Annotated in this window: 53 protein-coding genes and 1 tRNA gene (1 of these 54 only partly in view); 28 read left to right on the forward strand and 26 right to left on the reverse strand. The window is 63.4% G+C overall.

Going from position 1 to position 56,392, the window contains the following annotated elements:
• Positions 1–8 precede the first annotated feature (8 nt).
• Genes zapE through IWY39_RS06455 form a run of 3 tightly spaced genes read right to left on the reverse strand, consistent with a single transcriptional unit; the run spans position 9 to position 2,370 of the window.
• A complete protein-coding gene (gene zapE, locus IWY39_RS06445) occupies positions 9–1,121 on the reverse strand; it encodes a cell division protein ZapE (protein ID WP_107124128.1) in 1,113 nt (370 codons plus the stop codon).
• On the reverse strand, positions 1,118–1,558 hold the full coding sequence (locus IWY39_RS06450; protein WP_107124129.1) for a PaaI family thioesterase: 441 nt from the start codon (positions 1,556–1,558) through the stop codon (positions 1,118–1,120). The genes zapE and IWY39_RS06450 overlap by 4 nt, the downstream gene beginning before the upstream one ends.
• A 23-nt stretch (positions 1,559–1,581) precedes the next feature.
• Positions 1,582–2,370: a succinate dehydrogenase iron-sulfur subunit gene (locus tag IWY39_RS06455; RefSeq protein ID WP_017182650.1), complete on the reverse strand. Its 789-nt coding sequence runs from the start codon at positions 2,368–2,370 to the stop codon at positions 1,582–1,584.
• Positions 2,371–2,537: 167 nt separating this feature from the next.
• On the opposite strand from IWY39_RS06455, the gene IWY39_RS06460 reads away from it, so the two are divergent.
• From IWY39_RS06460 to IWY39_RS06470, 3 genes are read left to right on the forward strand one after another with little or no spacing between them, the layout of a single operon-like run.
• Complete coding sequence (locus tag IWY39_RS06460; protein WP_107124130.1) at positions 2,538–3,677, forward strand: hypothetical protein; 1,140 nt, start codon at positions 2,538–2,540, stop codon at positions 3,675–3,677.
• Positions 3,674–4,795: a CDP-alcohol phosphatidyltransferase family protein gene (locus IWY39_RS06465; protein WP_107124131.1), complete on the forward strand. Its 1,122-nt coding sequence runs from the start codon at positions 3,674–3,676 to the stop codon at positions 4,793–4,795. Before IWY39_RS06460 ends, IWY39_RS06465 begins: the two co-directional genes overlap by 4 nt.
• A complete protein-coding gene (locus IWY39_RS06470; RefSeq protein ID WP_107124132.1) occupies positions 4,792–5,229 on the forward strand; it encodes an HIT family protein in 438 nt (145 codons plus the stop codon). The genes IWY39_RS06465 and IWY39_RS06470 overlap by 4 nt, the downstream gene beginning before the upstream one ends.
• Positions 5,230–5,257: 28 nt before the next feature.
• Here the strand turns inward: IWY39_RS06470 and IWY39_RS06475 are convergent, their stop codons facing one another.
• Positions 5,258–6,022, reverse strand: a complete 765-nt coding sequence (locus IWY39_RS06475) for a phosphocholine cytidylyltransferase family protein (RefSeq protein WP_017182646.1) — start codon at positions 6,020–6,022, stop codon at positions 5,258–5,260.
• Between the two features lie 177 nt (positions 6,023–6,199).
• On the opposite strand from IWY39_RS06475, the gene IWY39_RS06480 reads away from it, so the two are divergent.
• Complete coding sequence (locus IWY39_RS06480; protein WP_107124133.1) at positions 6,200–7,504, forward strand: lipopolysaccharide biosynthesis protein; 1,305 nt, start codon at positions 6,200–6,202, stop codon at positions 7,502–7,504.
• 197 nt (positions 7,505–7,701) lie between these two features.
• Here IWY39_RS06480 and rpsI read toward each other — a convergent pair whose 3' ends face one another.
• The 6 genes from rpsI to IWY39_RS06510 all read right to left on the reverse strand — a co-directional run bounded on the left by rpsI (position 7,702) and on the right by IWY39_RS06510 (position 12,291).
• Positions 7,702–8,262, reverse strand: coding sequence for a 30S ribosomal protein S9 (gene rpsI / locus IWY39_RS06485; RefSeq protein ID WP_017182644.1), 561 nt, complete (start codon positions 8,260–8,262; stop codon positions 7,702–7,704).
• A complete protein-coding gene (gene rplM / locus IWY39_RS06490; RefSeq protein ID WP_017182643.1) occupies positions 8,262–8,741 on the reverse strand; it encodes a 50S ribosomal protein L13 in 480 nt (159 codons plus the stop codon). The genes rpsI and rplM overlap by 1 nt, the downstream gene beginning before the upstream one ends.
• Positions 8,742–8,876: 135 nt before the next feature.
• Positions 8,877–9,674, reverse strand: a complete 798-nt coding sequence (locus IWY39_RS06495) for a hypothetical protein (RefSeq protein WP_229380594.1) — start codon at positions 9,672–9,674, stop codon at positions 8,877–8,879.
• Entirely contained in the window at positions 9,671–10,693 is a 1,023-nt protein-coding gene (locus tag IWY39_RS06500; RefSeq protein WP_107124134.1) for a COX15/CtaA family protein, read from the reverse strand. Before IWY39_RS06500 ends, IWY39_RS06495 begins: the two co-directional genes overlap by 4 nt.
• A 66-nt stretch (positions 10,694–10,759) precedes the next feature.
• A complete protein-coding gene (locus IWY39_RS06505; protein ID WP_107124135.1) occupies positions 10,760–11,389 on the reverse strand; it encodes a 2-dehydro-3-deoxy-6-phosphogalactonate aldolase in 630 nt (209 codons plus the stop codon).
• On the reverse strand, positions 11,386–12,291 hold the full coding sequence (locus tag IWY39_RS06510) for a 2-dehydro-3-deoxygalactonokinase (protein WP_107124136.1): 906 nt from the start codon (positions 12,289–12,291) through the stop codon (positions 11,386–11,388). The genes IWY39_RS06505 and IWY39_RS06510 overlap by 4 nt, the downstream gene beginning before the upstream one ends.
• Positions 12,292–12,427: 136 nt before the next feature.
• Here IWY39_RS06510 and IWY39_RS06515 point away from each other — a divergent pair, with 136 nt between their 5' ends.
• From IWY39_RS06515 to IWY39_RS06555, 9 genes are all read left to right on the forward strand, one after another.
• On the forward strand, positions 12,428–14,230 hold the full coding sequence (locus IWY39_RS06515; RefSeq protein ID WP_017182638.1) for an IlvD/Edd family dehydratase: 1,803 nt from the start codon (positions 12,428–12,430) through the stop codon (positions 14,228–14,230).
• A 29-nt stretch (positions 14,231–14,259) separates the two neighbouring features.
• Positions 14,260–15,837: an aldehyde dehydrogenase (NADP(+)) gene (locus tag IWY39_RS06520; protein ID WP_107124137.1), complete on the forward strand. Its 1,578-nt coding sequence runs from the start codon at positions 14,260–14,262 to the stop codon at positions 15,835–15,837.
• Positions 15,834–16,757, forward strand: a complete 924-nt coding sequence (locus IWY39_RS06525; protein ID WP_107124138.1) for a Gfo/Idh/MocA family protein — start codon at positions 15,834–15,836, stop codon at positions 16,755–16,757. The genes IWY39_RS06520 and IWY39_RS06525 overlap by 4 nt, the downstream gene beginning before the upstream one ends.
• A 16-nt stretch (positions 16,758–16,773) precedes the next feature.
• Positions 16,774–17,514, forward strand: a complete 741-nt coding sequence (locus tag IWY39_RS06530; RefSeq protein ID WP_107124139.1) for a FadR/GntR family transcriptional regulator — start codon at positions 16,774–16,776, stop codon at positions 17,512–17,514.
• 79 nt (positions 17,515–17,593) lie between these two features.
• A complete protein-coding gene (locus IWY39_RS06535; RefSeq protein ID WP_107124140.1) occupies positions 17,594–18,283 on the forward strand; it encodes a PepSY-associated TM helix domain-containing protein in 690 nt (229 codons plus the stop codon).
• 11 nt (positions 18,284–18,294) lie between these two features.
• Positions 18,295–18,819, forward strand: a complete 525-nt coding sequence (locus IWY39_RS06540; protein ID WP_017182633.1) for a DUF2271 domain-containing protein — start codon at positions 18,295–18,297, stop codon at positions 18,817–18,819.
• An 11-nt stretch (positions 18,820–18,830) separates the two neighbouring features.
• On the forward strand, positions 18,831–19,703 hold the full coding sequence (locus tag IWY39_RS06545; RefSeq protein ID WP_107124283.1) for a DUF4198 domain-containing protein: 873 nt from the start codon (positions 18,831–18,833) through the stop codon (positions 19,701–19,703).
• A 98-nt stretch (positions 19,704–19,801) separates the two neighbouring features.
• The gene (locus tag IWY39_RS06550; protein ID WP_107124141.1) at positions 19,802–20,671 is read left to right on the forward strand and encodes an FAD:protein FMN transferase; all 870 of its coding nucleotides are present in this window, start codon (positions 19,802–19,804) and stop codon (positions 20,669–20,671) included.
• Between the two features lie 27 nt (positions 20,672–20,698).
• Positions 20,699–21,022, forward strand: coding sequence for a hypothetical protein (locus tag IWY39_RS06555; RefSeq protein ID WP_017182630.1), 324 nt, complete (start codon positions 20,699–20,701; stop codon positions 21,020–21,022).
• Between the two features lie 3 nt (positions 21,023–21,025).
• Here the strand turns inward: IWY39_RS06555 and IWY39_RS06560 are convergent, their stop codons facing one another.
• The 9 genes from IWY39_RS06560 to IWY39_RS06600 form a co-directional block, all read right to left on the reverse strand.
• Positions 21,026–21,709 (reverse strand): Fe2+-dependent dioxygenase, encoded by a 684-nt coding sequence (locus tag IWY39_RS06560; RefSeq protein ID WP_107124142.1) that lies wholly within the window; start codon positions 21,707–21,709, stop codon positions 21,026–21,028.
• Positions 21,710–21,724: 15 nt separating this feature from the next.
• On the reverse strand, positions 21,725–22,492 hold the full coding sequence (locus IWY39_RS06565) for an energy transducer TonB (RefSeq protein ID WP_107124143.1): 768 nt from the start codon (positions 22,490–22,492) through the stop codon (positions 21,725–21,727).
• 171 nt (positions 22,493–22,663) lie between these two features.
• Positions 22,664–24,961 carry a TonB-dependent receptor gene (locus IWY39_RS06570; protein ID WP_107124144.1) on the reverse strand — a complete coding sequence of 766 codons (2,298 nt, stop codon included), beginning with the start codon at positions 24,959–24,961 and terminating at the stop codon, positions 22,664–22,666.
• Between the two features lie 61 nt (positions 24,962–25,022).
• A complete protein-coding gene (locus IWY39_RS06575; RefSeq protein ID WP_107124145.1) occupies positions 25,023–25,322 on the reverse strand; it encodes a ribbon-helix-helix domain-containing protein in 300 nt (99 codons plus the stop codon).
• Entirely contained in the window at positions 25,322–26,044 is a 723-nt protein-coding gene (gene phbB / locus IWY39_RS06580; protein WP_196871413.1) for an acetoacetyl-CoA reductase, read from the reverse strand. The genes IWY39_RS06575 and phbB overlap by 1 nt, the downstream gene beginning before the upstream one ends.
• Before the next feature lie 18 nt (positions 26,045–26,062).
• Entirely contained in the window at positions 26,063–27,073 is a 1,011-nt protein-coding gene (gene hemH, locus IWY39_RS06585) for a ferrochelatase (protein WP_107124147.1), read from the reverse strand.
• Complete coding sequence (locus IWY39_RS06590; protein ID WP_107124148.1) at positions 27,070–29,337, reverse strand: molybdopterin cofactor-binding domain-containing protein; 2,268 nt, start codon at positions 29,335–29,337, stop codon at positions 27,070–27,072. Before IWY39_RS06590 ends, hemH begins: the two co-directional genes overlap by 4 nt.
• Positions 29,338–29,375: 38 nt before the next feature.
• Positions 29,376–29,810 (reverse strand): CoA-binding protein, encoded by a 435-nt coding sequence (locus IWY39_RS06595; protein WP_107124149.1) that lies wholly within the window; start codon positions 29,808–29,810, stop codon positions 29,376–29,378.
• A 172-nt stretch (positions 29,811–29,982) separates the two neighbouring features.
• A complete protein-coding gene (locus IWY39_RS06600) occupies positions 29,983–30,948 on the reverse strand; it encodes an Mrp/NBP35 family ATP-binding protein (protein ID WP_019051649.1) in 966 nt (321 codons plus the stop codon).
• Between the two features lie 73 nt (positions 30,949–31,021).
• Here IWY39_RS06600 and hflK point away from each other — a divergent pair, with 73 nt between their 5' ends.
• From hflK to IWY39_RS06635, 7 genes are all read left to right on the forward strand, one after another.
• Positions 31,022–32,146 carry an FtsH protease activity modulator HflK gene (hflK, locus tag IWY39_RS06605; protein WP_174302219.1) on the forward strand — a complete coding sequence of 375 codons (1,125 nt, stop codon included), beginning with the start codon at positions 31,022–31,024 and terminating at the stop codon, positions 32,144–32,146.
• Complete coding sequence (gene hflC / locus IWY39_RS06610) at positions 32,146–32,994, forward strand: protease modulator HflC (RefSeq protein WP_107124150.1); 849 nt, start codon at positions 32,146–32,148, stop codon at positions 32,992–32,994. Before hflK ends, hflC begins: the two co-directional genes overlap by 1 nt.
• Before the next feature lie 134 nt (positions 32,995–33,128).
• The gene (locus tag IWY39_RS06615; protein WP_107124151.1) at positions 33,129–34,628 is read left to right on the forward strand and encodes a Do family serine endopeptidase; all 1,500 of its coding nucleotides are present in this window, start codon (positions 33,129–33,131) and stop codon (positions 34,626–34,628) included.
• Positions 34,629–34,736: 108 nt separating this feature from the next.
• A complete protein-coding gene (locus tag IWY39_RS06620; protein WP_107124152.1) occupies positions 34,737–36,368 on the forward strand; it encodes a helicase HerA-like domain-containing protein in 1,632 nt (543 codons plus the stop codon).
• Between the two features lie 201 nt (positions 36,369–36,569).
• A complete protein-coding gene (locus IWY39_RS06625; protein WP_026002297.1) occupies positions 36,570–37,874 on the forward strand; it encodes an MFS transporter in 1,305 nt (434 codons plus the stop codon).
• Positions 37,871–38,800, forward strand: coding sequence for a cysteine synthase A (cysK, locus tag IWY39_RS06630; protein ID WP_107124153.1), 930 nt, complete (start codon positions 37,871–37,873; stop codon positions 38,798–38,800). The genes IWY39_RS06625 and cysK overlap by 4 nt, the downstream gene beginning before the upstream one ends.
• A gap of 10 nt (positions 38,801–38,810) precedes the next feature.
• Entirely contained in the window at positions 38,811–40,142 is a 1,332-nt protein-coding gene (locus IWY39_RS06635; RefSeq protein ID WP_409994358.1) for a cell wall hydrolase, read from the forward strand.
• Positions 40,143–40,153: 11 nt separating this feature from the next.
• Here the strand turns inward: IWY39_RS06635 and IWY39_RS06640 are convergent, their stop codons facing one another.
• The 3 genes from IWY39_RS06640 to IWY39_RS06650 all read right to left on the reverse strand — a co-directional run bounded on the left by IWY39_RS06640 (position 40,154) and on the right by IWY39_RS06650 (position 41,027).
• Positions 40,154–40,363, reverse strand: coding sequence for a hypothetical protein (locus IWY39_RS06640; RefSeq protein ID WP_017182613.1), 210 nt, complete (start codon positions 40,361–40,363; stop codon positions 40,154–40,156).
• Between the two features lie 66 nt (positions 40,364–40,429).
• On the reverse strand, positions 40,430–40,570 hold the full coding sequence (locus tag IWY39_RS06645; protein ID WP_157742265.1) for a hypothetical protein: 141 nt from the start codon (positions 40,568–40,570) through the stop codon (positions 40,430–40,432).
• A 118-nt stretch (positions 40,571–40,688) separates the two neighbouring features.
• Positions 40,689–41,027, reverse strand: coding sequence for a DUF6481 family protein (locus tag IWY39_RS06650; protein WP_229380596.1), 339 nt, complete (start codon positions 41,025–41,027; stop codon positions 40,689–40,691).
• A gap of 526 nt (positions 41,028–41,553) precedes the next feature.
• Between IWY39_RS06650 and rpoB the strand changes: the two genes are divergently transcribed.
• The 8 genes from rpoB (at position 41,554) to IWY39_RS06690 (ending at position 53,281) form a co-directional block, all read left to right on the forward strand.
• Positions 41,554–45,717 (forward strand): DNA-directed RNA polymerase subunit beta, encoded by a 4,164-nt coding sequence (rpoB, locus tag IWY39_RS06655; RefSeq protein WP_107124156.1) that lies wholly within the window; start codon positions 41,554–41,556, stop codon positions 45,715–45,717.
• A gap of 79 nt (positions 45,718–45,796) precedes the next feature.
• Positions 45,797–50,053, forward strand: a complete 4,257-nt coding sequence (gene rpoC, locus IWY39_RS06660; RefSeq protein ID WP_017182609.1) for a DNA-directed RNA polymerase subunit beta' — start codon at positions 45,797–45,799, stop codon at positions 50,051–50,053.
• A 207-nt stretch (positions 50,054–50,260) separates the two neighbouring features.
• Positions 50,261–50,334 (forward strand) — tRNA-Gln (locus IWY39_RS06665).
• Positions 50,335–50,533: 199 nt separating this feature from the next.
• Positions 50,534–51,232, forward strand: a complete 699-nt coding sequence (locus IWY39_RS06670) for a S24 family peptidase (RefSeq protein ID WP_107124179.1) — start codon at positions 50,534–50,536, stop codon at positions 51,230–51,232.
• Between the two features lie 84 nt (positions 51,233–51,316).
• Positions 51,317–51,802, forward strand: coding sequence for a helix-turn-helix transcriptional regulator (locus IWY39_RS06675; protein WP_107124180.1), 486 nt, complete (start codon positions 51,317–51,319; stop codon positions 51,800–51,802).
• 73 nt (positions 51,803–51,875) lie between these two features.
• On the forward strand, positions 51,876–52,253 hold the full coding sequence (locus IWY39_RS06680) for a hypothetical protein (RefSeq protein ID WP_145169738.1): 378 nt from the start codon (positions 51,876–51,878) through the stop codon (positions 52,251–52,253).
• A 47-nt stretch (positions 52,254–52,300) separates the two neighbouring features.
• Positions 52,301–52,717, forward strand: a complete 417-nt coding sequence (locus IWY39_RS06685; RefSeq protein ID WP_130752454.1) for a hypothetical protein — start codon at positions 52,301–52,303, stop codon at positions 52,715–52,717.
• A gap of 9 nt (positions 52,718–52,726) precedes the next feature.
• Positions 52,727–53,281, forward strand: a complete 555-nt coding sequence (locus IWY39_RS06690; protein WP_130752453.1) for a hypothetical protein — start codon at positions 52,727–52,729, stop codon at positions 53,279–53,281.
• On the opposite strand, the gene IWY39_RS24560 is transcribed toward IWY39_RS06690, so the two are convergent.
• The 4 genes from IWY39_RS24560 to IWY39_RS06705 form a co-directional block, all read right to left on the reverse strand.
• Positions 53,246–53,458, reverse strand: coding sequence for an Arm DNA-binding domain-containing protein (locus IWY39_RS24560; RefSeq protein ID WP_370569374.1), 213 nt, complete (start codon positions 53,456–53,458; stop codon positions 53,246–53,248). The genes IWY39_RS06690 and IWY39_RS24560 overlap by 36 nt on opposite strands.
• A 143-nt stretch (positions 53,459–53,601) precedes the next feature.
• Complete coding sequence (locus IWY39_RS06695) at positions 53,602–53,787, reverse strand: hypothetical protein (protein WP_107124183.1); 186 nt, start codon at positions 53,785–53,787, stop codon at positions 53,602–53,604.
• Positions 53,788–53,849: 62 nt separating this feature from the next.
• Positions 53,850–55,469: an NAD(P)/FAD-dependent oxidoreductase gene (locus IWY39_RS06700; RefSeq protein ID WP_107124184.1), complete on the reverse strand. Its 1,620-nt coding sequence runs from the start codon at positions 55,467–55,469 to the stop codon at positions 53,850–53,852.
• A 157-nt stretch (positions 55,470–55,626) separates the two neighbouring features.
• Positions 55,627–56,392, reverse strand: the 3' portion of a protein-coding gene (locus tag IWY39_RS06705) for a PepSY-associated TM helix domain-containing protein (RefSeq protein ID WP_229380598.1). 503 nt of this gene lie beyond the right edge of the window; the window shows 766 of its 1,269 coding nt (coding positions 504–1,269); the start codon falls outside the window, past its right edge — the gene reads right to left on this strand; its stop codon occupies positions 55,627–55,629.

Below are 56,392 nucleotides of genomic sequence, written 5' to 3' on the forward strand. Positions count from 1 at the left end.
TGCGGTACCTATTTGGGACCGTGGCCCAGCGCCAGATAATCGTCCGACTGCATTTCCATCAGTCGCGACACGGTCCGTTCAAATTCGAACGCGCCGTCTCCCTCCGGGTAGAGCCGCGCCGGTTCCGCGTCCGCCGACGCCAGCAACTTCACCTTATATTCGTACAGCGAGTCGATCAGCGTCACGAAGCGCGCGGCCTCATTGCGCTTCTCCGGCCCCAGGACCGGGATGCCGACGATGATCACCGTATGATATTTCCGGGCGATCGCCAGATAGTCGGGCGCGCCGCGCGCCTCCGCGCACAACCGCTTGAACGAAAAGACCGCCACGCCCTTCAGGCTCTTGGGCACATGGAGCGTCCGCCCGCCCTGCACCTTTATGTCCTCCGAGGGCACATGGGCGCGGTCTGACGGGGGATAATCGGTCAGGCGGAAAAATGCCGTGCTGAGCGCGACCGTCGCCGCATCGCCATTGGGGCAGTGCCACAAGGTCGCGTCGCCCAGTCGGTCGCGGCGATAGTCGGTCGGGCCGTTCAGCGTCAGGACGTCCAGACGATCCTTGATCAGGTCGATGAAGGGCAGGAAAAGCTGACGGTTAAGTCCATTTTTGTAGAGTTCATCAGGTTCGCGGTTGGACGTCGTGACGATCGTCACCCGCTTTTCCAGCAGCCCGGTAAACAGGCGGGACATGATCGCGGCATCAGCCATATTATTGACGACCATTTCGTCAAAACAGAGCAAGCGCGCTTCATCGGCCAGCGACTCCACGACCGGCGGGATCGGATCGCCCTTCTCCGACTTGCGGGCTTCCGCCAGCCGCGCATGGACGTCGAGCATGAATTCATGGAAATGCACGCGCTTCTTGCGCTGGATCTTCACCGTGTCGAAGAACAGGTCCATCAGCATCGACTTGCCGCGACCGACCCCACCCCACATGTAGAGGCCGCGCGGCGGCTCAGGCATTTTGCGCAGCAGCTTCCACAGCGTCGAACCGCGTGCGGGAACCGCCTCCAATTGCTGCTGCAAGGCGTCGAGTCGCAACGCCGCCGCGCGCTGATCGGGATCGGCGCGCAATTCGCCAGCCGCGATCAGCGCCTCATATCGGGCAACCACCCCTGTCACTTGGCCACAATGACCTTGCGCAATGTAGCGGTAGAGGCCGCGATCAAACCATCGCCCTGCGCGATCGTCATGCGCAGGAACAGCATCTTGCCCGTTTCCTTGAGCAGTTCGACATCGGCGATCATCGTCAGACCGCGCTTGCCCAGGCCCAGATATTGCATCGACAGGTCAATGGTGAGCGCGGCCATCTGATCCTCACGCCCCATCGCCCAGAGCGCGATGAAATAGGCGTGATCGGCAAAGCCAGCGGCAAAACCGCCGTGCATATTGCCAAAGCGGTTCATGTGCTGCGGTCGCACCTCCAGCGCGACCCGCGCCTTGCCCGGCGCGTCGCTGCGCGCATAGCCGCTGCCAATCACCGAGGGGAAATCGACGCTGTCCGAATCGCCCCAGCGCCGCCAACCGCTCCAATCCTCCGCCGGTTCGGCGGAAGCCATCGCCTCGGTCTTACTCACGACAATCAGAGCTGCCGCTCGACCATCATCTTCTTGGTTTCGGCGATCGCCTTGGCCGGAGACAGACCCTTGGGGCAGACATTCGCGCAGTTCATGATGGTGTGGCAGCGATACAGGCGGAAGGGATCTTCCAGTTCGTCGAGACGATCGCCGGTATATTCATCGCGGCTGTCCGCCAGCCAGCGATAGGCCTGCAACAGGATGGCCGGGCCGAGGAACTTGTCCGAATTCCACCAGTAGGATGGGCAGCTGGTCGAGCAGCAGGCGCACAGGATGCATTCGTAAAGGCCGTCCAGCTTCTCGCGATCGGCGGGCGACTGGAGCCGCTCCTTGCCCGATGGCGGCGGCGACACGGTCTTGAGCCAGGGCTGGATCGAATTATACTGCGCGTAGAAATGGGTGAAATCAGGAACCAGATCCTTGATCACATCCATATGCGGCAGCGGCGTGATCCGCACGTCCTTGCCCGAACATTCCTCGATCGCGGTGGTGCAGGCCAGCCCGTTCTTGCCGTTCATGTTCATCGAACAGGAACCGCAAATCCCTTCACGGCAAGACCGGCGGAAGGTCAGCGTCGGATCATATTCATTCTTGATCTTGATCAGCGCGTCCAGAACCATCGGGCCGCAATTGTCGAGATCAATCTCATAGGTGTCGTAACGCGGGTTCTGCCCGGAGTCGGGATCGTAGCGATACACCTTGAAGCTGCGCACCTTCGTCGCGCCTGCGGGTGCGGGGTGGGTCACACCCTTGCCGCTGATCTTGCTGTTCTTGGGCAACGCAAATTCGGCCATCTGAATAAGTCCTGCTATCCCGTTTCCACGCCCCTGAACAATATAGGGACCGCTTAGTCAAGCTGCACCATTGTGTTTGCGCACGAGTTCGCACGCCAGGTTCGCTTGCATCTGGTCAATCCAGGCCGCCCGTGGCAAGAGGGCGCCACCCCCTGATACGGCCATTCATGCGCGTCCTTTTCCTGTTCATTGGCGAACCCCATCACCTGTTTCATGCCCTGCCGATTGCAGCAGAAATGGCAGCCGCGGGTCATCGCCCGACCATCGCGCTGGCCAGCGAAGCGCATGTGCGCGTCATGCAACGTCTGGCCGATATTTACCCGGCGTTCGCGCCGGATGTGCATTTGCTGGGTCGGGGCCGGATCACCCGTTTGCTGCGCGCGATCGGCATCGGCCGTCATTCGCGCTTGCTGACCCTGCTGAGCGCGCTTCCCTTTCTGTGCGGGTTCGATGCGATTGTCGTGCCGGAACGTACCACCACCTTGATCCGCCACCTGCTGCCGCGCCACACCAGCCTGATCTTCACGCCCCATGGCGCGGGCGACCGCGCCATCATGCTGGACCCGCGCGACCGGCATTTCGATTTCGTGCTGGTTTGCGGGGAAAAGAGCGAGCAGCGGTTGCTGGAGGCTGGGACGATCCGCCCCGGCCATTATGCAACCAACGGCTATGTCAAATTGGACCTGATGGCGCAGATGCAGCAACGGCGGGTGCCGCTGTTCGACAATGATCGACCAACTGTGGTCTACGCCCCGCATTTCCGTCGCTCCCTATCCTCCTGGGATCGGTTCGGGCAGGATGTCATCGCATGGTTCAGCGCGCAGGATCGCTACAATCTGGTTGTCGCGCCGCATGTCCGCCTGTTTGCCGATGCGCCGCAATCGGCAAGGGACGCCATCACCGCGCTCGCCATCCCTGGCAAGGTCATGATCGATCTCGATTCGGATCGCCTGTTCGACATGAGCTATATGATCGGAGCGGACATTTATCTGGGTGACGTCAGCAGTCAGGTGTATGAATTTCTGGCCATACCGCGCCCCTGCCTGTTCCTGAATGCCCATGGCGTGCAGTGGCAGGGCGATGCGGATTATCTGTTCTGGACGCTGGGCGACGTGCTGGACGATCTGTCAGACCTGCAACAGGCGCTGGACCGGGTGGCAACGCGGCACCCCCACTATATCGATGCGCAGCGCCTGCGCCTCGCGGAATCGGTTGGGGGCGATCCAACCGGTGCGGCACGACGCGGTGCAGACGCCATCGCCGCCTTCCTTGAAAATGACGGCCCAGCCGGTAAGAGCGAAATATGATCACGCCCTCTGCATCGTCGCCCCCCAGCCTGTCGCTGATCGGCGTCAATCCTGCCCTGTTGTGGGGTATGACCAATGCCGAACGGCTGGCAAGACTGGCGCGCGCAGAGGGCATGACGGCCGATCCCGAAGCGACCGACGGGCGCCTCCATGTCAATCTGGACTATGTGTTCGATCCGGTTTGGCTGCGCCATGTTCTGGCTTCGCCCGGAATGGTCGTCATGGACGGCGACGCGCTTGTCATGGCGCATCTACCCCGGTCGATTGCGCCATCCGCCGATCAGATCGCCGCGCACCGGGCCACGCTGACCATCATCGATTATCGGGACGGCCCGCTGATCTACAACCGTCAGCTGCGCAAACTCGACTGCCCCTTCATTCAGCGGCTGACCCCGGCAACCCGGCGCGAGATTGAGCGGCGCAGCTATTTCGGCGCCTATAAGGGCGTCACCGACCTGCTGACCAAATATCTCTGGCCCGAACTGGCGCTGGTGCTGACGCGGATCGCGGCGCAGCTGCGCATGACCCCGAATATGGTTTCGGTGATCGGCGTGACCCTTTGCCTGCTTGCGACATGGTTGTTCGCGCAGGGCATGTACTGGACCGGCTTCCTGTCCGGCTTCATCTTCATGGTGCTCGACACGGTGGACGGCAAGCTTGCCCGTTGCACCATCACCTCGTCCAAATGGGGCAATGTGATCGACCATGGCGTCGATCTGGTCCACCCGCCCTTCTGGTGGTATTTCTGGGGGACGGGGCTGGCCTATTGGGGACTGGCGCTGTCGACCCGGACCTTCGCGCTGGTGATGGCGGCGGTGATCGCGGGCTATGTGCTGCAACGGCTGATCGAGGGGATGTTCCTCAAGGATTTCGGCATGGACATCCATGTCTGGCAGCGCTTCGACAGCCAGTTCCGCCTCATCACCGCGCGGCGCAACCCCAATATGGTCATCCTGTTCGTGTCGCTGCTGTTCGGGCGACCCGACATCGGCCTGATCGCGCTGGCTTGGTGGACGGTCATCTCCCTGATCGTCCATGCCGTGCGGCTGGCGCAAGCCTATGCCGTCAAGCGGTCCGGCCAGCCAATTGTCAGCTGGATGGAGCAAGCCCGGCCATGAACCCCACGATCGAGAAATTCGGCTGGCCCGCCACGCTGATTGCGGAGTTCACCCACTGGGTCGTGCTGCTCCGCCCGGCCCAGCCGACGCTGGGGTCGCTGATCCTCGCGGCCAAGAGCGACGCGACGGCGTTTGGCGACCTGCCTGGCGACGCCCATGCCGAACTCAAGACCGTTACCGTAGCGATCGAGGCGGCGCTGACCAAGGCGGTGGGCTATACGAAGATCAACTATCTGATGCTGATGATGGTTGACCCGCACGTCCATTTCCATGTCATACCCCGCTATGAAGGGACACGCAGCGCGGCGGGTGTGCGTGTGGCGGATGCGGGGTGGCCGGGACAGCCGGACCTTGGGTCTGCGGTCAAGCTCGACAGTGAGCTGGACAATGTAAAAGCGTGGCTGAAAATTCATTTCGATAACGAAATGAAGTAACCGACAGTCTCTTTGACGACCGCCGCTTTTATCGCCCGTAGCGCCCCTCGGCGACCCATTTCGCGGTCAATGCCGTCGCCGCCTCGACATCCTGATGGAAGTCGACCTCCTGCCATTCCAGCCCCTCGATCGACACGGTGCCGACCCTGTTGCCCTTGGCGATGATGTCGATCGCGCGCAGATACCAGCGTTCGACGCCTTCGGGGGTACGCATCATCTGGTCGATCTGGTTGCGGAAGATTGCTGGGCCTTCGCCGGTGAAGGCCAGCATGCCGATCGATTCAGCGTTGGTGTCGGGCGGCAGCAGCCGCTTGCCGATATGGTGCAGCCGACCACTCTCGTCGCGGTTCACCTTCATGTCGTCATCGTCATAGTCGGGCTTCACGTCGACTGTCACGGTGATCGCATCCTGCGTCCCGGCTATGAGCTTCGCGACGATTTCGTCCGACACGATGGTGTCGCCGTTCAGGATGATGAAGTCCCGGTCCATCTCCTCCCGCACGATCCAGCAGGTGCCAAGATTATCGGCCACCTGAAAGAAGGGGTTGAACACGCAGCGGATGCGCGCGCCGGTCTCGCGATACAATTGCAGCGCATGATCCTCGACCCGTTCGGTGCGGAACCCCGTCACCACCACGATGTCGGTCACGCCATTGGCGACCAGCGCGGCGATCTGCCAGCTGATCAGGGTGCGGCCGTTAAAGTCGATCATGCATTTGGGCACGTCGCGGGTCAGCGGCAACAGGCGCGATCCTTGTCCGGCGGACAGGATGATGGCTTTGGTGATGGTCATGGCGCGGGTCTTTAGAAGGGAAATTGGCCGAAAAAAAGGCGGCGTTTGCACTCGGTTCAGTGGGCGCTTAAAGCGCAGCGTGCTCCTGCGCAGGCAGGAGCCCAGATCGGAGCGAGGAACTGGGCTCCTGCCTGCGCAGGAGCACGTCGCGGTCAGTTTGAAGGACCTGGTTGGTTGATGTTCAAGCCCGGCGCAGCACAGGACGGCTTTTCCCGCATATTGGCCAATACCGGCTGGCTGCTGGGGGGCAAGGGCGTGGGCGCGGTCTTGAGCCTGGCCTATCTCGCCATCGTCACCCGCACGCTGGGCGTGGCCGATTTCGGGCGGTTCGCGCTGGTGCTGAGCGCGGCCACCGTCATCAAGACGATGACCAGCTTCGACAGCTGGCAGATCGTCGTGCGCTATGGCCAGACCCATCTGGCAGCGGACAATGGCGACGCGCTCAACCGGGTGCTGCGTTTCTGCATTATGATCGACCTTGCCTCCGCCGCGGTCGGCGGGGCGATTGCCGCCGTCATCATCCTGGCCTTTGGCGGCCTGCTGGAACTGCCGCCGGGCATGGGGTGGCAGGCATGGCTGTTCTGCATGGTGATGATGATCACGATCCGGTCCAGCCCCACCGGCATATTGCGCCTGTTCGACCGGTTCGATTCCGCCGCGCTCGCCGAAACCATGATCCCGGTCGGACGAATGATCGGCGCGGTCGCCGCGCTTTGGCTGATGCCGACCATCACCGGCTTTCTGATCGCCTGGGGCGCGGCGGAGCTATTATGTGCGCTCGCCTATTGGTGGCTCGCTTTGCGCGAAGGGCGCGGGCGGATCGGCGCGTGGCGCGCGGGACGGGCGCTGGATGCGCGGGCGGAAAATCCCGGCATTATCGGTTTCCTGACCGCCACCAACCTCCAGACCAGCCTGTCGTCCATGGGACAGCAGGTCGCGGTGCTGGTGGTCGGGCTGTTCGTCGGGCCAGTCGGCGCGGGCCTATATCGCCTCGCCAACCAGCTTGCCAATTCGCTGACGAAGATTTCCAGCCTGCTGTCGCGCAGCATATTCGTCGAGCTGTCACGCAGCGGCAGTCAGGGGGGCGAGGCGCTGGGCGCGCTGTTCCGCCGTACCAACCGGCTGGCGCTGGTCGCTGGCGCGGTGATCATCGCGCTGATCCTGACCATCGGCCATCCGCTGCTGGGGCTGATCGCCGGGCGGGAGTTTCTGCCCGCCTATCCGCTGCTGCTGCTGCTGGGCATCGCCGCCTGCATCGACCTGATCGGGGTCAGCTATCGCCCGCTGCTGATGGCGACCGACCGGGCGGGTCTGTCGCTGCGCATCACCTTCATCTCGACCGCGCTCTTGCTGGGGATGCAGGCCGCGCTGTTGCCGCTTTACGGCACGATGGGCGCAGCCAGCGCCAATATCGTCGCGGCCATCGCCGGCTTCGTGATGATGGGCCTGGCCAGCCGCAAGGCTGTTCGCGCGCAGGGGTGAGCGGGCGGCTGGGCGTAGCTTCACCTTCCGCCGTTCGTTTGGAGTGCAATCGAGAAACGTGGCCCGCGGTTTCTCGACTGCGCTCGAAACGAACGGCGGGTGGAAAATGACTCCGTGATCCCACCTCGCACGACGCCCAACGAAAAAGGGGCCGGAAAACCGGCCCCTTCTCGATCGTCTGACAGTAGCTGAAACGCTTAGCGCTTCGAGAACTGGAAGCTCTTGCGGGCCTTCGCCTTGCCGTACTTCTTACGTTCGACAACGCGGCTGTCGCGGGTCAGGAAGCCTTCGGCCTTGACCGCGCTGCGCAGCGCCGGTTCATACTTGGTCAGCGCCTGGGCGATGCCATGCTTGACCGCGCCGGCCTGACCCGAAAGGCCACCGCCCTTGACGGTGCAGATCACGTCATACTGACCGGTGCGGTCGGTGACGCCGAACGGCTGGTTGATCACCAGACGCAGAGTCGGACGAGCAAAATAGATTTCCTGATCGCGGCCATTGACCGTGATCTTGCCGGTGCCGGGCTTTACCCAGACGCGGGCAACGGCGTCCTTGCGGCGGCCGGTCGCATAGGCGCGGCCAAGATTGTCGATTTCCTGCTGGCGCAGCGGCATGGTCGACACAGGCGGCGCGATGGGCGCGTCGGCGGCAACGTCCGCAGCAGGCGCTTGCGCAGCGGCAGGCGCGGCAGCCGGAGCCGCGGCGGCTTCGGCAGCGATCTGTGCGAGATCAGACAGGGACTGGCGGTTATCGGACATTATGCACCCACCTTGTTCTTGCGGTTGCGCGACGCGAAGTCGAGCACTTCGGGGTTCTGGGCTTCATGCGGATGCTCGGCGCCGCCGAACACGCGCAGGTTGCGCATCTGCTGGCGACCCAGCGGGCCACGCGGGATCATGCGTTCGATCGCCTTTTCCAGCACGCGCTCAGGGAAACGGCCTTCCAGAATCTTGGCCGGGGTGGTTTCCTTGATGCCGCCGGCATAGCCGGTGTGCTTGTAATAAACCTTGTCGGTCAGCTTCTTGCCGGTGAACTTCACCTTGCCAGCATTGATGATGATGACATTGTCACCACAATCGACATGGGGCGTGAAGCTGGGCTTGTGCTTGCCGCGCAGGATGTTCGCCACGGTCGAAGCGAGACGGCCGACCACAAGGCCTTCCGCGTCGATCAGGACCCATTTTTTTTCGACCGTCGCCGGCGTCGCCGACTTGGTGGTCTTCATCAGCGCCTTCATGGTGCCAATTCTCCAGAATGAAAAAGGAAACCGGACGCCGTTGCCGACGCCCGGAAGTGGGGCGCTAATGACGGGTGGCAGGCTACAAGTCAAGAGATTCGGCGGCTTTGCTGACGGGTAAAGTAATACCCGTCGTTAATCGGCAGGCGTCAAATCCCGCTTTTCGGTCACCGCGCGCGTTCCCAGCGCCAGATTGCGCTGCTGCTGCTCGATCAGGCCGGTGCGCCGCGACAGGTGGTAAGTGACGCCGACGACGATCCCCTGCCCAGCCAATTGTTCATCCAGATCGAGCGCGGCATCCGACCGCGCCGTCACCCGCAGCACGCCTTCGACCGGGACCGGACGGCCAAGCGGCGCGCCAGCGACCGTCCGCACGCCGCGCCCCGCGCCATCCTCCACCGTGTCGCCAGCAAACAGGAAGATCGGTCGCAACTCGCCCGCCAGCAACGCCAGCCGCCCTTCCGGCGACAGGCCCGACAGCAAGGCCTGTACGGACAGCACGGCCTTGTGCCGCGGCGTGTCTGGCGCAAAGCTCGCCTGCATCTTTGCCAACCCGGCCTCTACCGCGCCCCAGACCGCATCCATATTGTCGAGCGCTGTAATCTGTCCCCTGGCATCGACATGAAAGCGATGCTCCACCCCGATCAGCGGCGTCAGCGCGGCGGCATAGGGTTCAGCGCCCGAAGCAGGCGCATCGCTGTCGATAGTGCGCAAGGTGGCGTGGAGGATATAGCCGTCCGCAACCTTGTCGAAACGCAGGTCGCGCGTCGCGGTGAACCGGCTGACCTTGCCTTCGACGGGGCGGTGTTGCTCGATCCGATAGGTGAGATTGCGATCGACCGGCGGCGCGAAGGGGATGGCGATCGCTTCGGCCTGTGCCACACCCGGCGCAAGCAGCGCCAGCCAGAGCGCCGCTGCACGCATCGCCATCATATGCGCCGGGTGCCAATGGCATGCGCGCCCCAGGCTGCCGACGCCACGACCAGAGCGCCGACCGCCTGATGCAGCACGGCGAGCGGCAGGGCGATGCCGCTCAGCACGGTCGCGATGCCCAGCACGATCTGCGTACCGACCGCCGCATTGATCGCGATCGAGGGTGCGCGCTGTCCGGCGCGCCTGGCCTGCCGGGCCAGCAGGATGAGCGCAACGGCAGCGCCCCAGGCCCACCAGCGATGGAGAAAATGGACGAGATAGGGATCACTGGAGACGGTGGCCCAAAGCGAACCCATCCAGCTGATCCCTTCCGGCACCAGATGATCGTTCATCAGCGGCCAGGTGCTGGATACATAGCCCGCATCCAGACCGGCCGTGAAGGCGCCCAACATTAGTTGCACGAACAGCGCCAGCAGCGCGACGAGCGCCAGCGGCCGCAGTCGTGCGGGACGGGCACGGCTGTTGCGCGACAGCGCCAGCAAATCGAGCGAGGTCCAGATCAATCCGCCAATGATGAAAAGCGCCGTCAGCAAATGTACCGCCAGCCGGTAATGGCTGACATCGGTGCGCAACGTCAGGCCCGACTTGACCATCCACCAACCAATCGCCCCCTGCAATCCGCCGAGCGCCAGCAGCGCCACCAGCCGGGGGCCATAACCTGCCGGAATGGCGCGTTTCCACGCAAACCATGCCAGCGGCAAGGCGAAGGCGATCCCGATCAGCCGCCCCAGCAGCCGATGCAGCCATTCCCAGAAGAAGATGAACTGGAAATCGGACAGGCTCATGCCCCGGTTGATCTGCTGATATTCGGGGATTTGCTGATAGAGGCGGAAGGCCTCCATCCACTGATCATGGGTCAGCGGCGGTATGGCGCCGGTGATCGGCTTCCACTGGGTGATCGACAGGCCCGATTCGGTCAGGCGGGTGATGCCGCCGACCACGACCATGAAGAACACCAGCGCAGCGACGAACAGCAACCAGCGGGCGATCGCCACCGGGCGGGGAGAGGGATTGGCCATAGCCGGTCCATGCCCCCAAGCCGATGGCGTTTCAAGCAGGACGATCGGGACAGATTGTCCCAGACGTCAAAGGCAGGCTTTCCAGGCCGCGACCAGATCGCGCCCGCGCGCGCCGACCAGCGCCGCATCGTCGCCGGCGCGGTAGAGCGCACCACCCACGCCGATCCCTTCGCAGCCGCCCGCCAGCCACTCGCCGATCGTGTCCGCGCCGGTGCCGCCCACGGCCCAGACGCCGACATGTTTGGGGAGCACATCCTTGATCGCCTTCACATAGGCCGGGCCGAGCCGGGCAGCAGGGAAGAGCTTGATCCGGCGCGCGCCCGCGGCGATCGCGGCAAAGGCTTCGCTGGGGGTCATGAAGCCGGGCAGCAGGTCAAGGCCCAGTTCCGCGCCGCGCGCAATGACAGCGGGGTTGGTGTTGGGTGTCACCATGATGCGCCCGCCCACGCCATGCAGTTGTTCCAGCGCCTCGACGCTCAGCACCGTGCCCCCGCCAATGATCGCGCGGTCGCCAAAGGCCTGTTGCATCGCGCCAATGCTGACGAGGGGGTCGGGCGAGTTGAACGGGACTTCAAGGATGCGGATGCCCGCCTCCACCAGCGCCGCGGCGACGTCCAGCGCCTCGACCGGGCGGATGCCGCGCAGGATGGCAGCGATCGGCGGCGCGCCATCGGTCAGCAGGTCGTCCATCGTCATACCAACATATCTCCAGCATAACCCAGTCCGGCCAGCGCGCAGGCGTCGCCATCCAGACGGTGCGATTCCACGCCCTGCACGGCCAGCGCGCGGGCATAGCGATCCGACAGGCGCGCATCGCCGATCAACGTGACGCCATGGTCCGCGCGCAGCAAAGCGCGCGCTTCGGCTATTTCGCCGCCGATCAGCAGGCCCGACAAATAGCCCAGCGCCCAGTCGGTGGATCGCCCGGCACGCAACCGCATCGCCCGCGCGGCGAACAGTCCGGCCAGCACAGCCCCCTCCCCCGCCCGCGCCAGCCCTTCGGCAAAGCCCGCAGCCTCTTCGGCGGCGTCGCCGACGCTATCCTTTGGCCCCAGCGTCGATCCGTCCCGCAGCAAGGCGAACAGTTCGCCGGTGGGCACGGTGCGGAACGCCAGCACCCGGCCGTCCTCGACCAGCGCCCATTTGCTGTGGGTGCCCGGCAGCACGATCAGGCGACGGCCCTGCGCCAGTGCCGGATCACGCACGCAGGCGCCGAAAATCTGCGCTTCCTCGCCACGCATGACGTCGGGGACGCCATCCGCGCCGGTGCAGGCCAGTCCCGCCATGATCGCGATCGGCACGCCACGCCAGTCAAAGCCTGTGACGGCTGCGCGCCAGGCTTCCACATCGGACGGGCAATCGGCATAGGGCGCCTCCACCCAGCCATCGCGCGCGCCAACCATGCCGCACAGGGTGATGGAAAGCGGCATGGCATCGGCCAGCCAGGGGGCGACCGTATCGGCAAAGGCGGCTTCCGCATTCCGCCCGGCGACAGCGATGCCCGGCCCGTCGCGGCGCGCGACGATCCGCCCGTCCTCGACCCGGAACAGGCGCAGATTGCTCGTTCCCCAATCGCCGATGACCCGGTAGCCGTTCATCGCGGACCGGCTTTCGTAAAAATCTCGATCCGCCTCACTTGTCCTCGACACAGCTTCTTGAATTCCTATTTGTCTGAGTATATCAAGAGGCCAAGCGCGTCAACGTGCCATAGTCCATCAAGTGTCAGGATGCCCAATGAGTGATTCGTCCAAGCCAGCCTTCAAATTGCGCAGTCGCGCCTGGTTCGACAACCCCGACAATATCGACATGACAGCGCTCTATCTGGAACGCTATCTGAATTTCGGGCTGAGCCTGGAGGAATTGCGCAGCGGCAAGCCGATCATCGGCATCGCCCAGACCGGCAGCGACCTTTCGCCCTGCAACCGCCATCATATGGTACTGGCCGAACGCATGCGCGACGGTATTCGCGAAATGGGCGGGATCGCGCTGGAATTTCCGGTCCACCCGATTCAGGAAACCGGCAAGCGCCCGACGGCGGGCCTGGATCGCAACCTTGCCTATCTGGGGCTGGTCGAAGCGATGTACGGCTATCCACTCGACGGGGTGATCCTGACCACCGGCTGCGACAAGACCACACCTGCGCTGCTGATGGCGGCTGCGACCGTCAACATCCCCGCCATCGCCCTGTCCGTCGGCCCGATGCTGAATGGCTGGCACAAGGGCGAGCGCACCGGGTCCGGCACCATCGTATGGAAAGCGCGGCAATTGCTGGCGGCGGGCAAGATCGACGATGAAGGCTTTATCAAGCTGGTCGCGTCGTCCGCGCCATCGACCGGCTATTGCAACACCATGGGGACAGCATCGACCATGAACTCGCTTGCCGAGGCGCTGGGCATGATGCTGCCGGGTTCGGCCGCTATTCCCGCCCCTTATCGCGATCGTCAGGAAGCCGCCTATCTGACCGGCAAGCGCATCGTCGAGATGGTGCATGAGGATCTCAAGCCATCCGACATTCTGACCAGAGATGCGTTCCACAACGCCATCATGGTCAACAGCGCCATCGGCGGATCGACCAACGCGCCCATTCATCTGGCGGCGATTGCCCGCCATATCGGCGTCGACCTGCCGCTCAAGGATTGGGAGAGCGTCGGGCACAAGATTCCCTTGCTGGTCAATCTCCAGCCTGCGGGCGAATATCTGGGCGAGGATTATTATCGCGCCGGGGGCGTACCCGCTGTGGTGGCGCAGTTGATCGCGCAAGGGCTGATCCATGAAGGCGCGATGACCGTCAACGGCAAGACCATGGGCGACAATTGCCGGGGCGTGGAAATAGAGGATGAGAAGGTCATCCGCCCCTATGACCAGCCGCTGGTCGAGGATGCAGGCTTCCTGGTGCTGTCGGGCAATCTGTTCGACGCAGCCGTCATGAAAACCAGCGTCATCAGCGCCGAATTCCGCGACCGTTATCTGTCCAACCCGGACGATCCCAACGCCTTTGAAGGGCTGGCAGTCGTGTTTGACGGGCCGGAGGATTATCATCGCCGCATCGACGATCCGTCGGTCGGTATCACCGACCAGACATTGTTGTTCATGCGCGGCGCGGGGCCGATCGGCTATCCCGGCGCGGCCGAAGTCGTCAACATGCGCCCGCCTGCCTATCTGATTACCGAGGGCGTATCGGCCCTGCCCTGCATCGGCGATGGGCGCCAGTCCGGCACGTCGGGCAGCCCGTCGATCCTGAACGCATCGCCCGAAGCGGCGGCGATGGGTGGCCTCGCGCTGCTGGAAACGGGGGACCGGGTGCGAATGGACCTGAACGCCGGTACCGTTAACGTGCTGATTTCCGAAGAGGAACTGGAAGCGCGGCGTGCAGCGCTGGTGGCCGCAGGCGGCTATAAATATCCCGCATCGCAAACCCCCTGGCAGGAAATCCAGCGCGCCGTCGTGGGGCAGATGAATACGGGTGCGATCCTTGAAGGGGCGGAGAAATATCAGCGCATTGCCCAGACCATGGGCCTGCCACGCGACAATCACTGACCCCCTATTTCATGAATATGGAGACTATTATGTTCAACGGAGCCATTCTCGTCGGTGCAGGCGAGCGTCAGGGCGGCGATCCATTCCATGCGATCCACCCGGCCACCGGCGAAAAGGGCAGCGTCGCCTTTTCCAGCGCCATGCCGGACGACGTCGCGGAAGCCGCCGCGCTTGCCGACGCGGCGTTTGACAGTTTTTCGACGCTGGCCCCCGACGCCCGCGCCACTTTCCTGGAAACCGTCGCTGACCAGATCGTCGCCATTGGCGACCTGCTGATTGAAACCGCGATGGCGGAATCCGGCCTGCCGCGGGCGCGGCTGGAAGGCGAGCGCGGCCGCACCGTAGGCCAGTTGCGCCTGTTCGCCAGCTATGTGCGGCTGGGTGACTGGCTTGACGCCACCATCGACCCTGCCATGCCCGACCGTGCGCCGCTGCCGCGTGCGGACCTGCGCCGCGTCAACCATTCGGTCGGCCCGGTCGCCGTGTTCGGCGCGTCCAACTTCCCGCTCGCCTTCTCGGTCGCGGGGGGCGATACCGCTTCGGCCTTCGCTGCAGGGTCGCCTGTCATCGTGAAGGGACATAGCGCCCATCCCGGCACGGGCGAACTGGTCGCCCGCGCCATCCAGGCGGCGGTCAAGGCGTGCGGCCTGCATGAAGGCGTGTTTTCCTACCTGCCCGGCAACAACCGGGCGCTGGGCGGCGCGCTGGTTGCCGATCCGCGCGTCAAGGCGGTGGGCTTCACCGGATCGCGCGGCGGCGGTGTCGCGCTGATGAAGATCGCGGCCGAACGGGCGGAGCCGATCCCGGTCTATGCCGAAATGTCCTCGATCAATCCGGTCGTCCTGCTGCCCGGCGCGCTGGCCGACCGGGCCGCGGCGATGGGGACGGCCTTTGTCGGATCGCTGACCATGGGGTCGGGGCAGTTCTGCACCAACCCCGGCCTGGTCATCGCGCTGGACGGGCCGGACCTCGACACATTCGTTGCGGCAGCGGCGGAAGCCTTGTCCGGCGCTGCGCCGCAGGTCATGCTGACCCCCGGCATCCACGACGCCTATGAAAAGGGCGTTGCGGCTCTGGAAAGCGCGGAGGGCGTCACCACCATCGCGCGCGGCACGGAAGCGGAAGGCTGCAACCGGGGCAAGGCCGCTTTCTTTGCAACCGATTCGGCGACCTTCGGCGCGAACCCGCTGCTGGCGGAAGAAGTGTTCGGGTCTTCGTCGGTGCTGATCCGGTGCAGCAGCATCGATGAAGTCATCGCCACCATCGCGGGCCTTGAAGGCCAGTTGACCGCAACGCTGCAACTGACGGACGCGGACAGCGCCGACGCAGCCCGGCTCCTGCCCGTGCTGTCGCGCAAGGTTGGGCGTATCCTGACCAATGGCTGGCCCACCGGCGTCGAAGTGACCCATGCCATGGTCCATGGCGGCCCCTTCCCATCGACCGCCGATGGCCGATCCACATCGGTCGGCACGCTGGCGATGATGCGTTTCCTGCGGCCTGTCTGCTATCAGGACGTGCCGGATGCACTGCTGCCCGCCGCCTTGCAGGCGTCCAATCCGCTCGGCCTCAATCGCCGGATCGACGGCAAGCTGGTGGTCGCGGCATGACTATCAGGGCAGGTCTGGTGGGGCTGGGCAAAATCGCGCGCGACCAGCACCTGCCCGCAATGGCCAGGACGGCTGGCATCGATCTGATCGCCATCGCCAGCCGCAACGCGCGAGGGGACGGGGTGCATAATTATCCCGACCTCGGCGCGATGCTGGCGGGCGAGCCGGATCTGGACGCGATCATCCTGTGCCAGCCGCCCCAGGCCCGCTATCATGCCGCGCGGCAGGCGCTGCTGGCGGGCAAGCATGTGTTTCTGGAAAAGCCACCGGGCGCGACCGTGTCCGAAGTGGAGGCGCTGATCGCGCTGGCCAAGGCGCAGAATGTCACCCTCTATGCCAGCTGGCACAGCCGCTATGCCGCCGCCGTGGCGCAGGCGAAGGCGTGGATAGCGCAGCGCAGGATAGAGCGTATCTCGATCCAGTGGCGCGAAGATGTCCGTCACTGGCATCCCGGCCAACCCTGGATATGGGAAGCGGGCGGTTTCGGCGTGTTCGATCCGGGCATCAATGCGCTGTCCATCCTGACCGAAATCGTACCCGAACCCGTCACCCTGCTGTCAGCCAGCCTGGAGATACCATCCAACAAGGACGCTCCCATCGGCGCGACGCTGGCGATGGCGACCGCATCGGGCGCCCCGATCGACACTGTGTTCGACTGGCGGCAAACCGGGCCGCAGACATGGGACATTGCGGTCGATACCGATAATGGCAACCTGCTTCTGTCCGAAGGCGGCAATATGCTGCGGTTGGACGGGGAGGTTCAGATGAAAGCCCCGGACGAGGAATATCCCGCCATGTATCGCCGGTTCGTCGATTTGGTTGCCACGCGCACGATTGATGCTGACATCGCGCCGCTGCGGCTGGTAGCTGATGCCTTCCTTTGTGGACGGCATTGTCCTACGGCGATATTCGAGGACTGAAACGGGAGAGACTATAGTGGCTAGCGGGCGCAAGGTCGGATCGGAAGAGAGCGGGCTGCGTATCCACCAGACGATCGCGCGCGATCTGGGCACCGCTATCCTGACTGGCCGTTACCAGCCCGGCGAATTGTTCGAAGGCGAGATTGAGGCGTCCGACCGCCTGGGCGTTTCGCGCACCGCCTATCGCGAGGCGGTCCGCATCCTGATCGCCAAGGGAATGCTGGAAAGCCGCCCCAAGGCCGGTACCCGCGTCCTGCCGCGCAATCGCTGGAATGTGCTGGACCCCGAAATGCTCGCCTGGATGTTCGCGGGCGAACCGGATTCTCGGTTCATCCGCGACCTGTTCGAACTGCGCGGCGTGATCGAACCAGCCGCAGCGGAATTTGCCGCACGCCGCCGCACCGACGAGCAACTGGCGGTGATGGAAACGGCGCTCGACGATATGGGGCGCTATGGCCTTTCCACACCGGAAGGCCGGGCCGCTGATCAGCGCTTCCACAATATGATCCTGGCCGCGACCCGCAATGACGCGCTGGAGGCTCTGGCCAGTTCCGTGGGCGCAGCGGTGAGCTGGACCACGACCTTCAAGCATCGCATGAAATTGTTGCCGCGCGATCCCCTGCCCGATCACCGCGCCGTGTTTCAGGCGATCGCCGCGCGCGACACGGCAGCGGCGCGGGCGGGCATGGCCGAATTGCTGCGGCTGGCGCTTGCTGACATGGACATTGCGCTGGTGGAGCCGAACGGCGAAGGCTGAGCAGTCCCCCGCCACTCACCATACATTTTGATACAAAATTCTTCCTGCGACTCATTTGCAATTGCGAATCGTTCGCGGTATGCGGTCGACATCCATCCTCGCAGGACCAGTCACCCATCCGATGCACGGAACCGCCCGCCTTAAGCAGCAGCAGAAGAAGAAGTCCGCCAAATCCTTCTGGCTCAAGCAGCTGCATAGCTGGCACTGGATCAGTTCGGCGATCAGCCTGGTCGGGCTGCTGCTTTTCGCTTTCACCGGCATTACGCTCAACCATGCCGCCGATGTCGAAGGATCGCCCCAGACGATCGAGAAAAATGCGACTTTGCCCACCGATCTGCGCAAGCTGATTGCGCCAGATGATGCGCCCGATGCCAAAAAGCCGCTGCCTGCGCCGGTCGCGGCCTGGGTTGAAAAGACGACCGGGCAGCGCGGCGGTGGCGAGGCGGAATGGTCTGCCGACGAAATCTATCTCGCGTTGCCCCGCCCCGGCGGCGATGGATGGGTCTCGATCGACCGGAACGATGGGACGATGACCAGCGAAGCGACCAGCCGGGGTTGGGTCAGCTATCTCAATGATCTGCACAAGGGCCGCAATACCGGCACGGTGTGGAAATGGTTTATCGACATTTTCTCGGTCGCCTGTTTCCTGTTCGCGCTGACCGGACTGCTGCTGCTCCAGTTGCACGCGAAGAAGCGCCCCAGCACCTGGCCGCTTGTCGCCATTGGCCTAGCCCTGCCGGCAGTGCTGGCCATCATCTTCATCCATTAAGGGGAATTTTCATGCAGATCAGCCATCGCCTGCTGCTGACCGGCACCGCCGCGCTGGGCACGATTGCAGCGCCAGCCACCGCGCAGACGCTGAACCTTTCGGTCGGCATACCGCGCCTGTCGGTGGCCGAATATCACCGCCCCTATGTCGCGATCTGGATCGAAAAACAGGGGGCGACGCCGCGCACCCTGTCGGTCTGGTATGATTATGACATGAAAAAGGGGGAAGGCACCAAATGGCTGCGCGACGTGCGGCAGTGGTGGCGCGCTTCGGGGCGGACGATGAGTTTTCCGGCGGATGGCGTGACGGGTGCAACCCGCGCGCCCGGCGACAACAAGATCGCTTTTGTCGCTGGCAAGGGTCCGCTCGGCGCGCTCAGCCCCGGCAATTACACGCTGATCGTGGAAGCGGCACGCGAAGTGGGTGGCCGCGAAGTCGTCCGCCTGCCCTTCGCCTGGCCGGCAAAGCCCGGCAGCACCGTCAAGGCGCAGGGCAATGCGGAACTGGGCACCGTCGCCCTGAATTTCGGCAAATAGGGGATAAGATGATGAAAGCCAGACTGATGATCGCGGGCGCCTTGGCCGCCCTTATGCTCCCCGCCGCGGCGCAGGCGCACCGCCAGTGGATGATGCCATCCTCGACCACCCTGTCGGGCAGCGAAAGCTGGGTGACAGTCGATGCTGCCGTGTCCAACGACCTTTTCTATTTCGAGCATGTACCGATGCGGACCGACGGCATCGTCGTAACCCAGCCGGACGGCAGCATCGGGAAGATCGAAAATGCCGCGACCGGCAAATATCGGTCGACCTTCGACGTACATCTGACCCAGCCGGGCACCTACCGCATCGGCAGCGTGTCGACCAATATGATGGGCAGCTACAGGCTGAACGGCAAGCAGGAACGGCTGCCGCGCGGCACGACCAAGGACAAGCTGGCCAGTGTCATTCCGGCGGGCGCGACCGACGTGCAGGTCGCTGAAGCGTCCAATCGCAACGAGATTTTCGTGACGCTGGGCGCGCCAACCACCGGGGTGTTCAAGCCGACCGGATCGGGCATCGAACTGGTGCCCGTGACCCATCCCAACGATCTGGTGTCGGGCGAAACCGCCAGCTTCCAGTTTCTGCTCGACGGCAAGCCGGCGGCAGGCCTGAAGGTCACCGTCATCCCCGGCGGCATCCGTTATCGCGATGCGTTGGGCCAGATGGACCTGGTCGCCGATCAGGATGGCAAGGTCGCGATCACATGGCCACAGCCGGGCATGTACCGGCTGAACGCCAGTGTCGGTGGCGGGCGCGAAGGTGGTGGCCCCGGCGGCCCTGGTGCCGGCGCACCGGGCGCATCGCCTGCGCCTGCGCGCCCCGCCGGTCCGCCGCAGCGGCGGGCATCCTATGTCAGCACGCTGGAAGTGCTGGCGCCCTGACCCACGCAGTCCGAATCGCGATCCCGCCCGACCTGTCGCCCGACCAGCTTGCCGGGCGAGCGCGGGCGGGCCGTATCGTGACGTTGGGCGGACCGACCATGGGGACCAGCTGGTCCGCCATGCTGGTCGATCCGCCCGCCAATTGCCAGGCCGCGATCGAGGATGGTCTGGCCCGCATCATCGACCAGATGAGCAATTGGGAGGCAGACTCCGCGATCAGCCGGTTCAACCGAACGCCGGTGGGCGATTGGATGACCCTGCCGCCGGACATGCTGACGGTGCTGCGGGCCGGGCTGGACATGGCGCGGCTGTCGAACGGCGCCTTCGACCCGGCGATCGGCGCGCTGGTTGATCAATGGGGCTTTGGTCCTGCGGCCCTGCCGCGCCCCGCCCCCTTGATCGACAGCGCACCATGGCAGGCGATCGAACTGGATGGCGACAAGGCCCGCCGCATCGCCCATGTCGCGCTTGATTTTTCCGGCATTGCCAAGGGTTTTGCGGTCGATGCCATGGCGGCTGGGTTGCGGGCATTGGGGGTTACCAATTTCCTCATCGAAATCGGCGGCGAGTTGCGCGGCGACGGTGTGAAGCCCGACATGCAGCCCTGGTGGGTCGATGTGGAGCCTCCGCCGGGTCTGGCGATACCCGTGCTGCGCATCGCGCTGTGCGGGCTGTCGGTGGCGACATCGGGCGACTATCGCCGCTTCCGCATGGAAGGCAATGCGCGCCTGTCCCACAGTATCGATCCGGCGCGTGGCGCCCCGATCCCCCAGGGGGTGGCATCCGTTACGGTATTGCATGAACATGCGATGCTGGCGGACGCATGGGCCACTACGATCACCGTCATGGGCCCGGCGCGGGGCATGGCGTTGGCCACGCGCCACGCCCTGCCCGCCCGGCTGGTGCTGCGGACAGACGATGGCGCGCAGGAATATATGACCCCCGCGCTCGCCCGGATGCTGGAATGAAGGGTGGTGCCTGACGCCAAGGCTGCTATGCGGACGCCCATGCACAATCTTTCCGGAACCGTCTCCGTCGATGGCGACATATATGAATGGGAACTCCGGCGCGAGCCCCAATGGAGCGATGCCGAGGGCTGGAAGGGCATGACCATCGCCCTGTCACAGCAGGATTGCCAGCGCGGCGCGGTGCTGGAATTTCCGCCGCCCAAACGCCTGCTCAAAGGCTTGCAGCGCGGCCGCCTCCAGATCAACGACGCCATTGTTACCAGGGGCATCCGCGCCGCCTTGCTGGCAGGATGGGAGCCTGCATCGCGCGGCAAGCCGATGATATTCACCGTCGACGCGGACGGCAATTAAGCGTCAGCTTTCGGCCCAGCGGCGCAGAAGATTGTGATAAACGCCGGTCAGGCGGATCACCTCCCCATGCTCCTGCCCAAGCGTCCCGCCCAGTTCCTGTACGCTGCGGTCCAGATCGAACAGGATTTGCCGGGCGGCATCGTCACGGATCATCGACTGGAGCCAGAAAAAGCTTGCCACGCGCCGCCCGCGCGTGACCGGCTCGACCCGGTGCAGCGACGATGAAGGATAGAGGACGGCGTGGCCCGCAGGCAGCTTGACGCTCTGCACCCCGAAATTGGTTTCGATCGTCAGTTCGCCGCCATCATAGGCGTCCGGCTCTTCCAGAAAGACAGTCATCGACAGGTCGGACCGGACGCGAAAGCCGGTCCCGGCCTGAATACGCACCGCATTGTCGACATGGACGCCGAACGCCTGCCCGCCCGCATAGCTGTTGAACAAGGGCGGGAAAATCCTGAGCGGCAGCGCGGCGGCGATGAACAGGGGCGATCGGCCCAGCGCATCGAGCACCATCTGCCCGGCCTGCCTGGCGGCGGGCGCGTCTTCGGGCAATTGCAGGTTATGCTTGGCCAAAGCGGATTGCGGGCCGGACGTGACGTTACCGTCCACCCATTCCGCGCCGTCGATCAGGGCGCGGATCGCAGTGACACCAGCGGCGTCGATCAGGTCGGGAATGGCAATGAGCATGACTGGGGCCGCGTTTCAGGCTGCGTCGCTGCGCAGGACGAAGGGGAACGGCAACCATCCTGTTAGCGGCTTGCCGTCAGGATTGGGGGCCCACCGCCAATCTCGAACGGCATCTAAGGCAGCCTTGTCGAGGCGAGTAAAGCCGCTTGATTTGGAGACCCATATTTTCCCAACGGTCCCATCGGGCGTGAGCGTTATCATCAGTTCTACCGTACCTTGCTCACGCTTGCGCCGACTTTCGATAGGATAGCGAGGTGGCTTGGACGATATCAATCTAGCTGTCAGATCAACGGGCGCAGCCTTCGCCTCATTCTGGGTCGCTGCAGGCAGAAGGGGTTGTTTTGGAACAGCCGCTACCAACGGTACATTTGTCGGCACCGGCACCGGCACCGGATCGGGCGTGGTCTGCACGGTCTGGACCGGCGGCACCGGCGTCTGAACGATCGGCGGCGGCGCCACGATTTCCGGAGTCGAAGGCGGCGGTGGCGGTGTTTCGGCGGACGGCGGTGGCGGGGGTGGCGAAAGATTGACCACCGTCAGCTTCGCTTCCTGCATCCGCTGGACATGGGTGCGAACCTGGACCAGCGCGGCGATCAGCAGGATATGGAAGATCAGGATGGCCGCGATGACCGGAATATTGGGCCGCGAACCTGCGCCATAGCGACCGGGCGCAGGCCGTTCCTCCGGTTGCGATCGGGCAAGGCCGATGGCGGACGGACGATCAAAATCATGCGATAGGTCGGTCGGGAAATCGTCGGCTGGCCGACTTGCAGCATGGAGCATCGCAGCGCCTTCCTTCCCTTGATCCGATGCCCGCCTCGATAACGCGAACCATAATGCGAATCAATTGCGTTATTTACTTATTGGCGAACGGGCGGCGACCCGAGGAGGATGGAGTGTATCGCCGCCCGTCCGTTCGCCCCCGGCAAGGGACAAATGCCGGGGGAACGGAGTTTACAATTTATAACCCAGCGTCAGCACCCACGAACGGCCTTCGCCCGGATTGGCCCAGCCATTGTTGCGGATGCTGGTATAATATTTTTCGTTGGTGAAGTTCTGGACATTGAGCTGCGCGCTCAGCTTTTCCGTGATGGGGTAGGACAACATCGCGCGATGGACCAGACAATCGTCCGACTTGTACATCGTCTCGCCAGTGATGTTCGAGAGATACCAGCTGCCCTGATAGGTCAGGCCATAGCCAAGTTCGAGGCCGAAGGGCAGCGTATAGGTGGTGAAGAGGCTGCCCGAATGTTTCGGATTGTTGGTCATCGGATTACCCGTTTGGGTATCCGCCACGCCCTGCGATTTCTGATAGTCCGAAATGCTCTGGATCACCTTGGTATCGAGATAGGTGTAGTTGGCGAAGATCGTCCAGGCGTCGGTGATGTTCCCGGTTGCGCCCAAGGTGATGCCGTTCACCCGGTTGCGGCCGTCGTTGACCGGCAGGTTCCCGATCAGCGGATCGTTGCTGGCGACGCGGTAATTGGTCCGTTCGTTGCGGAACACCGCAGCGGTCAGTTGCAGTTTGGCATCGAACAGGTCGATCTTGCCGCCGACCTCGTAATTGGCGGCCTGTTCGGGCTTTACTTCGCATGGATCGTTGAACAGGTTGGCCTCCGCCGCCAGCCCGCAGCCAGCACGGACGGTCGTTGCCGTGGGGTTCTTGCTGTTCCCGTAAGCGACGTAAAGGCTGGCATTTTCCGCAGGTTTGTAGACCAGCCCGATACGGTAGGAGAAGAGATTGTCGGTCGCGTTCTGCGACCGGCCAGTGGTATAGGCGCCACCTGCTGCCGGTGTGGCAATCGTGTCCGCACGGAAGCGGGCGCGATTATGTTCGTAGCGGACGCCGCCGTTGATTTCGAGCTGATCGACGATCTTGACCGCGGCGAAGGCATAGGCCGCGATGTTGAACAGGTCGCCATCCTGATGACCGGAACGGATCGCGTTGACAGGGCCGGTATAGATGGCGTTCGGATTGCTGATGCTGATCGGATCGAGCACCGGGTTGGGCAGCGCGCCGCCCGCATTGCGCAGGACGTTGCCGTTATCCAGCGCATAATCTTCCTGCAGCATCGAGGTGCCGAGCACGAGCGAATGGCCGCCGGGAATGGTGAAGGTCAGGTCGAGCTGATTATAGAGCGTGTCGTTGACGGAGTTGCGGAAACCACCGCGCGGGCCGCTGGGATAATAGGTGCCGGGCACCTGTCCCGCCGCGCAGGCCACGCCGGTCTGAGTCTGGCCGTTGGCAAGGCAATAGGTGCCCTGTGGCGGATTGACGATCAGCTTCTGTTCGACACGCTGCCAGCGCGACAGGTTGCGAACGGCCAGGAGATCACTGAAACGATGGTCGAAGATGGCGGTCGCCTGATCAATTGTCTGATCCTGACGATCCAGATTCCTGTAGCCATAATAGCCGCTATAGCGCGCGCCGGGGAGGATGCCGTCATAGAACGCGTTCTTATAATAGGGCACGCCGTAGAGCGGCGTATTCTTGTCTTCCTGATGCGTGTAGAGCAACGTCAGCGAGGTCGGGCCATCAACGCCGAGCTTGACCGATGGCGCGACGCCCCAGCGCTTGTAGCGATCGACATTGCGGGCCGGCACGTCGTTCTCATGGTACATGGCGTTCAGGCGCACGGCGATGAAATCGGACGCGCGGACATTGCTGTCGATGGTCGCGCGATAATAGTCGGATGTGCCGACGCCTGCCTGAACCAGCGTTTCGTCATAGCCCTTGGGCCGCTTGGTCACGATGTTGATATTGCCGCCGATCGCACCGGAACCGCCGAATACGGAGTTGGAGCCGTTGGTGACTTCGATCTGTTCGACGTTGAAGGGATCGGTACGGCTATATTGCGCGCTGTCGCGGACGCCATCGATGCTGATGTCCGTGTTGGCGCTCTGACCACGCAGGTTGATGCTGTCGCCATAGCCGCCGCCACCTTCGCCCGCGCCAAAGGTGATGCCCGGAATGGTGGACAGAACGTCGCGCAGAGTCAGCAAATTCTGCTTCTGGATCGTCTGGTTGCCGATCACCGTGATCGTCTGGGGCGTATCCAGCAGCGGGCGGACATATTTGGGTGATTCCGCCTTCTCGACCTTCACCTGGGACTCATCGATCGCCGTGTCGGTGACGGTCATGCCGCCCAGCTTTGGCGCAGGCGCCTCCTGGGCGTGGGCGCCGGTCGCGAAGGCCATGGCGCTGACGCAGCCGAGAGCCAGGAAGGACGAGCCTGACAGTGAGTTGGACATATGCAGCAAATCCCCTTTGAAGTTGGGATGCTGCTATTGCGAACCTTTCTCAGAGTCAACGCTATTGCGAATAATTATTATCTTTGTCGCAAGCGGCCCGCGCGAACAGCCAGCAACGGATCGCGCTCGCCAGATTGGGCGGGTCAGGCGCGCCCATGCGGGCCAGGTCTATGCGGGCAATAAGGGCGTTGAGCGGCAGGCCGTCACGCTGCGCGTGATCGCGCAAGGCGTCCCAGAATATGGGTTCCAGACTGATCGCGGTCTGGTGCCCCGCAATGGTCACGCTGCGCTTGACCGGCGGGGCAAAGGGCGACGCCAAGGGACCATCATCCGACCCGTCCATGGCGTCGCCCTCCATCATCAATACATGTGCTGGCCGCCATTGATCGACAGCGTGCTGCCGGTCACAAAGCCGCCATCCTCACTGCAGAAGAAGGCGACGCCGCGCGCGATTTCATGCGCCTGGCCCAGACGTCCGACCGGGATTTTCGCCACGATCTTTTCCAGCACGGCAGGCGGCACCGCGGCCACCATGTCCGTGTCGATATAGCCCGGCGCGATGGCGTTGACGGTCACCCCGACTTTCGCCCCTTCCTGCGCCAGCGCCTTGGTAAAACCGTGGATGCCCGATTTGGCGGCGGCATAATTGACCTGGCCATATTGGCCCGCCTGCCCGTTGATCGACCCGATATTGACGATCCGCCCCCAGCCGCGTTCGCGCATGCCGGCAAAGGTCGCCTTGGCCATGTTGAAGCAACCGCCCAGATTGATGCGCATGACTTCATTCCAGTCGTCAAAGCTCATCTTGGCCAGCACGCCGTCGCGGGTGATGCCCGCATTGTTGACGACGATATCGATCGGCCCAAGTGCATCAGTCGCTGCGGCGCAGCCATCCAGGCAGGCCTGGTGATCGCCGACGTCCCATTTGAAGGCTGCGATGCCGGTGGCTTCGGTAAAGGCCTGCGCCTTGGCGTCATTACCGGCATAATTGGCGGCCACAGTGTAGCCCATGTCACGCAGCGCCAGGCTGATCGCCTCGCCAATGCCGCGTGTCCCGCCCGTCACGATCGCTACTCTCGACATATGCGCATCCTTCCCTACTTAACCGGCCTGGTGTATCCAGCCCGAAAGCTCACGGCCCAACAGCCTCTGATACAAAGTGATAGCCGGGGCAGACGCGTTTAGACAGGGCAAATAGGCAAAATTTTCACCCCCTACGGACAAAAAAACCTCTTTCGCGCGCAGGGCGATTTCCTCTAGAGTTTCAAGGCAATCCGCCGAAAATCCCGGTGTTGCCACAGCAATGTTTCGGACACCTTCCTGTACCAATTTGGCGAGGGTGGATTCGGTCTCCGGCTCCAGCCATTTGGCCCGCCCGAAACGCGACTGAAAGCTCATATGCACGGGCAGCGAAAGGGCTTCGCGCAGCAGGCGGACGGTCTTGACCGACTGGCAATGATAGGGATCGCCCAGATGCAGGGTGCGTTCGGGCATGCCATGGAAACTGGCGAGCAAGGCGTCGGGGGTGAAGTCGAGTTTTACGATGCTGTCTTCGATCGAGATTTTGAGCGCGGCGATATAGGCCGGGTCGTCATGATAGGGCGGCAGGGTGCGGATGGCCGGTTGCCAGCGCATGGCCCGGAGCGCGGCAAAGGCGGCGTCGTTGGCGGTCGCGGTGGTCGCGCCGCTATATTGCGGATAGAGCGGGGCGAGCAGAATGCGATCGCAGCCGGCCGATTTCATGGCGGCAAGACGCGAGGCGATCGACGGATTGCCGTAGCGCATCGCCCAGTCGACGACCACGCCCTCGCCCATCGCCGCCTGCATCGCATGGGCGGTATCGCGGGTGTGGAAGGCGAGCGGCGATCCCTGATCGGTCCAGACCTGGCTGTAGGCATGGGCGGATTTTTTGGGCCGGGTCGTGAGGATGACGCCGCGCAGGATCGGTTGCCAGATCAAGGGCGGGATTTCCACCACGCGGCGATCGGACAGGAATTGGGCGAGGTAGCGTCGCACCGATTTCGCGTCGGGGGCGTCGGGCGTGCCGAGATTGATGAGGAGGACGCCGACTTTGGGCGCGGGGATGGCGGGATGGTCCGATGGCAGGGTCATGTCGTTCCCAGTAGCGGCAGGCTGCGCAAACGCTGACCTGTCCATGTGTACAGGGCGTTGGCGATGGCGGGGGCCACCAGCGGCGCGGCAAGATCCGTCACGCCAGCGGGCGGCGCGGTGCTGCGGATCAGTTCCACCGTCACCTCGCCAATGTCGGAAAGGCGCGGCAGGTTCATGCGGCCCAGTATCGCGCGGGTCGGCAGGCCCCGTTCATAGGGGACGGACGCGCCCATGGCATAGGCAAGGCCATAGATCAGCCCGCCTTCTATCTGTTGCCGGGCAATGTCGGGATTGACCTGATCACCGACATCGACGGCGGCGATGATGCGGCCCACGCTCAGCCGGTTGCCGCGCACGGCGGCCTCCACCATCACGGCGGCATAGGCGCCGTTCATCATATGGGTGGCGATCCCCTGCCCGCTGCCCGCTATGCCGCCCTGCCATCCGCCCATGGCCGCGGCGGTGGAAAGGCAATGGGCGAGGCGCGGGTTGCCGCCCAGCATCTGGATGCGGAAGGACATGGCCTCCATCCCCGCCAGATGGGCGAGTTCGTCCACGAAGCTTTCGGTGAAGAAGGCGCTGTGCAGATGCGCGTTGCTGCGGGTGAAGCCGAGCGGAAGGCCGACATCGCAAGGATAATGATCCACCGCCCAGTTGGGGATGGCATAGGGCGGCACCATGCCCGCGACAGCCAGACGGCTGGCCTTGTCCGCCGATGCAGCGGCCGCTTCGTGCGGCGGCGCGCCGTCGGCAATGCGCGCCCAGGTCTGCGTCATGGCGCAGGGGGCGGCGACCTTTGCCAGCCAGCCTTCTATCGCGCCGTTGCGGCCAAGCTTTGCCGCCATGCGGGCATGGGCTGGCGCGGCGGGGCGATCCTGAATCACATCTTCCAGCCGCGACCAGAGCAGTTGTACCGGGCGACCCAAATCGCGGGCGATCAGCGCTGCCTGTACCCCGGCGTCCCAATCCATCTTGCGCCCGAAGCTGCCGCCGGCATGGAGCGGATAGAGGGCGACGGCGGTTTCGGGCAGGCCCAGCGCATCGGCGATGGCGGCACGGGCAAGGCCGGGCGCCTGGGTCGCCAGCCAGACTTCCGCGCCGTCGTCGCTGACACGAGCGGTGGCGCAGAGCGGTTCGAGGGCGAGATGCAACCCGGCGTCGACCTGATATTCGCTGGCCAGGATCGTCGCGCCTTCGAACACCGGCAGCAGGTCGCCCTGCGTATAGAGGCGGCGGCCCGATGCGCCGGAAAAGGCGGCCTCCAGCGCGTCGTCGATGGTTGCGCTGCTGACCGGCGTGCCGCGCAGGGTGAATATGGGATCGGCCAGATCGAGCGCCTTGTTCGCCGCCCACCAGTTGGTGGCGACGGCGGCCAGCCAGCGTTCCTGACGGAAGAGCTTGATAAAGCCGGTGACGCCGCTGGCGGACCGTTCGTCCAGCCCGGCAAGGATCGCGTCGCCGATCGGCCCCTGCCGGATCGAGGCATAGACCATGTCGGGCAGGCGGATGTCGGCGGCGAAATTATGGCTGCCGTCAATCTTTGACGGGGTGTCGAGCCGGGGCAGATCCTGTCCCGACAGTCGCCCGTCCTGCCCCTGCCGCAGCGGCAGGATGGCGGGCAGGTCGAAGCCGACCGCCTGTTCGACCACATCGCCGATCTTCATCCGCCGGTCGCCGCCATCGGATATGAGGCCGTTCTGGATGTCGCAGCTTTCCCAGGGGATGTCCCAGTTCGCCGCCGCCGCCTTGCACAACAGGATGCGGGCGGCGGCCCCGGCGTCGCGGCAGGCATCGTGGAACATCGGGACGGAGGTGCCGCCGCCCGTCAGCATCAGCGCGTTGCGAGTGGCATATTGGCCCAGCGCCCAATCCCCCGCGTCGCCCAGCAACCGGGTCCAGTCATTCGCCAGCCATTCGCGGGCCAGCAGGCTGTTGGCGTAGAGCGGGCTGACCGGCGCGCTCTGCACCGCGACGGTGCGCCAGTCCGCGCCCAGTTCGTCCGCGACGATCTGCGGCAGGAGGGTGGTGACGCCCTGCCCCGTTTCGGTCTGCGGCACGATGACGATGATTTGGCCCGACCGATCGATCTTCAGGAAGGCATTGATGATCGTTTCGCCGGGCGCGGCATTGAGGTTGGGGGCATAGCGGCGCGGCCAGGCAGCCCAGGCGATGAGCAGCCCGGCCGCCGCGCCGCCGCCGACCAGCAGCGTGCGCCGGTCAATGCCCTTGATCGGGCCTGTTTTCTTTCGCGGGAAGCGCGCCATAGCCGCCTGATAGAGAGGGCAGCGCGGGCTGGAAAGCGTTATTCCGCGGCGATCGGCGCGATGCCCAGGCGCGGGATTTCGATCGCCGGGCAATGGTCCATCACGACCTTCAGCCCAGCGGCTTCGGCGCGGGCGGCGGCGGCTTCGTTGATGACGCCCAGTTGCATCCAGACCGCCTTGGCGCCAGCCGCTATGGCTTCGTCCACGACCTCGCCCGCTGCGGCGCTGTTGCGGAATATGTCGACCATGTCGATCGGCACGCCGATGTCCGAAAGGCGCGCCCAGACAAATTCGCCATGGACATGTTCGCCCGCGATCTGCGGGTTGACCGGCAGGACGCGATAGCCATGGTCCTGAAGGACTTGCATGACATGATTGCTGGCGCGGTCGGGCCGGTCGGATATGCCGACCAGGGCGATGGTGCGGGTTGTATCGAGCAGGTCGGCAATATCCTGAGGGGCGGTCAGCGGCATGGCTATTTCTCCTTTGCGGCTATGACGAAGCAGGCGGCAGGGGCGTTCCCGGCGAAGGAGGATTATCGCTTAACTTCGCATATTTCCCGGCAAATGCGACATAATGTTGCGCGCGCCTGATCCTATCGCAATGCCAGTCCGATCATACAGCCTGGCCCCCGCTGTAGGACAGTCAAACCGTGCGGCCGAGCCAGTCGGCCACCCTCTGCGCAATGGCGCGGAAGGCGTCGGCATGGATGCCTTCTCCAGCGGCCGGGGGATCGCCCGCGTCGGACTGGCGGCGGATGTCGATGGCGAGCGGGACGCGGCCCAGAAAGGGCATGTCCATTTCGCCCGCCGCCGCTTCCGCCCCGCCCTGCCCGAACGGGTCAGAAATTTCGCCGCAATGGGGACAGGCATAGCCCGCCATATTTTCGACAAGGCCGATCATCGGCACCCCGACCTGCGCGAACAGGCTGACGGCGCGGGTCGCGTCGATCAGGGCCAGATCCTGCGGCGTGGACACGATGACCGCGCCCGCCGGCTTATGCTTTTGCACCATGGTCAACTGAATGTCGCCAGTGCCGGGCGGCATGTCCACCACCAGCAATTGCGTGTCGCCCCAGTCGGCGTCGATCAATTGCGACAGGGCATTGCCCACCATCGGCCCGCGCCATGCCAGCGCCTTGCCCGGTTCGACCAGATGCGCCATCGACAGCATCGGAATACCCGCAACGCCGGTGACGGGGATCAGCTTCTTTTCGCGCGCCTGGGGCTTCTGGTCCTCGCTGCCCATCAGCCGGGCCTGGGACGGGCCGTAAATGTCGGCGTCGACGAGACCGACCTTGTGGCCCAGCCGGTGCAGCGCCACCGCCAGATTGGCCGACAGGGTGGATTTGCCCACCCCGCCCTTGCCCGATGCCACCGCAATGATGCGCAGCGGGCGGCGCTCGGCGGTCTGGGCGATGCGGACGTCCGTGACGCCCGGCACGGTCAGCCCGCCCTCGCGGATCGCGGCAAGGATCGCGTCGCGCTGGTCGGGGCCAAGCCCGCCCACATCGAGCGCAAGGGTCATGACGCCGTCCCTGACGCGCGGGGCGCTGGCGCGGCCATCGGTCAGGGCGGTCAGGCGGGCGGTAAAATCGGCGATATCGGTCATGGCGACGCCCTGTAGGAAATAATCGCAGCCATTGGCACTGTTTTTCGTGGATAAGCCTTCCTATAGAAGGGCCATGAAAAGAATTTTCGGGTGGATGCCCGGCATCATGAGCATGGCTCAAGGGCCTTGGGGCGGTAAGAGCGACGGGCCGGACGGCAATGACGGCAAGGGGTCGGGCGGCGACGGCGGCCCGCGCAACCCATGGACCCAGCCCAATCGACCCACCGGCCAGAAAGGCCCGTCGGCCATCGACGAATTGCTGCGCCGTGGTCGCGAAAGCTTTGGCCAGGGCGGCGGTGGCGGCGGCTTTGGCGGCCTGCCCCCGCGTGCCAATGGCAAGGCGTTGTGGCCCGCCGCGATCGCGCTGCTGGTGATATTATGGCTGGTGCTGACCAGCTTTCATCGCGTCGGCCCGCAGGAACGCGGCGTCGTCACCCTGCTTGGCAAATATAGCCGCACCCTGTCGCCGGGCATCAGCCTGACCCTGCCGGCGCCGTTCGAGACGGTGTCGATCGTGGATGTGGAGGAAATCCGCACCATCGACGTCGGATCGACCAGTGCGGAAAGCGAGAATCTGGTGCTGACGGGCGACCAGAACATCATCGATCTGGCCTATTCCGTACGCTGGAACATCCGCAACCCCGAACTCTATCTGTTCCAGCTGTCGGACCCCGACGCAGCCGTGCGCGAAGTCGCCGAAAGCGCGATGCGGGCCGTGCTGGCGAGCGTCAGCCTGGACGATGCGCTGGGCGCTGGGCGCACCGCGATCGAGCAGCAGGTCGAGCAGCGGATGCAGGAAATATTGGATGGTTATCGTTCGGGCATCCGCATTCAGGGTGTCGCGATCAAGCAGGCCGATCCGCCAAGCGCGGTGAACGATGCGTTCAAGGCCGTGTCGGCAGCGCAGCAGACCGCGCAAACCTATCTGAACGAAGCGCGCGCCGCCGCCCAGCAGGTGACGGCCAAGGCGCAGGGCGAGGCCGCGTCATTCGACAAGGTCTATGAACAATATCGCCTGTCGCCCGACGTGACCCGCCGCCGCATGTATTATGAAACCATGGAGGGCGTGTTGTCGAACGTCGACAAGACCATCGTCGAAGGCGGCAATGTGACGCCATATCTGCCATTGCCTGAAATCAAGCGCCGCGCGCAGGCGACCCCGGCCACCGGCTCTGCCGCCAGCACGGGAGGCCAGTGATGCGGGGCATATTGCGCCAACCCATCGCGATTGCGCTGATCGCCCTGTTCCTGCTGATCCTGGTCGGCAGCACGGTGACGATCGTACCGGAAACCCGACAGGGCGTGATCGTGCGCTTTGGCGATCCCAAGGCCATCATCAACCGTTATCAGCCCAACGAGACGTTCGGGAATACCGGCGCCGGCGTCATCCTGCGCTGGCCGTTCATCGACCAGATCGTGTGGATCGACAAGCGGGTGCTGTCGGTCGAGATGGAGCGGCAGCAGGTACTGTCCACCGACCAGCTGCGCTTGCAGGTCGATGCCTTTGCCCGGTATCGCATCGTCGATCCACTGCGCATGTATATTGCCGCTGGCAATGAGGAACGGGTGTCGGACGCGCTGCGCCCGATCCTGGGTTCCGCGTTGCGCAACGAACTGGGCAAGCGGCCTTTCGCCGCGCTGCTCAGCCCCGAACGGGGCCAGGTGATGCAGAATATCGAGGCCGGGCTGGACCGGGTCGCGCGCCAATATGGGGCCGAGATTGTCGACGTGCGGATCAAGCGCGCCGACCTGCCCGACGGCACGCCGCTGGAAAGCGCCTTTACCCGGATGCGCACCGCGCGCGAGCAGGAAGCGCTGACGATCCGGGCGCAGGGTGCCAAGCAGGCGCAGATCATCCGGGCCGAGGCCGACGCCAATGCCGCACGCATCTATGCCGAAAGTTTCGGCAAGGACCCGTCCTTCTATGATTTCTATCGGGCGATGCAGAGCTATCGCTATACTTTCTCACCCGACCGGACCGGACAGACCAATATCATCCTGTCGCCCAATAACGAGTTTCTGCAACAGTTTCAGGGACGCAAATAAGGGTTCACCGATGCTGCGGATCATTTCGGAACCAGCATCATTCAATGAGGGTTAAGGCAAGGCGGCGCATGACCGGCTCTCTGTTTGAGAGTCCCGCCTTCCATTTCCTGAAGATCATGAGAGGACCGTCACGAGTGCGTTACGCTTATGCCATTACCGGCGCCCTGTTGCTGGGCGGCACCGCCATTGCCATCACGTCCCCCAATGTCGGGGCGCAGACCGCGCAGAATGAAGGATTGCAGGCCGCTGCCCCGGCGGGCGCGCCCGCGAGCCTGGCCGACATGGTCGAGAAGCTGCAACCGGCCGTCGTAAATATTTCGACCAAGCAGCGGGTCGCGGTGCAAAATCCCTTTGCCGGCACCCCCTTTGGCGACCTGTTCGGCCAGGCGCCGGGCGGACGCCCCCAGACCCGGCAGGCCCAGTCGCTGGGTTCGGGCTTCCTGATTTCGGCTGATGGCTATATCGTCACCAACAACCACGTCGTGTCGGCAGGCGCGGAAGGCGCGACCGTCGATTCGATCACGGTCACGCTGACCAACAAGGAAGAATATACCGCCAAGCTGGTGGGCCGCGACCCCGCGACCGACCTGGCGGTGCTGAAGATCGACGCGAAAAAGCCCCTGCCCTTCGTCAAGTTCGGCGACAGCACCAAGGCGCGGGTCGGCGATTGGGTCGTTGCGATCGGCAACCCCTTCGCCCTGTCGGGCACGGTGACGGCTGGCATCATCTCCGCCGTGCATCGCAGCACGGGTGGCGGTTACGAGAAGTTCATCCAGACCGATGCGTCGATCAACCAGGGCAATAGCGGCGGCCCGATGTTCGACATGCGCGGCAATGTGATCGGCATCAACAGCCAGATCCTGTCGCCGTCGGGCGGCAATGTCGGCATCGGCTTTGCCATTCCGTCCGAACAGGCCGCGCCGATCGTCGCGACCCTGCGCCAGGGCCAGAGCGTCAAGCGCGGCTATCTGGGCGTCCAGATCAGCCCGTTGGGCGAGGATCTGGCCGATTCGCTGGGTCTGGCCAAGAATCGCGGCGAATTCGTCCAGGGCGTCGAGCCGGGCAAGGGCGCGGACAAGGCCGGGATCAAGGCGGGCGACGTCATCGTGTCGGTCAATGGTCAGGAAGTGAACCCGGACCAGAATCTGTCCTCCATCGTCGCCAGCCAGCCGATCGGCAGCAAGGTGCCGATCGTCCTGATGCGCAATGGCCAGCGCCAGACGGTGACCGCCGTTGTGGGCGAGCGTCCGTCGGAAGAGGAGCTGTCCAGCTTCGCCCCGCAACAGGATGAGGATTTCAGCCAGCAGGATTCCAATCCGGGTCAGGCAGCGCAGCAGTCGCTGGGCATTTCGGCGATCCCGCTGACGCCCGGCATCATCCGCCAGCTAGGCGTGGCCGCCGATACGCGCGGCGTGGTGATTACCGCCGTTGACGGATCAACCGATGCCGGGGCCAAGGGGCTGCGGCGTGGCGATGTGATCATCAGCGCGAATAATCGCCCGATCACCAGCCAGGCCGAACTGGACGCGCAGGTGAAGGCGGTGGCGGCGCAGAACCGCAACGCCATCCTGCTCCAGGTGCTGCGCCGCGGCCAGCAGCCGATTTTCCTGCCGGTGCGTTTGCGCGACAAATAAGTGCCTTATGAACATTCCTCTTTCCTTGACGGCTGGAGGATAGTGAAAATGTTTCCGTCATTCCCGCGCAGGCGGGAATGACGGCTTTTTTATGGGGAAGGAACGGGGATGAGCGACGGCATTTTCATTGGTCTTGGCGCGCCGGACAAGGATGGCGGCGTCCGCCAGTTGCTCAACCTGCGCCGGGCCAATCGCCATGGCCTGATCGCCGGGGCGACGGGCACTGGCAAGACAGTGACGTTGCAGGGCATTGCCGAGAGTTTTTCCGCGCTGGGCGTGCCGGTGTTCCTGTCCGACGTGAAGGGCGACCTGTCCGGCATCGCCATGGCCGGTTCCCCCACGGCCAAAAATGCCGACAAGCTGGTCGCGCGCGCAGCCGAGATCGGCCTTTCCGACTATAGCTATGCCGACAATCCGGCGATCTTCTGGGATCTGTATGGCGAACAGGGCCATCCGATCCGCACGACGATCAGCGAGATGGGGCCATTGCTGCTGGCGCGGCTGATGGGCCTCAACGAAACGCAGGAAGGCGTGCTGTCCATCGCGTTCAAATATGCCGACGAGGAAGGGCTGCTGCTGCTGGACCTGGGCGATTTGCAGGCGATGCTCAGCTTTTGCGCGGAAAATGCCGACACGCTGTCGGCACGTTATGGCAATGTCACCAAGGCCAGCGTCGGCGCGATCCAGCGGCAATTGCTCCAGCTTGAAAGCCAGGGCGGCGCGCATTTCTTCGGCGAACCCGCGCTCGACATTCACGACATGATCAAGGTGGATGAGCAAGGGCGCGGTTATGTGAACATATTGGCCGCCGACAAGCTGATGCAGAGCCCGAAACTCTATGCGACGTTCCTGTTGTGGCTGCTGAGCGAATTGTTCGAAACGCTGCCCGAAGTGGGCGACCCGGACAAGCCGGTGCTGGTCTTCTTCTTCGACGAGGCGCATCTGCTGTTCGACGATGCGCCCAAGGCGCTGACCGACAAGATCGAGCAGGTGGTGCGGCTGATCCGGTCCAAGGGCGTGGGCGTCTATTTCGTGACCCAGAACCCGATAGACATACCAGAGGACGTCGCCGGGCAATTGGGCAACCGGGTACAGCACGCGCTGCGCGCCTTCACGCCGCGCGACCAGCGCGCGATCAAGGCGGCGGCAGAGACGTTCCGCATCAATCCCGACCTGGATGTCGAGACGGCGATTACTGAATTGAAGGTCGGCGAGGCGCTGGTGTCGCTATTGCAGGAGGATGGATCGCCCGGCATCGTCCAGCGCACGCTAATCGCGCCGCCACGATCGCGGCTTGGCCCGGTAAGCCCCAAGGAGCGGGCGATCATCCAGTCGATTTCCCCGGTTGCGGGCAAATATGACGAAGCGATCGACCGCGAATCGGCGGAGGAGATACTGGCCGCGCGCGGCAATGCCGCCGCTGCCGCCGCCGCCGCGAAGAAGGCGCAGGACGAAGCCGAGCGGACCGCCGCCGTGCAGGCCAAGGCGGAGGCCAAGCAGCGCGAACAGGAGATCAAGGCGCAGGCCCGCGCCGACGCCGCTGCCGCGCGCGAGGCGGCCAAGCCGTCCGCGCTGGACAAGGCGATCCAGTCGGCGACGCGCGCGGCTGGCTCATCGGTCGGGCGGCAGGTCGCCAACGAACTGGGCCGCGCGGTGTTCGGCGGATCGAGCCGCAAATCGTCGAGCGGCGGGATTGCGGGTCGGCTGGTGCGCGGGATTTTGGGCAGTTTGTTCAAGTAAGTTCATTGACATAGCCTGCCAGCCGCCGTTCGGGCTGAGCCTGTCGAAGCCTTGTCCTTTTCAACCCTTCGGCAAGCTCAGCGCGAACGGACGATGGAGGATGACGGCAATAGCTATCGCATGGCGCGGCCAAGAAAAGCTGCGCCCATCGCCCCGCGCCATGGTTGCCTGTTTGCCCGCACAGCGGCTAAAGCCGGTCGCATGACAGCCCCCTCCCCGCATCGCCATCCGCTGCATTTCGGCGATTTCCGGGCCTATCTGATCGGTCGGATGACCGCGGTGCTGGCGCAATATAGCATGATGATCGTGCTGGGCTGGCAAGCCTATAATATCGCGCGCGAGACCATGACGACGGCGGGGGCTTCGGCGCAGTTGGGGCTGATCGGCCTGGCGCAATTCTTGCCGCTGTTTTTCCTGACGCCACTGACCGGATGGGTCGCGGACCATTATGACAGGCGGATGATCACCCGGCTAACGCTGACGATGCTGACCGCAGCGGCCGGATTGCTGGCTTTCGCGACGTTCGAGGGCTGGGTCGGGCTGCCGCTGATATTCGGCATCGCCGTCATCGTCGGCATCGCCCGCGCGTTCAACGGCCCGGCCTATGGCGCGCTGGCCCCCAATCTGGTGCCGCGCGAGGTGTTACCCAACGCCATCGCCATATCGGGCGTGGTGTGGCAGGCCGGGTCGATCGTGGGGCCAGCGCTGGGCGGCTATGCCTATGCAGCGACGCCCTGGGGCGCCTATGCGCTGGCTGCGATACTCTATGGGGTGGCGCTGGGCGCGATGATGCTGATCGGCCCGGTGCCGCAGGCCGCGCGCGACGTCACCCGCCACCCGATCCGCCAGATGATCGACGGGCTGAGCTATGTGCGTTCCAACCGGCTGGTGCTGGCGACCATCACGCTGGACCTGTTCGCAGTGCTGCTGGCGGGGGCGACTGCGCTGTTGCCGGTCTATGCACGCGACATATTGCATGTGGGATCGGCGGGCCTGGGCCATCTGGCCGCAGCGCCGGGGGTCGGCGCGGGGCTGATGGCGCTGTGGTTTTCGTTCCGGCCATTGAGGAATGAAGTCGGCATCAAGATGCTGGGCGCGGTCATCCTGTTCGGCATCGCCACGATCGCATTTGGCTGCACCGCCTTCCTGCCGCGCAGCATCGCGATGGAATTCGGCATCGGCGCGCTGGTGATATTGGGCGCGGCGGACATGATTTCGGTGTTCGTGCGCCAGTCGCTGGTCCAGCTTCACACGCCGGACGCGATGCGCGGGCGGGTGTCGAGCCTGTCGCAGCTTACCATTTCCGCCTCCAACGAACTGGGCGAGGCGGAAAGCGGATTTCTGGCCGCGCTGGTCGGGCCGGTTGCTGCTGTCATTGGTGGCGGTATCGGTGCTATCGTCATCACGCTGTTCTGGGCGCGTCTCTTTCCCGAATTGCGCCTTGCACGCACCTTCGACCCACCCGACATAAGGGCGGCGGACCTCAGCCAGGAGAAAGCCCCATGAAAGCTGCCACGATACTCGAAACCATCGGCAATACCCCGCATGTCCGGGTGAACCGGCTGTTTGGCGATGCGCCCGAAGGCACGGAAGTCTGGATCAAGTCGGAACGCTCCAATCCGGGCGGGTCGATCAAGGACCGGATCGCGCTGGCCATGATCGAGGCCGCCGAAGCGTCGGGCGAGTTGCAACCGGGCGGCACCATCATCGAACCGACATCGGGCAATACCGGCGTGGGCCTGGCCATGGTCGCTGCGGTCAAGGGCTACAAGCTGGTGCTCGTCATGCCCGAAAGCATGTCGATCGAGCGGCGGCGGCTGATGCTGGCCTATGGCGCCAGTTTCGACCTGACCCCGCGCGAAAAGGGGATGAAGGGCGCGATCGAGCGCGCGCTGGAACTGGTGGCGCAGACGCCCGGTAGCTGGATGCCGCAGCAGTTCGAGAATCCCGCCAATATCGCGGTCCACGCCCGCACCACGGCGCAGGAGATACTGGCCGATTTCGCCGACGCGCCGATCGACGTGCTGATCACCGGCGTCGGCACCGGCGGGCATATCACCGGTACGGCGGAAGTGCTGAAAAAAGCCTGGCCGGGGATCAAGATCTATGCGGTCGAGCCGACCCTGTCGCATGTCATCAGCGGCGGCCAGCCCGGCCCCCACCCCATTCAGGGCATTGGCGCGGGCTTCATTCCGGCGAACCTGCACACGCAATTGCTGGACGGGGTGATCCAGGTCGATCCCGCCGATGCCAAGGACTATGCGCGGCGGTCGGCCAGCGAGGAAGGCATATTGGTGGGCATTTCTTCGGGCGCGACGCTGGCGGCGATCGCGCAGAAACTGAAGGATTTGCCAGCGGGCAGCCGGGTGCTGGGCTTCAACTACGACACCGGCGAACGCTATCTGTCGGTGCCCGATTTCCTGCCGGAATGATCATCACGCAATGATGGGTGACTCTGTTTCCAGCGAGCCGCGTCCATGGATGTGGATCGTCTGGCTGGCGCTGTTCGCTGGCCTGCCCGCCGCTGTGGCGGAGTGGGAAGCGCGTGCGCCGCGCGCGGGGGGCGAAGCGCATGTTGCCCGGAGGGGTCTATCCCACGGGGTACGGCCACCCAGCCCGCCGCCGCCGGTGGAGCCAGTGGCGGTCTATGCCCTGCCCGCCGACCGCGCGCGGGCGCTCAATGCCGCCATCCCCTTTTCCCGGCTGGCCAACCCGGCGGCGCGGCCATTCCGGTTCGAAGGCTCCGAGACGGACCTGGCCCGCGCGGTGGATTGCCTGGCCGCGGCGCAAATCTATGAAGCGGGCGACGATGCCGTGGGCGAGCGCGCCGTCGCGCAGGTCGTCCTCAATCGCGTGCGCCATCCCGCCTTTCCCAAGACGGTGTGCGGCGTCGTCTTTCAGGGGCAGGAACGCACCACGGGTTGCCAGTTCACCTTCAGCTGCGACGGCGCTCTGGCCCGCACCCCCTCCCCGGCCGCATGGGACAGGGCGCGCGCCATTGCGCGCGGCGCGCTGGCGGGCGACGTGTTCAAGCCGGTGGGCTATGCGACCCATTATCATACCGATTGGGTGGTGCCCTATTGGAGCGGCAGCCTGGACAAGCTGACGCGGGTGGGCACGCATCTTTTCTTCCGCTGGCGCGGCTGGTGGGGGACGCCGCCAGCCTTTCGCACGCGCACCATCGATGGCGGCGAGCCGCTGATCGGGCGGATTGCGCGCCTGTCCCCTGCACACAGCATGGCGACCCCGCTACTGCCGGGCGCCATCACGCCTATGGCCGACAGCGCAGACGCGATCGCCGCGCAGGCACGGCAGGCGATCGGTCTTGATCAGATCGGCAAGAGCGTGGGCGGCGTAAGGCTGATCGCTCTGGCTGACATGCGGAGTTTCCTGGTGGAGTTACCACGCGGCAGCAAACCCGACAGCTGGCCGGAAAGCGCCCGCACCTTTTGCGCCGGGCGATCCCAATGCCGGATCATGGGGTGGACGGCAAATGACGCGCCGAAGGAGTTGCCGCTGACGCTGGCCAATCTGGCCGCGATGCGGTTTTCCTACATTCACGACACGCAGAGTGGGTTGCAGCGGGCCTTGTGGAATTGCGACCAGACCCCGCGCGCCGACAAGCGGGACTGTATGCGTCGGCGGGTGCCGGTCGCCATGCCTGCACCGCCAGCGCCGACCGGACTGGCCGGGGTGCGGCGTATGGACCGTTTTGAAACGGTGAAGATTGCGCCAGCGCCGGGAACGCCGCCAGACGACGCTCGCCAACCCTGAAGACCCGCCGATTATTTCGTTGCGAACTGACCGGCTTCTGCCCGGAACGCGTCGCGTGCAAAGGCGCGGACGGCGGCGGCAGTCTTGAACTTCTCGTCCTGAAGCAGCGACGAGGTCAGCGGATAGCCTTGCGAATTATAGCGGGTTTCGCGCACGGTGAGGCGGAAATGACCTTCTTCATCCTTGCTGATCAGGAAGGGACGGATTGCTGTACGGCTCATAGGGCCTCCTTTGTGAATGACAGAAAAAAGGGAGCGCCGACCGGCGCTCCCCCGACAATTCCAATATCAGCCCACCATATCCGCAACGATCTGCTTGAGCTGAACCGTGGACAGGGTGCCACCCGGCGTCAGGCCGGGATGAAAGGGCCGCTTCCTGTCGAACATCGAAAGGGTACGGCGTTGAGTCTTGTTTGAATGGGTATGCAAAATGATTCCTTGCGGCCAGTGCCGCGTAACATATGAGTTGGATCGCGCCCGGCACCATGCCGGACCAAGCGATCATATAGGGTGTCGGCCGCGCGCGGGGCGCGACCGGGCCAGGCCGTCAGCGCGCGCCTTTACGGCTCTTGCGCGCCTGATAGCGCGCATCGCGCGCGGCCTTGCGCTCTTCGTCGGTCAATGCCGGCTTGATCGCAGCAGCGGCAGCTTCCGCCTCCAGACGAGCGCGTTCCGCCTTGGCGGCGCGTTCTTCTTCGCGGGCGAGCTTGGCCTGCTGACGCTTTTCCAGTTCGGCAGCCGCCTTGGCTTGCGCCGCGGCAGCCCGCTGGGCCGCCAGCACCGGATCAACCGGGGGCTTGGCCCGCAACTTGGCAAGCGCCTTGTCACGCGCCTGTGTGGCGAGTGCCCTGCGTTCCTGAAAATCGGGTTCCTTATATTTCAGCATTCGTTCCAGTCTGTCCTGCATTGCGCATGATTTGAGGGGGACGCGCGATTATTCGCACATCCCGGCTTTGTGAGGCGCGATAGGGGACAAGAGGAGGAGCCTGAAGGCAGTCCGATATCCGTCAAAAGGCGACGTAAGCAGCTTCCATATGGCAGCTGTTGCCGCAAAAGGGAAGGCGCAGGCGAAAATGGCGCCCTGGCGGCAAGGACGCAGCGGTGCTTACCCCCTTCACAAAGGGGGAAGCCTGCCTTATATGCGACTTTCGAAATCCGGTTCAGGCAGCTTTACGGCATGGCAGGAACCGTCTCCCGAATCGTCCGGGGTACAGGGTCGCATTGCGCACGATCACTGGCAGTATGGGGCGAATTTGGCGGGTTACAAGACGCTGACAGTGCGGTTCGGACAGTCCCGACCCGCACTTTTTTGCGTGGATGCGGAAGGGCGAATCACCCCTTTTCATTCGCGTTCAGGCTGAATTTTCGCTGCGATGCGAAAAATACGCGACGAACGAAGGCAAGGACAACGCATGGCGACCAAGGCTCCCTCCATCAGCAACACCGGCGCGAAGAAGCGCATCAGAAAGGTGTTCGGCGACATCCACGAAGTGGTGCAGATGCCGAACCTGATTGAGGTTCAGCGCGAAAGCTATGAACAATTCCTGCGGTCGGACCCGTCGATCGGCTATGTGTCGGGCCTGGAAAAGACGCTGCGCAGCGTGTTCCCGATCCGCGATTTCGCCGGCACCGCCGAAATGGATTTCGTCCATTACGAGCTGGAAGACCCGAAATACGACACCGAGGAATGCCGTCAGCGCGGCATCACCTATGCAGCGCCGATGCGCGTTACCCTGCGCCTGATCGTGTTCGAAGTGGATCAGGACACCGAAACCCGTTCGGTGCTCGATATCAAGGAGCAGGACGTCTATATGGGCGACATGCCCCTGATGACGGGCAACGGCACCTTCATCGTCAACGGCACCGAGCGCGTCATCGTCAGCCAGATGCACCGTTCGCCGGGCGTGCTGTTCGATCATGACCGGGGCAAGACCCATTCGTCGGGCAAATATCTGTTCGCCGCGCGCGTCATCCCCTATCGCGGTTCGTGGCTGGACTTCGAGTTCGACGCCAAGGACATCGTCAACGTCCGCATCGACCGCAAGCGCAAGCTGCCGATCACGGCGCTGCTCTATGCGCTGGGCCTGACCGCCGAGGAAATTCTGGGTCACTTCTACAACAAGGTGACCTTCGTTCGCAGCGAAGGCGGCTGGCAGATTCCCTATCTGGCCGAAGCCTGGCGCGGCCTGAAGCCCGCCTTTGACATTGTCGATGGCAATTCGGGCGAAGTCGTGTTCGCCGCCGGTCACAAGATCAGCCCCCGCGCCGCCAACAAGGCGGAAAAGGACGGCCTGACCACGCTGTTGATCCCGACCGAGGAAGTCTATGGCCGCTACAGCGCCTATGACCTGATCAACGAAAGCACCGGCGAAATCTACATCGAGGCCGGTGACGAAGTTACGCCCGAAAATCTGGAAAAGCTGGACAAGGCGGGCGTCGACCGCCTCGAACTGCTCGACATCGACCATGTCAGCACCGGCCCGTGGATCCGCAATACGCTCAAGGCCGACAAGGCCGAAGAACGCGATCAGGCGTTGAGCGACATTTATCGCGTCATGCGCCCCGGCGAGCCGCCGACGAAGGAAACGGCGGAATCGCTGTTCGCCGGCCTGTTCTTCGATCCTGAGCGCTACGACCTGTCGGCGGTCGGCCGCGTCAAGCTCAACATGCGTCTCGACCTGGACGCAGAGGACACCGTCACCACGCTGCGGACCGAGGACATTCTGGCCGTCGTCAAGGAACTGGTGAACCTGAAGGACGGCAAGGGCGAAATCGACGACATCGACAACCTGGGCAACCGCCGCGTCCGTTCGGTCGGCGAATTGCTGGAAAACCAGTATCGCGTCGGGCTGCTGCGCATGGAGCGCGCCGTCAAGGAGCGCATGTCGAGCGTCGACGTATCGACCGTGATGCCCAACGACCTGATCAACGCCAAGCCCGCCGTGGCCGCCGTGCGTGAATTCTTCGGCTCATCGCAGCTGTCGCAGTTCATGGATCAGACCAATCCGCTGTCGGAAGTCACCCACAAGCGCCGCGTGTCGGCGCTTGGGCCGGGTGGTCTGACGCGCGAGCGTGCGGGCTTTGAAGTCCGCGACGTTCACCCGACCCATTATGGCCGTATCTGCCCGATCGAAACGCCCGAAGGCCCGAACATCGGCCTGATCAACTCGCTGGCGACGTTCAGCCGGGTGAACAAGTACGGCTTTATCGAAACGCCCTATCGCAAGGTCATCGACCATAAGGTGACGGACGAGGTCGTGTACCTGTCCGCCATGGAAGAGGCCAAGCACACGATCGCGCAGGCCAACGCCGAAGTCGATGCCGACGGCCATTTCGTCGAAGATCTCATCTCCAGCCGCGAAGCTGGCGAGTTTCTGATGGCCCCGCGCGACCATATCACCCTGATGGACGTCAGCCCCAAGCAGCTGGTGTCGGTCGCCGCATCGCTCATTCCGTTCCTGGAAAACGATGACGCCAACCGCGCGCTGATGGGATCGAACATGCAGCGTCAGGCCGTGCCGCTGGTACGCGCCGAAGCGCCGTTCGTGGGCACCGGCATGGAAGGCACGGTCGCCCGTGACTCCGGCGCGGCCGTCGCGTCCAAGCGGGCGGGCATCGTCGATCAGGTCGACGCGACCCGTATCGTCATCCGCGCCACCGGCGACATCGCGCCGGGCCAGTCGGGCGTCGACATCTACACGCTCCAGAAGTTCCAGCGCTCCAACCAGGACACCTGCATCAACCAGCGTCCGCTGGTGAAGGTCGGCGACCTGATCGAGGCTGGCGACGTCATCGCCGACGGTCCCTCGACCGAATTTGGCGAACTGGCGCTGGGCCGCAACACGCTCGTCGCGTTCATGCCCTGGAATGGCTACAATTATGAAGACTCCATCCTGATCTCCGAACGGATCGTGAAGGATGACGTCTTTACCTCGATCCATATCGAGGAGTTTGAGGTCATGGCCCGCGACACCAAGCTGGGGCCGGAAGACATCACCCGCGACATTCCCAATGTCGGCGAGGAAGCGCTGCGCAACCTCGACGAAGCCGGCATCGTCTATATCGGCGCCGAAGTGGAGCCGGGCGACATTCTGGTCGGCAAGATCACCCCCAAGGGTGAATCGCCGATGACCCCGGAAGAAAAGCTGCTCCGCGCGATCTTCGGTGAAAAGGCGTCCGATGTGCGCGACACGTCGCTGCGTCTGCCGCCGGGCGTTGCCGGGACGGTCGTTGAAGTGCGCGTGTTCAACCGCCACGGCATCGACAAGGACGAGCGCGCCATGGCGATCGAGCGGGAGGAAATCGACCGCCTCGCCAAGGATCGCGAGGACGAACGCGCCATCCTGAACCGGGCGACCTTCAACCGGCTGCAGGAAATGCTGCTGGGCCAGACCGCCACGGCCGCGCCCAAGGGCGTGCGCAAGGGCGTGGAAATCGACGAGGCTCTGCTGGGCGAAGTCGAACGGCACGAATGGTGGAAGTTCGCGGTGGCGGACGATGTCCGTCAGGCCGGCATCGAAGCGGTCAAGGCGCAATATGACGAAGCGGTGAAGGTCATCGTCGACAAGTTCGAGGACCGGGTCGACAAGTTGCAGCGTGGCGACGAACTGCCGCCGGGCGTGCTGAAGATGGTCAAGGTGTTCGTCGCGGTGAAGCGCAAGCTGCAGCCGGGCGACAAGATGGCCGGCCGTCACGGGAACAAGGGTGTCATTTCGCGCATCCTGCCGATCGAGGACATGCCGTTCCTGGAGGATGGCACCCATGTCGACATCGTGCTCAATCCGTTGGGCGTGCCGTCGCGCATGAATGTCGGGCAGATTTTCGAAACGCATCTCGGCTGGGCTGCCCGCGGCCTTGGCCAGCAGCTCAAGCATGCGCTGGAAGAATGGCGCGAGGCCAATCCCAACCCGTCGGCGGGCGACATGCCCGACGCCGTCAAGGACCGGTTGCTGACCGCCTATGGTCCGCAATATGCCGCCGAGATCGAAGCGCGGACGCCCGAACAGATCGTCGATCTGGCCGAGCATCTGGAACGCGGCGTGCCGATGGCGACGCCGGTGTTCGACGGTGCGCGCGAAGCGGACGTGTCGACCATGCTGGAACTGGCGGGGCTGCATTCGTCGGGTCAGAGCGACCTGTTCGACGGCCGCACCGGCGACAAGTTCGACCGCAAGGTCACGGTCGGCATCATCTACATGCTCAAGCTGCATCACCTTGTCGACGACAAGATCCATGCCCGCTCGATCGGCCCCTACTCGCTCGTTACCCAGCAGCCGCTGGGTGGTAAGGCGCAGTTCGGTGGCCAGCGCTTCGGGGAAATGGAGGTCTGGGCGCTCCAGGCCTATGGCGCCGCCTATACGTTGCAGGAAATGCTGACGGTGAAGTCCGATGACGTGGTCGGCCGCACCAAGGTCTATGAAGCGATCGTCAAGGGCGACGATACGTTTGAAGCGGGCATCCCCGAAAGCTTCAACGTGCTCGTCAAGGAAATGCGCTCGCTGGGCCTCAACGTCGAACTCAATTCGCTGGATGAAATTCCAGAGGATGAAGGCGGCTTCGCGGCAGCGGCGGAATAAGGGATTTGCGGGCGTCGCTGCCATGCGGCGCCCCTGCCCCGTCCCGCACCAGAATTTTGCCCTCATGAGGGAATGAAAAATGAACGAACTGACCAACTTCGCCAATCCGGTCGCCAAGACCGAGACCTTCGACCAGATCCAGATCGGCCTTGCCTCGCCAGAGCGCATCCGCAGCTGGTCCTTCGGCGAGATCAAGAAGCCCGAAACCATCAACTATCGCACGTTCAAGCCCGAACGTGACGGCCTGTTCTGCGCGCGTATCTTTGGCCCGATCAAGGATTATGAATGCCTGTGCGGCAAGTATAAGCGCATGAAGTACAAGGGCATCGTCTGCGAGAAGTGCGGTGTCGAAGTCACGGTGAGCAAGGTGCGCCGCGAGCGCATGGGCCATATCGAACTGGCCGCTCCCGTTGCGCATATCTGGTTCCTGAAATCGCTGCCTTCGCGCATCGGCCTGCTGCTAGACATGCAGTTGAAGCAGCTGGAGCGCGTCCTCTATTTCGAAAGCTATATCGTCATCGAGCCGGGTCTGACCCCGCTGGAGAAATATCAGCTGCTCAATGAGGACGAACTGCTCGACGCGCAGGACGAATATGGCGAGGACGCCTTCTCCGCCGGGATCGGCGCCGAAGCGGTCAAGCAGATGCTGATGGACCTGGACCTGGAAGGCGAAAAGCAGGTCCTGCTGGAAGAGCTGGCGACGACCAAGTCGGAGCTGAAGCCCAAGAAGATCATCAAGCGCCTGAAGGTCGTCGAAAGCTTCATCGATTCGGGCAACCGCCCCGAATGGATGATCCTGGACGTCGTGCCCGTGATCCCGCCGGAACTGCGCCCGCTGGTGCCGCTGGACGGTGGCCGCTTCGCGACGTCGGACCTCAACGACCTGTATCGCCGCGTCATCAACCGCAACAACCGCTTGAAGCGGCTGATGGAACTGCGCGCGCCGGACATCATCGTCCGCAACGAAAAGCGCATGTTGCAGGAAGCGGTCGACGCCCTGTTCGACAATGGCCGTCGTGGCCGCGTCATCACCGGTGCGAACAAGCGTCCATTGAAGTCGCTGTCTGACATGCTCAAGGGCAAGCAGGGCCGCTTCCGCCAGAACCTGCTCGGCAAGCGCGTCGACTATTCGGGCCGTTCGGTCATCGTGACCGGGCCGGAACTCAAGCTGCACCAGTGCGGCCTGCCCAAGAAGATGGCGCTCGAACTGTTCAAGCCGTTCATCTACGCCCGTCTGGATGCCAAGGGTCTGTCCATGACCCTGAAGCAGGCCAAGAAGTGGGTCGAGAAGGAGCGCAAGGAAGTCTGGGACATATTGGACGAGGTGATCCGCGAGCATCCGGTGATGCTGAACCGCGCACCGACGCTCCATCGCCTCGGCATCCAGGCGTTCGAACCCGTGTTGATCGAGGGCAAGGCGATCCAGCTTCACCCGCTGGTCTGCTCGGCCTTCAACGCCGACTTCGACGGTGACCAGATGGCCGTTCACGTTCCGCTGAGCCTGGAGGCCCAGCTGGAAGCGCGCGTGCTGATGATGTCGACCAACAACATCCTGTCGCCCGCCAACGGCAAGCCGATCATCGTGCCGTCGCAGGACATGGTGCTGGGCATCTATTATCTGTCGATGGAACGCGAAGGCGAGCCGGGCGAAGGCATGTTGCTGAGCGACATGCAGGAAGTGCATCAGGCGCTGTTCACCAAGTCGGTGACGCTGCACAGCAAGATCATCAGCCGCGTGCCGCAGACCGACGAGGCGGGCAACAGCTACCTGAAGCGTTATGAAACGACGCCGGGCCGCATGTTGCTGGGCGAATGCCTGCCCAAGAACCACAAGGTTCCCTTCGATGTCGTCAACCGCCTGCTGACCAAGAAGGACGTCGGCGACGTGATCGACGAGGTCTATCGTCACACCGGCCAGAAGGACACGGTGCTGTTCGCCGACGCCATCATGGCGCTGGGCTTCCGCCACGCGTTCCAGGCCGGCATTTCGTTCGGCAAGGACGACATGGTCATCCCCGACAGCAAGGTGACGTTGGTCGACGAGACCAAGGCGCTGGTTGCGGACTATGAGCAGCAATATCAGGACGGCCTGATCACCCAGCAGGAAAAATACAACAAGGTGATCGACGCCTGGTCGGGTTGCGGCGATCGCGTCGCGAACGCCATGATGGACGAGATCCGCGCCCAGCCCAAGGACCCGCAGACCGGTCGCCTGGCGCAGATCAACTCGATCTACATGATGGCGCATTCCGGTGCGCGTGGTAGCCAGGCGCAGATGAAGCAGCTGGCCGGGATGCGCGGCCTGATGGCCAAGCCTTCGGGCGAGATCATCGAAACCCCGATCATCTCCAACTTCAAGGAAGGCCTGACCGTCCTTGAATATTTCAACTCCACCCACGGCGCCCGCAAGGGTCTGGCCGACACCGCGCTCAAGACGGCGAATTCGGGTTACCTGACCCGCCGTCTGGTCGACGTCAGCCAGGACTGCACCATCGTCGAGGAAGATTGCGGCACCGACCGCGCGCTGGAGATGAAGGCGATCGTACAGGGCGGTTCGACCATCGCGTCGCTGGGCGAACGTATCCTGGGCCGCACCACGGCGCAGGACATTATCGACAGCAAGGACGGCAGCATCGTCATCCCGATCGGCACGCTGCTGGACGAACCGATGATCGCCAAGATCGAAGCGATCGGCACGCAGTCGGTGAAGATCCGCAGCCCGCTGATCTGCGAAAGCAAGATGGGCGTTTGCGGCAAATGCTATGGTCGTGACCTTGCCCGCGGTACGCCGGTCAATATCGGTGAAGCGGTCGGCGTCATCGCGGCCCAGTCGATCGGTGAGCCTGGCACCCAGCTGACGATGCGGACCTTCCACATCGGCGGCGCGGCGCAGCTCAACGAAACGTCGAACCTGGAAGCGATTGCCGACGGGACGCTGGAACTGCGCGACATGCCGACGATCACGGACAGCCGTGGCCGCCGCCTGTCGCTCGCCCGCAACGGCGAACTGGCGATCATCGACAATGAAGGCCGCGAACGCGCCGTGCATCGCCTGCCTTATGGTGCGACCATCCTGTTCGAGAATAACGCACAGGTTAAGCAGGGCGACCGGATCGCCGAATGGGATCCGTTCACCATGCCGGTGATCACCGAGCGTCCGGGTATCGTCAAATATGTCGACCTGATCGACGGCAAGACGTTGACCGAACAGACCGACGAAGCGACCGGCATCGCCCAGCGCGTCGTCACCGAGCATCGCGGTTCGAGCCGTACCAAGGAGGATCTGCGTCCGCGCCTGACCCTGCTGGACGATGGTTCGGGCGAAGCGGCCCGCTATATGCTGGCCGTGGGCGCGACTCTCTCGGTCGAGGATGGGCAGACGGTGCAGGCCGGTGACGTGCTGGCGCGTGTCAGCCGCGAAGCCGCCAAGACCCGCGACATCACGGGGGGTCTGCCGCGCGTGGCCGAGCTGTTCGAAGCGCGCAAGCCCAAGGACAACGCCATCATCGCCAAGGTGTCGGGCCGCGTCCAGTTCCTCAAGGACTATAAGGCGAAGCGCAAGATCGCCATCAATCCTGAGGATGGCGGCGAGCCGGTCGAATATCTGATCCCCAAGAGCAAGGTGATCGACGTTCAGGAAGGCGACTATGTCAAGCGCGGCGACAATCTGATCGGCGGTTCGCCCGATCCGCATGACATTCTGGAAGTTCTGGGTATCGAGCCGCTGGCCGAATATCTGGTCGCGGAAATCCAGGAAGTCTATCGCTTGCAGGGCGTGAAGATCAACGACAAGCATATCGAAACGATCGTTCGTCAGATGTTGCAGAAGGTCGAGATCACCGAGTCCGGCGACACCACCTTGCTGGTGGGCGAGCAGGTCGATCGTGAGGAAATGGACGAAATCAACGCCAAGCTGGCGCCGGGCTTCCTGCCTGCTGCTGGCAAGCCGGTGTTGCTGGGCATCACCAAGGCCTCGCTCCAGACCCGCTCCTTCATCTCGGCAGCGTCCTTCCAGGAAACCACTCGCGTCCTCACGGAAGCGGCGGTTCAGGGCAAGAAGGACACGCTCGTCGGTCTGAAGGAAAATGTCATCGTCGGCCGCCTGATCCCGGCGGGTACCGGCGCGGGCATGAACCGTCTGCGCGTCGCCGCCTCCTCGCGGGATGCAGCGATGCGCGCCGCGCTGCGAGCGGCGAGCCAGGTCGACCTGATCGCACCAGCCAGCGCCGCGGCGGAACATGCCGCCGAACTGCGCCAGGGACCGGAAGCGGCGATCGGCAACGATCCGCTGGCGACCGTGCAGGGTGATGATTTCACCACGCAGGACATGGACTGACGCTTCGAGGGCGCGGGTGGCTGTTTCCGTCACGGGGAGCGGCCACCCCGCACCTTGCCTTTGACTGGTAACGCAAAAGCCCGCCGGATGCGTGACGCGCACCGGCGGGCTTTTCTTTTGCTATCCGCGTGAGGCCAAAAACCCTCTTGACCTGTCCCTAGCCGCCGCCTATCTGCGGCCTCCCAAGCGCGTGGCGCTAAGGATTGATGCCCGATCCTCTAATGGTAAGAGAGCGGACTCTGACTCCGTCAATCAAGGTTCGAATCCTTGTCGGGCATCCAAATACACCAACCTAAATAGCTGATTTTTCTGCCTTATTGCAGGTCTGATAAAATCTGCTCCCTCATTCGTTCTCTCATCTGTTTCAGATTGTGGGTGAATGTTGGCGAACGCAGGCGGCGTTTGTGAGGTGATAGCCAGTGCATGGCTGTACTCTTTGGCAAAAACGTCGCTTAGCTGCCGCTGTCGATCTTGCTTCCAATGCTGGCCACGTCGATCAATAGTGCCATAATAGAAACCATCCCGTCCATTCGCGCAAAGTTGGAACGGCTGATCGCCGCACGTGGCGACTCATATGCAAGTATCTCCCTGCTGATCGGTCGCAATCCGTCCTACATCCAACAGTTCATCAAGCGCGGCACACCACGCAAGCTGGACGAGAATGACCGGCGCATAATCGCCCAATATTTCGGGGTGAGCGGGGAAATGTTAGGGGGCGGCCCCACGCTGACGCCAACATCCACGAACAGGCGCAGGATGCCTAGAGTGGTAGCGGTACCATGTCTCAGTTTAGGCGCTTCGGCAGGCGCCGGCAGTTTGGATGAAGATGAGTGCGCGGTGGGCGTATTAGCGTTCGATGTCCAATGGTTGCGCCGTCTAGACATCCAACAGCAAAGAGCGTCGATCATCCGGGTAGATGGCGAATCGATGGCACCCACGCTGAGCGATGGCGATGACATCATGGTAAATCATGACGATGATGCCTCCCGACTCCGCGACGGCGTTTATGTGTTGCGCCTGGACGGCGTGTTGATGGTTAAGCGGATCGCGACCGGCCCATTGCGCCGGAGGGTAAGCGTGATCAGCGATAACGTCCATTATCCGAACTGGACCGACATTGACCCTATGTTGGTCGAAATTGTGGGGCGGGTCGTTTGGCACTCTCGGTTGATGACGTGATAACTACGTAGGTAGTTTATTTCCAAAGTCCCTTCAAAATGGATGTAACGCAAGGCAACATGGCCTTCCATTAAGGGGGGGGGAATGGTGCCGGGATCGAATCAGGCATTGAGTGAAGTGCAAAAGCGGTGCTTGACGCTTGTCTCGCTGAACCGCACGTCCAAAGAGATTGCAGTAGAGGTCGGCTTATCGCCGATGACCGTAGATCAGTATCTAAGCCGAGCCACATCCATGTTGGGAGCAGCCAACCGCCGAGATGCCGCGCGGATTTTCATCCAAAGCCAAGCTTCCGAGCCATTCAAACAACTTGAATTCAAACCGGAGACTGTTGCCGAACATCAGAATTCCGCCAATGTGGAGCCAACGCAGGCCGAGACGGAAACGCCACGTAACAGGTGGTCTATCCTGATTGACAACGCTGTGACTTGGACAGTCAGCCGCTTTGGAGGAGCCCCACATGACCTGACGAAACTTGAAACGGTCCGCGCCATTCTTTGGACGGCGTTGGCTGCGACCGGCATTCTTGCCGCCATCATCACAGTTGGGGCGTGGCTCAACCATAAAGCCTAAAGCCCCAGTTTTCTGAACATCGTCAAATATAGAAACGCGCCGGGGAAACCCGTCTGCGCGAAGGAGACCCCTTATGGCTCAAACTCCAAAACCAGATGAACAGTTGCTGCCCCTCGCCCGTGAGCGATTCATCAGCCTTACCGAACAGCTTTTCGGCGGCTATGGCAAAATCGATGCTGCCTTGGCACATACTTTCCGACTTGCGGGAGAGATGGTTGAAACGGCAGATGAGATCGGGCTGGAACCACAGATCGGCCAAGCACTTTTCGCCGATCTGACCAGATGCGCCGACACGATCGTTCTATCGCGCCAGCAGTTTCTAAAGGTTCACCGCCGCGCCCACAAAATTCGCCAATCCACAACCGTAAGCTGGGAAGGTTGTCCCTTCTTCTTCGACGGAGAACCACCGGTTACAGCGGCGTCGCCTGCTCCACTTCGGTCTGTTGCGTAAAGGCCATTGGCTTGACGTTGGGCAAATAATCGCATCGAATGCCAGTCATGATTGGCATAGCCTATTCGATTGCACTGCTTGCGACGGCTCTATTCGCGATCCTCCGCGGCGGGCGGGAAGGTCGCATGATCGTCATGATCATCGCCTCTCTCTTTGCCGTATCAGCGTTCCTGAAAGATGTCTCGCACGAGCCGCTTTACGCAATGGTCGCCAGCCTAGCGGTAGATTGTACGTCACTTTCCCTCAAAGGATGGCTGGCACTTTCAAGCCGCCGACGCTGGCCGATCATTGTGGCGGGGCTGCAAGTCGTATCTGTTGGTATGCAACTCGCGATATGTGCTTCACCCAACTTCAAGCTTCCTTTTCACGACACCATATCGACGGTCTGGGCGATCCCAACACTGTTGGTGATCGCGCTGGGCGTCTATCTTGATCGACGCCACGACTTGAGGGTCGAGCGCTAGGAAATAACCATGGAAAATTGGAACCCACGATCGCCGTCCAAGCCGAGCTTAGTGGACGACGGGATGATTGCCGCCTTGAAGGCGCACTTCGATAATTGGGTGGCGGACCTGATAACCAGCAATAAGGCCAGACAGACTACTGATCCAAACTATATCGGCTTTTCATGCGCCACTACGAAACATGTAGCGCCGAAGACTTTGCGTCAGACTTCGGATTTGATCGGGGAAGTGCTGCGCCTGAGACGCTTGCGGGATGATCTTTTTCCCGGTGGGTTGTTCGCTGATCCAGTATGGGATTTATTGCTTGATCTTTACAAGGCTGGGCATGAGCATCGCCTTATATCTGTTTCTAGCGCTTGTATCGCCTCTCATACGCCCCCAACCACAGCGCTGAGGCACATTCGTATCATGGAACAGGCAGGGATGATCAAACGCATTCCCGATCCACATGACAGTCGGCGAATCTTTCTCGAACTAACGCCATCGGCTCAAGCTGGAATGGCCAGATGGATTGCTTCAATGGATGCCCTAGCAGCTGAACGAATGCGGGCAAATGCCAACTGATCTTGCCCTTAGGTCAGTGACACTCCCAAGGCCAAGGTCGCAACGCTCCTTGTTGATCTGAAGACGAAGCACCCAGGATTTGGTCAGGGTCGGCTTCACCAGCAGATAGAGGCCTAACCCATCGGTGTGGCGACCCGGCTTCGCATTCCGCACACCGACAACCGTTAGCTTCCCCATTTTCGTTCCCTCATTCGTTACCACACTTTTACGCGGTTGCTGGCGAAGGTCAAAGAACGTTCGCGAAAGCAAGTTCTATTGCTTGTCGGGCATCCATTTCCAAATAGTCGCGATTTCAAAGGCTGTTGGCTTGGCCGTAGACGTCAGGTGTCGTCGTGTGGGTGATGCTGTTCCATGCGGCGATGGGCTTCGGCCAGTTCGATCTCGCCGATCAGCAGGGCTGCGTCGCCGGTCGTGAAGCCGGTGACGGGATCGATCATGCCGCTGTGGCTGAACCGGCTAACGAAATTCTGGAACCGTTCGAGGGCTATGCGGACGTCGCTGGTCATGACTGTCTCTCCCGATATGCGATTTCGGGGAGAGCATATCGGGTGCGCCGGATTTTGCCAGCCTATCGCATCATTCCCAGCGCAACCGCCTCCGCCACCTTGATGCCGTCGATCGCGGCGGAGAGGATACCCCCGGCATAGCCAGCACCCTCTCCAGCGGGGTATAGGCCTGCGACATTGAGGCTCTGGAAATCCTTGCCGCGGGTGATGCGGATGGGCGAGGATGTGCGTGTTTCCACGCCGGTCATGACCGCGTCAGGATGGTCGTAATGGCTGATCTGGCGGCCAAAGGCAGGCAGCGCCTCCCGGATGGCATCGACCACATAGTCGGGCAGGCAGCGCGCCAGATCGGTGGGGGTAACGCCCGGCTTGTAGGAGGGGACGACCTCTCCCAAGGCGGTGGAGGGGCGAGCGGCCATGAAGTCGCCCACGGTCTGGCCGGGTGCAAAGTAGGAGGAGCCGCCAGCGACGAAGGCCGCCGATTCCCAGCGACGTTGCAACGCGATGCCCGCCAATGGACCTTCGGGATAGTCGCGTGCGGGATCGATGCCGACCACCAGTCCTGAATTGGCGTTGAATTCGGCGCGGCTATATTGGCTCATGCCGTTGGTGACGACGCGCCCTTCCTCCGACGTCGCGGCAACGACCCGGCCGCCGGGACACATGCAGAAACTGTAGACGGTGCGGCCATTGGCGCAGTGATGAGCCAGACTATAGGAGGCCGCGCCCAGATCCGGGTGGCCCGCGCAATTGCCGTAGCGGGCGCGATCGACCCAGCTTTGCGGATGTTCGATCCGTACCCCGATGGAGAAGGGCTTGGCCTCTATATGGACGCCGCGGCTGTGCAGCATTTCGAAGGTCGGGCGGGCGCTGTGGCCGACAGCGAGGACGACATGGTCGGCTTCGAGGAAGCTGCCATCCTGCATATGGAGGCCGCGCAGCCTATGGGCGCCCTCGCCCGCTGGCTCCAGCGCGAGATCGTCCACGCGGGTCTGCCAGCGATATTCGCCGCCCAGCGCCTCGATCTGGCGGCGCATGGATTCGACCATGGTGACGAGGCGGAAGGTGCCGATATGGGGATGGGCTTCCCACAATATGTCGTCAGGGGCGCCCGCCGCGACGAACTCCTCCAGCACCTTGCGGCCGAGGAAGCGCGGGTCTTTGACGCGGCAATAGAGTTTGCCGTCGGAGAATGTGCCCGCCCCGCCCTCGCCGAACTGCACGTTGGAATCCGGGTTCAGTTCGGCGCGACGCCACAGGCCCCATGTATCCTTCGTCCGTTCGCGCACTGGTTTGCCGCGATCCAGGATGATCGGGCGGAACCCCATTTGCGCGAGGATCAGCCCCGCAAACAGGCCGCATGGTCCCGCGCCGATGACGACCGGGCGCTGCGCCGGACCGCCTTCGGGGGCGTGGGTCACGAATCTGTAGCGTGTGTCGGGCGCGGGGCGCACATCCTTGTCACCAACGAAACGGGCGAGGATGGCGGGTTCGTCGCTGGCGGCGATGTCGAATGTATAGACAAGCTGGATCACGCTGCGGCGGCGCGCGTCATTGCCGCGCCGCACCAGGCTGTGGGACAGCAGGTCGGACGCAGGGATGCCGAGCCGGGCGCAGATGGCGGCGGGGATCGCTTCGGCAGGATGGTCGAGCGGGAGTTGGAGGCCGGAGAGACGGATCATGGACGGGCTGTAGAGGATGTGGCTGGATAAGAAAACCGTCCGCCTTGGACGCAAGCCTGCCCCCTCATTTAATCCGTTCGCCCTGAGCTTGTCGAAGGGGAGTCCTTTTCTTTCGAGCAGAAGGACGGGGCTTCGACAAGCTCAGCCCGAACGGGATTCAGGCCGTCCGGCGCTGGCCCATGATCCATTCGCCCAGCAAGGCGACGAGCATGCTGAGGCCGGTCAACGGGAACAGCAAGCCGATGAACAGCATCAACCCCGCCACCATGCGCCGGGCGGCGGGGGTGGCCGCGGGCGGTGCGCTGAGCCGCCCCTGTTGCCGCCGCTTCCACCACAGGACCGGCGCGGTCAGGCACAGAAGGAGCAGGCACAGGCAAGCCGCGAGCATCAGCAGCCGGTTGACCTCTCCATATTGCTGGCCCTGATGGGTGGCGATGCCCCATTCGACCGCTTTTGCGCCCGGACCGAACATGCGCCAGTCCATATCCTGCACCACCGCGCCCGATGCCGCGTCGATGGTGATGGCGCGCGCGTCCTGCGCCTGCGTGACGATGGAGGCGGCGAGATAGGGCGCGCCGGGACTGGCGGGCAGGATGAGCTGCACACCGCCCATGCCATGCGCGGTGGCGATGCGCAGGGCCTGATCAACGCCGATGTCGCCTGCATCGCCCGCGATCGCACCGCCTTCGCGCAGCGTCCATGGCAGTGCATCCTTAGCCGGCGCGCTCCATGGGATGACCGCCATTTTGGGCCGTCCCCAGTCATTGGCGGCCACGACGGCACGCAGCCCGCCGCCCCAGACTTCCGTCCATGGCATCCCCGTCACCGCAAGGAAGAGGATGACACCAGCCGACAGGAAACCCAGCGTGCCGTGCAGGTCGCGCCAAAAGAGGCGACCCGATGCCCTGCCCCGGATCGCCAGC

It is taken from the genome of Sphingobium sp. JAI105 (genome assembly GCF_015752145.1).
In the GTDB taxonomy this organism is placed as follows: domain Bacteria; phylum Pseudomonadota; class Alphaproteobacteria; order Sphingomonadales; family Sphingomonadaceae; genus Sphingobium; species Sphingobium xenophagum.

What these genes read in the sequence shown, in the direction of transcription:
- IWY39_RS06450 (WP_107124129.1), bottom strand. Translation starts at nt 1,558, where the DNA reads ATGGCTTCCGCCGAACCGGCGGAGGATTGGAGCGGTTGGCGGCGCTGG.
- IWY39_RS06455 (WP_017182650.1), bottom strand. Translation starts at nt 2,370, where the DNA reads ATGGCCGAATTTGCGTTGCCCAAGAACAGCAAGATCAGCGGCAAGGGT.
- IWY39_RS06460 (WP_107124130.1), top strand. Translation starts at nt 2,538, where the DNA reads ATGCGCGTCCTTTTCCTGTTCATTGGCGAACCCCATCACCTGTTTCAT.
- IWY39_RS06465 (WP_107124131.1), top strand. Translation starts at nt 3,674, where the DNA reads ATGATCACGCCCTCTGCATCGTCGCCCCCCAGCCTGTCGCTGATCGGC.
- IWY39_RS06470 (WP_107124132.1), top strand. Translation starts at nt 4,792, where the DNA reads ATGAACCCCACGATCGAGAAATTCGGCTGGCCCGCCACGCTGATTGCG.
- IWY39_RS06475 (WP_017182646.1), bottom strand. Translation starts at nt 6,022, where the DNA reads ATGACCATCACCAAAGCCATCATCCTGTCCGCCGGACAAGGATCGCGC.
- IWY39_RS06480 (WP_107124133.1), top strand. Translation starts at nt 6,200, where the DNA reads ATGTTCAAGCCCGGCGCAGCACAGGACGGCTTTTCCCGCATATTGGCC.
- rpsI (WP_017182644.1), bottom strand. Translation starts at nt 8,262, where the DNA reads ATGTCCGATAACCGCCAGTCCCTGTCTGATCTCGCACAGATCGCTGCC.
- rplM (WP_017182643.1), bottom strand. Translation starts at nt 8,741, where the DNA reads ATGAAGGCGCTGATGAAGACCACCAAGTCGGCGACGCCGGCGACGGTC.
- IWY39_RS06495 (WP_229380594.1), bottom strand. Translation starts at nt 9,674, where the DNA reads ATGATGGCGATGCGTGCAGCGGCGCTCTGGCTGGCGCTGCTTGCGCCG.
- IWY39_RS06500 (WP_107124134.1), bottom strand. Translation starts at nt 10,693, where the DNA reads ATGGCCAATCCCTCTCCCCGCCCGGTGGCGATCGCCCGCTGGTTGCTG.
- IWY39_RS06505 (WP_107124135.1), bottom strand. Translation starts at nt 11,389, where the DNA reads ATGACGATGGACGACCTGCTGACCGATGGCGCGCCGCCGATCGCTGCC.
- IWY39_RS06510 (WP_107124136.1), bottom strand. Translation starts at nt 12,291, where the DNA reads ATGAACGGCTACCGGGTCATCGGCGATTGGGGAACGAGCAATCTGCGC.
- IWY39_RS06515 (WP_017182638.1), top strand. Translation starts at nt 12,428, where the DNA reads ATGAGTGATTCGTCCAAGCCAGCCTTCAAATTGCGCAGTCGCGCCTGG.
- IWY39_RS06520 (WP_107124137.1), top strand. Translation starts at nt 14,260, where the DNA reads ATGTTCAACGGAGCCATTCTCGTCGGTGCAGGCGAGCGTCAGGGCGGC.
- IWY39_RS06525 (WP_107124138.1), top strand. Translation starts at nt 15,834, where the DNA reads ATGACTATCAGGGCAGGTCTGGTGGGGCTGGGCAAAATCGCGCGCGAC.
- IWY39_RS06535 (WP_107124140.1), top strand. Translation starts at nt 17,594, where the DNA reads ATGCGGTCGACATCCATCCTCGCAGGACCAGTCACCCATCCGATGCAC.
- IWY39_RS06540 (WP_017182633.1), top strand. Translation starts at nt 18,295, where the DNA reads ATGCAGATCAGCCATCGCCTGCTGCTGACCGGCACCGCCGCGCTGGGC.
- IWY39_RS06545 (WP_107124283.1), top strand. Translation starts at nt 18,831, where the DNA reads ATGAAAGCCAGACTGATGATCGCGGGCGCCTTGGCCGCCCTTATGCTC.
- IWY39_RS06550 (WP_107124141.1), top strand. Translation starts at nt 19,802, where the DNA reads ATGGGGACCAGCTGGTCCGCCATGCTGGTCGATCCGCCCGCCAATTGC.
- IWY39_RS06555 (WP_017182630.1), top strand. Translation starts at nt 20,699, where the DNA reads ATGCGGACGCCCATGCACAATCTTTCCGGAACCGTCTCCGTCGATGGC.
- IWY39_RS06560 (WP_107124142.1), bottom strand. Translation starts at nt 21,709, where the DNA reads ATGCTCATTGCCATTCCCGACCTGATCGACGCCGCTGGTGTCACTGCG.
- IWY39_RS06565 (WP_107124143.1), bottom strand. Translation starts at nt 22,492, where the DNA reads ATGCTCCATGCTGCAAGTCGGCCAGCCGACGATTTCCCGACCGACCTA.
- IWY39_RS06570 (WP_107124144.1), bottom strand. Translation starts at nt 24,961, where the DNA reads ATGTCCAACTCACTGTCAGGCTCGTCCTTCCTGGCTCTCGGCTGCGTC.
- IWY39_RS06575 (WP_107124145.1), bottom strand. Translation starts at nt 25,322, where the DNA reads ATGATGGAGGGCGACGCCATGGACGGGTCGGATGATGGTCCCTTGGCG.
- phbB (WP_196871413.1), bottom strand. Translation starts at nt 26,044, where the DNA reads ATGTCGAGAGTAGCGATCGTGACGGGCGGGACACGCGGCATTGGCGAG.
- hemH (WP_107124147.1), bottom strand. Translation starts at nt 27,073, where the DNA reads ATGACCCTGCCATCGGACCATCCCGCCATCCCCGCGCCCAAAGTCGGC.
- IWY39_RS06590 (WP_107124148.1), bottom strand. Translation starts at nt 29,337, where the DNA reads ATGGCGCGCTTCCCGCGAAAGAAAACAGGCCCGATCAAGGGCATTGAC.
- IWY39_RS06595 (WP_107124149.1), bottom strand. Translation starts at nt 29,810, where the DNA reads ATGCCGCTGACCGCCCCTCAGGATATTGCCGACCTGCTCGATACAACC.
- IWY39_RS06600 (WP_019051649.1), bottom strand. Translation starts at nt 30,948, where the DNA reads ATGACCGATATCGCCGATTTTACCGCCCGCCTGACCGCCCTGACCGAT.
- hflK (WP_174302219.1), top strand. Translation starts at nt 31,022, where the DNA reads ATGAAAAGAATTTTCGGGTGGATGCCCGGCATCATGAGCATGGCTCAA.
- hflC (WP_107124150.1), top strand. Translation starts at nt 32,146, where the DNA reads ATGCGGGGCATATTGCGCCAACCCATCGCGATTGCGCTGATCGCCCTG.
- IWY39_RS06620 (WP_107124152.1), top strand. Translation starts at nt 34,737, where the DNA reads ATGAGCGACGGCATTTTCATTGGTCTTGGCGCGCCGGACAAGGATGGC.
- IWY39_RS06625 (WP_026002297.1), top strand. Translation starts at nt 36,570, where the DNA reads ATGACAGCCCCCTCCCCGCATCGCCATCCGCTGCATTTCGGCGATTTC.
- cysK (WP_107124153.1), top strand. Translation starts at nt 37,871, where the DNA reads ATGAAAGCTGCCACGATACTCGAAACCATCGGCAATACCCCGCATGTC.
- IWY39_RS06635 (WP_409994358.1), top strand. Translation starts at nt 38,811, where the DNA reads ATGATGGGTGACTCTGTTTCCAGCGAGCCGCGTCCATGGATGTGGATC.
- IWY39_RS06640 (WP_017182613.1), bottom strand. Translation starts at nt 40,363, where the DNA reads ATGAGCCGTACAGCAATCCGTCCCTTCCTGATCAGCAAGGATGAAGAA.
- IWY39_RS06650 (WP_229380596.1), bottom strand. Translation starts at nt 41,027, where the DNA reads ATGCTGAAATATAAGGAACCCGATTTTCAGGAACGCAGGGCACTCGCC.
- rpoB (WP_107124156.1), top strand. Translation starts at nt 41,554, where the DNA reads ATGGCGACCAAGGCTCCCTCCATCAGCAACACCGGCGCGAAGAAGCGC.
- rpoC (WP_017182609.1), top strand. Translation starts at nt 45,797, where the DNA reads ATGAACGAACTGACCAACTTCGCCAATCCGGTCGCCAAGACCGAGACC.
- IWY39_RS06670 (WP_107124179.1), top strand. Translation starts at nt 50,534, where the DNA reads ATGCTGGCCACGTCGATCAATAGTGCCATAATAGAAACCATCCCGTCC.
- IWY39_RS06675 (WP_107124180.1), top strand. Translation starts at nt 51,317, where the DNA reads ATGGTGCCGGGATCGAATCAGGCATTGAGTGAAGTGCAAAAGCGGTGC.
- IWY39_RS06680 (WP_145169738.1), top strand. Translation starts at nt 51,876, where the DNA reads ATGGCTCAAACTCCAAAACCAGATGAACAGTTGCTGCCCCTCGCCCGT.
- IWY39_RS06685 (WP_130752454.1), top strand. Translation starts at nt 52,301, where the DNA reads ATGATTGGCATAGCCTATTCGATTGCACTGCTTGCGACGGCTCTATTC.
- IWY39_RS06690 (WP_130752453.1), top strand. Translation starts at nt 52,727, where the DNA reads ATGGAAAATTGGAACCCACGATCGCCGTCCAAGCCGAGCTTAGTGGAC.
- IWY39_RS24560 (WP_370569374.1), bottom strand. Translation starts at nt 53,458, where the DNA reads ATGGGGAAGCTAACGGTTGTCGGTGTGCGGAATGCGAAGCCGGGTCGC.
- IWY39_RS06695 (WP_107124183.1), bottom strand. Translation starts at nt 53,787, where the DNA reads ATGACCAGCGACGTCCGCATAGCCCTCGAACGGTTCCAGAATTTCGTT.
- IWY39_RS06700 (WP_107124184.1), bottom strand. Translation starts at nt 55,469, where the DNA reads ATGATCCGTCTCTCCGGCCTCCAACTCCCGCTCGACCATCCTGCCGAA.